The 56917-nt window shown below is 66.4% G+C and carries 47 protein-coding genes and 2 tRNA genes (2 of these 49 only partly in view); 18 read left to right on the top strand and 31 right to left on the bottom strand.

Annotated features, from left to right (window positions below):
- On the top strand, positions 1 to 459 hold the 3' portion of the coding sequence (locus tag BLU29_RS18725; protein WP_091054671.1) for a cyclic nucleotide-binding domain-containing protein. It extends 1491 nt beyond the left edge of the window; only the last 459 of its 1950 coding nucleotides appear in the window; the start codon falls outside the window, past its left edge; the stop codon is at positions 457 to 459.
- Between the two features lie 16 nt (positions 460 to 475).
- Here the strand turns inward: BLU29_RS18725 and BLU29_RS00720 are convergent, their stop codons facing one another.
- From BLU29_RS00720 to hemH, 4 genes are all read right to left on the bottom strand, one after another.
- Positions 476 to 1168 carry a YoaK family protein gene (locus BLU29_RS00720; protein ID WP_091054670.1) on the bottom strand — a complete coding sequence of 231 codons (693 nt, stop codon included), beginning with the start codon at positions 1166 to 1168 and terminating at the stop codon, positions 476 to 478.
- Positions 1169 to 1171: 3 nt separating this feature from the next.
- Positions 1172 to 2941, bottom strand: a complete 1770-nt coding sequence (locus BLU29_RS00715; RefSeq protein ID WP_091054669.1) for a SulP family inorganic anion transporter — start codon at positions 2939 to 2941, stop codon at positions 1172 to 1174.
- Between the two features lie 103 nt (positions 2942 to 3044).
- Complete coding sequence (locus BLU29_RS00710; protein WP_172830177.1) at positions 3045 to 5717, bottom strand: PAS domain-containing protein; 2673 nt, start codon at positions 5715 to 5717, stop codon at positions 3045 to 3047.
- Between the two features lie 120 nt (positions 5718 to 5837).
- Positions 5838 to 6872, bottom strand: coding sequence for a ferrochelatase (gene hemH / locus BLU29_RS00705; RefSeq protein ID WP_091054667.1), 1035 nt, complete (start codon positions 6870 to 6872; stop codon positions 5838 to 5840).
- A gap of 93 nt (positions 6873 to 6965) precedes the next feature.
- On the opposite strand from hemH, the gene gpmI reads away from it, so the two are divergent.
- Positions 6966 to 8555: a 2,3-bisphosphoglycerate-independent phosphoglycerate mutase gene (gpmI, locus tag BLU29_RS00700; RefSeq protein ID WP_091060811.1), complete on the top strand. Its 1590-nt coding sequence runs from the start codon at positions 6966 to 6968 to the stop codon at positions 8553 to 8555.
- Positions 8556 to 8723: 168 nt separating this feature from the next.
- Positions 8724 to 10502, top strand: a complete 1779-nt coding sequence (gene aspS / locus BLU29_RS00695; protein WP_091054666.1) for an aspartate--tRNA ligase — start codon at positions 8724 to 8726, stop codon at positions 10500 to 10502.
- Between the two features lie 21 nt (positions 10503 to 10523).
- Here the strand turns inward: aspS and BLU29_RS00690 are convergent, their stop codons facing one another.
- The gene (locus tag BLU29_RS00690; protein ID WP_231962281.1) at positions 10524 to 12425 is read right to left on the bottom strand and encodes a KUP/HAK/KT family potassium transporter; all 1902 of its coding nucleotides are present in this window, start codon (positions 12423 to 12425) and stop codon (positions 10524 to 10526) included.
- Positions 12426 to 12978: 553 nt separating this feature from the next.
- On the opposite strand from BLU29_RS00690, the gene BLU29_RS00685 reads away from it, so the two are divergent.
- The 5 genes from BLU29_RS00685 (at position 12979) to BLU29_RS00665 (ending at position 18033) form a co-directional block, all read left to right on the top strand.
- A complete protein-coding gene (locus tag BLU29_RS00685) occupies positions 12979 to 14586 on the top strand; it encodes an ammonium transporter (protein WP_197677742.1) in 1608 nt (535 codons plus the stop codon).
- Between the two features lie 82 nt (positions 14587 to 14668).
- Positions 14669 to 15007 (top strand): P-II family nitrogen regulator, encoded by a 339-nt coding sequence (locus tag BLU29_RS00680; protein WP_091060806.1) that lies wholly within the window; start codon positions 14669 to 14671, stop codon positions 15005 to 15007.
- 176 nt (positions 15008 to 15183) lie between these two features.
- Complete coding sequence (locus BLU29_RS00675) at positions 15184 to 15522, top strand: P-II family nitrogen regulator (protein ID WP_091054664.1); 339 nt, start codon at positions 15184 to 15186, stop codon at positions 15520 to 15522.
- A 218-nt stretch (positions 15523 to 15740) separates the two neighbouring features.
- Positions 15741 to 16670: a proline racemase family protein gene (locus BLU29_RS00670; protein ID WP_172830176.1), complete on the top strand. Its 930-nt coding sequence runs from the start codon at positions 15741 to 15743 to the stop codon at positions 16668 to 16670.
- Positions 16671 to 16770: 100 nt separating this feature from the next.
- On the top strand, positions 16771 to 18033 hold the full coding sequence (locus tag BLU29_RS00665; protein ID WP_157693534.1) for an FAD-dependent oxidoreductase: 1263 nt from the start codon (positions 16771 to 16773) through the stop codon (positions 18031 to 18033).
- A gap of 85 nt (positions 18034 to 18118) precedes the next feature.
- Here the strand turns inward: BLU29_RS00665 and BLU29_RS00660 are convergent, their stop codons facing one another.
- Positions 18119 to 18820, bottom strand: a complete 702-nt coding sequence (locus tag BLU29_RS00660) for a response regulator (protein ID WP_091054662.1) — start codon at positions 18818 to 18820, stop codon at positions 18119 to 18121.
- A complete protein-coding gene (locus tag BLU29_RS00655; protein WP_172830175.1) occupies positions 18817 to 20391 on the bottom strand; it encodes an ATP-binding protein in 1575 nt (524 codons plus the stop codon). Before BLU29_RS00655 ends, BLU29_RS00660 begins: the two co-directional genes overlap by 4 nt.
- A 223-nt stretch (positions 20392 to 20614) precedes the next feature.
- On the opposite strand from BLU29_RS00655, the gene BLU29_RS00650 reads away from it, so the two are divergent.
- The 4 genes from BLU29_RS00650 to BLU29_RS00635 all read left to right on the top strand — a co-directional run bounded on the left by BLU29_RS00650 (position 20615) and on the right by BLU29_RS00635 (position 25242).
- Positions 20615 to 22114, top strand: coding sequence for an ammonium transporter (locus tag BLU29_RS00650; RefSeq protein ID WP_091060801.1), 1500 nt, complete (start codon positions 20615 to 20617; stop codon positions 22112 to 22114).
- A 22-nt stretch (positions 22115 to 22136) separates the two neighbouring features.
- Positions 22137 to 22475 (top strand): P-II family nitrogen regulator, encoded by a 339-nt coding sequence (locus tag BLU29_RS00645; RefSeq protein WP_091054660.1) that lies wholly within the window; start codon positions 22137 to 22139, stop codon positions 22473 to 22475.
- 282 nt (positions 22476 to 22757) lie between these two features.
- Positions 22758 to 23651, top strand: a complete 894-nt coding sequence (locus BLU29_RS00640) for a dihydrodipicolinate synthase family protein (protein WP_091054659.1) — start codon at positions 22758 to 22760, stop codon at positions 23649 to 23651.
- Position 23652: 1 nt separating this feature from the next.
- On the top strand, positions 23653 to 25242 hold the full coding sequence (locus BLU29_RS00635) for an aldehyde dehydrogenase (NADP(+)) (RefSeq protein WP_091054658.1): 1590 nt from the start codon (positions 23653 to 23655) through the stop codon (positions 25240 to 25242).
- Here the strand turns inward: BLU29_RS00635 and BLU29_RS00630 are convergent.
- From BLU29_RS00630 to thrS, 3 genes are all read right to left on the bottom strand, one after another.
- Positions 25239 to 25475 (bottom strand): tetratricopeptide repeat protein, encoded by a 237-nt coding sequence (locus BLU29_RS00630; protein ID WP_091054657.1) that lies wholly within the window; start codon positions 25473 to 25475, stop codon positions 25239 to 25241. The two genes, BLU29_RS00635 and BLU29_RS00630, sit on opposite strands and share 4 nt — an antisense overlap.
- Positions 25476 to 25695: 220 nt before the next feature.
- Positions 25696 to 26175 (bottom strand): tetratricopeptide repeat protein, encoded by a 480-nt coding sequence (locus BLU29_RS00625; RefSeq protein ID WP_091054656.1) that lies wholly within the window; start codon positions 26173 to 26175, stop codon positions 25696 to 25698.
- A 65-nt stretch (positions 26176 to 26240) separates the two neighbouring features.
- The gene (gene thrS / locus BLU29_RS00620; protein WP_091054655.1) at positions 26241 to 28166 is read right to left on the bottom strand and encodes a threonine--tRNA ligase; all 1926 of its coding nucleotides are present in this window, start codon (positions 28164 to 28166) and stop codon (positions 26241 to 26243) included.
- Positions 28167 to 28437: 271 nt separating this feature from the next.
- Here thrS and BLU29_RS00615 point away from each other — a divergent pair, with 271 nt between their 5' ends.
- A complete protein-coding gene (locus BLU29_RS00615) occupies positions 28438 to 28656 on the top strand; it encodes a hypothetical protein (protein WP_091054654.1) in 219 nt (72 codons plus the stop codon).
- Positions 28657 to 28658: 2 nt separating this feature from the next.
- Here BLU29_RS00615 and cysS read toward each other — a convergent pair whose 3' ends face one another.
- Complete coding sequence (gene cysS / locus BLU29_RS00610; protein ID WP_091054653.1) at positions 28659 to 30026, bottom strand: cysteine--tRNA ligase; 1368 nt, start codon at positions 30024 to 30026, stop codon at positions 28659 to 28661.
- A gap of 252 nt (positions 30027 to 30278) precedes the next feature.
- Between cysS and hemB the strand changes: the two genes are divergently transcribed.
- The gene (hemB, locus tag BLU29_RS00605; RefSeq protein WP_091054652.1) at positions 30279 to 31292 is read left to right on the top strand and encodes a porphobilinogen synthase; all 1014 of its coding nucleotides are present in this window, start codon (positions 30279 to 30281) and stop codon (positions 31290 to 31292) included.
- Between the two features lie 46 nt (positions 31293 to 31338).
- On the opposite strand, the gene BLU29_RS00600 is transcribed toward hemB, so the two are convergent.
- From BLU29_RS00600 to BLU29_RS17755, 3 genes are all read right to left on the bottom strand, one after another.
- Positions 31339 to 32016 carry a hypothetical protein gene (locus BLU29_RS00600; RefSeq protein ID WP_091054651.1) on the bottom strand — a complete coding sequence of 226 codons (678 nt, stop codon included), beginning with the start codon at positions 32014 to 32016 and terminating at the stop codon, positions 31339 to 31341.
- A 93-nt stretch (positions 32017 to 32109) separates the two neighbouring features.
- Positions 32110 to 33627 carry an amino acid permease gene (locus BLU29_RS00595; RefSeq protein ID WP_091054650.1) on the bottom strand — a complete coding sequence of 506 codons (1518 nt, stop codon included), beginning with the start codon at positions 33625 to 33627 and terminating at the stop codon, positions 32110 to 32112.
- Positions 33628 to 33788: 161 nt separating this feature from the next.
- On the bottom strand, positions 33789 to 34604 hold the full coding sequence (locus BLU29_RS17755) for a hypothetical protein (protein ID WP_157693532.1): 816 nt from the start codon (positions 34602 to 34604) through the stop codon (positions 33789 to 33791).
- A gap of 219 nt (positions 34605 to 34823) precedes the next feature.
- Here BLU29_RS17755 and BLU29_RS00585 point away from each other — a divergent pair, with 219 nt between their 5' ends.
- Positions 34824 to 35879 (top strand): quinone-dependent dihydroorotate dehydrogenase, encoded by a 1056-nt coding sequence (locus tag BLU29_RS00585; protein WP_091054649.1) that lies wholly within the window; start codon positions 34824 to 34826, stop codon positions 35877 to 35879.
- 143 nt (positions 35880 to 36022) lie between these two features.
- Here the strand turns inward: BLU29_RS00585 and BLU29_RS00580 are convergent, their stop codons facing one another.
- Entirely contained in the window at positions 36023 to 36940 is a 918-nt protein-coding gene (locus tag BLU29_RS00580; RefSeq protein ID WP_091054648.1) for a serine O-acetyltransferase, read from the bottom strand.
- Between the two features lie 134 nt (positions 36941 to 37074).
- Between BLU29_RS00580 and BLU29_RS00575 the strand changes: the two genes are divergently transcribed.
- Positions 37075 to 38871: a hypothetical protein gene (locus BLU29_RS00575; protein ID WP_157693531.1), complete on the top strand. Its 1797-nt coding sequence runs from the start codon at positions 37075 to 37077 to the stop codon at positions 38869 to 38871.
- Positions 38872 to 38924: 53 nt separating this feature from the next.
- On the opposite strand, the gene BLU29_RS00570 is transcribed toward BLU29_RS00575, so the two are convergent.
- Together BLU29_RS00570 and BLU29_RS00565 are read right to left on the bottom strand one after the other, a co-directional pair.
- The gene (locus BLU29_RS00570) at positions 38925 to 39191 is read right to left on the bottom strand and encodes a GIY-YIG nuclease family protein (RefSeq protein ID WP_091054646.1); all 267 of its coding nucleotides are present in this window, start codon (positions 39189 to 39191) and stop codon (positions 38925 to 38927) included.
- Positions 39192 to 39319: 128 nt separating this feature from the next.
- Positions 39320 to 39404 (bottom strand) — tRNA-Leu (locus BLU29_RS00565).
- A gap of 186 nt (positions 39405 to 39590) precedes the next feature.
- Between BLU29_RS00565 and BLU29_RS00560 the strand changes: the two genes are divergently transcribed.
- A complete protein-coding gene (locus BLU29_RS00560; protein ID WP_091054645.1) occupies positions 39591 to 41525 on the top strand; it encodes a hypothetical protein in 1935 nt (644 codons plus the stop codon).
- A 118-nt stretch (positions 41526 to 41643) separates the two neighbouring features.
- Here BLU29_RS00560 and tsaE read toward each other — a convergent pair whose 3' ends face one another.
- The 11 genes from tsaE to BLU29_RS00505 form a co-directional block, all read right to left on the bottom strand.
- Positions 41644 to 42078, bottom strand: coding sequence for a tRNA (adenosine(37)-N6)-threonylcarbamoyltransferase complex ATPase subunit type 1 TsaE (gene tsaE, locus BLU29_RS00555; protein WP_091054644.1), 435 nt, complete (start codon positions 42076 to 42078; stop codon positions 41644 to 41646).
- Between the two features lie 304 nt (positions 42079 to 42382).
- Positions 42383 to 43336: a thiamine-phosphate kinase gene (locus BLU29_RS00550; protein ID WP_091054643.1), complete on the bottom strand. Its 954-nt coding sequence runs from the start codon at positions 43334 to 43336 to the stop codon at positions 42383 to 42385.
- Between the two features lie 106 nt (positions 43337 to 43442).
- On the bottom strand, positions 43443 to 44360 hold the full coding sequence (locus BLU29_RS00545; RefSeq protein ID WP_157693530.1) for a CPBP family intramembrane glutamic endopeptidase: 918 nt from the start codon (positions 44358 to 44360) through the stop codon (positions 43443 to 43445).
- A 66-nt stretch (positions 44361 to 44426) separates the two neighbouring features.
- Positions 44427 to 44675 carry a DUF1272 domain-containing protein gene (locus BLU29_RS00540; protein WP_091054641.1) on the bottom strand — a complete coding sequence of 83 codons (249 nt, stop codon included), beginning with the start codon at positions 44673 to 44675 and terminating at the stop codon, positions 44427 to 44429.
- A 4-nt stretch (positions 44676 to 44679) separates the two neighbouring features.
- Positions 44680 to 45966: a dihydroorotase gene (locus tag BLU29_RS00535; RefSeq protein ID WP_091054640.1), complete on the bottom strand. Its 1287-nt coding sequence runs from the start codon at positions 45964 to 45966 to the stop codon at positions 44680 to 44682.
- A 162-nt stretch (positions 45967 to 46128) separates the two neighbouring features.
- Positions 46129 to 47079: an aspartate carbamoyltransferase catalytic subunit gene (locus tag BLU29_RS00530; RefSeq protein WP_091054639.1), complete on the bottom strand. Its 951-nt coding sequence runs from the start codon at positions 47077 to 47079 to the stop codon at positions 46129 to 46131.
- A gap of 28 nt (positions 47080 to 47107) precedes the next feature.
- Positions 47108 to 47677 (bottom strand): bifunctional pyr operon transcriptional regulator/uracil phosphoribosyltransferase PyrR, encoded by a 570-nt coding sequence (gene pyrR / locus BLU29_RS00525; RefSeq protein WP_091054638.1) that lies wholly within the window; start codon positions 47675 to 47677, stop codon positions 47108 to 47110.
- Positions 47678 to 48247: 570 nt separating this feature from the next.
- Positions 48248 to 48324: transfer RNA gene (locus BLU29_RS00520), tRNA-Val, on the bottom strand.
- Positions 48325 to 48391: 67 nt separating this feature from the next.
- Positions 48392 to 49540, bottom strand: a complete 1149-nt coding sequence (locus BLU29_RS00515) for an HlyD family secretion protein (protein WP_172830174.1) — start codon at positions 49538 to 49540, stop codon at positions 48392 to 48394.
- Positions 49541 to 49562: 22 nt separating this feature from the next.
- Positions 49563 to 51116 carry a DHA2 family efflux MFS transporter permease subunit gene (locus BLU29_RS00510; protein WP_343125163.1) on the bottom strand — a complete coding sequence of 518 codons (1554 nt, stop codon included), beginning with the start codon at positions 51114 to 51116 and terminating at the stop codon, positions 49563 to 49565.
- Positions 51117 to 51202: 86 nt separating this feature from the next.
- Positions 51203 to 51820 (bottom strand): TetR/AcrR family transcriptional regulator, encoded by a 618-nt coding sequence (locus tag BLU29_RS00505; RefSeq protein ID WP_231962279.1) that lies wholly within the window; start codon positions 51818 to 51820, stop codon positions 51203 to 51205.
- A gap of 169 nt (positions 51821 to 51989) precedes the next feature.
- On the opposite strand from BLU29_RS00505, the gene recN reads away from it, so the two are divergent.
- Positions 51990 to 53651, top strand: coding sequence for a DNA repair protein RecN (gene recN, locus BLU29_RS00500; RefSeq protein ID WP_091054634.1), 1662 nt, complete (start codon positions 51990 to 51992; stop codon positions 53649 to 53651).
- 69 nt (positions 53652 to 53720) lie between these two features.
- Here the strand turns inward: recN and ccsA are convergent, their stop codons facing one another.
- The 3 genes in view from ccsA to BLU29_RS00485 are tightly spaced (at most 34 nt apart) and all read right to left on the bottom strand, a layout consistent with a single transcriptional unit that may run on beyond the window.
- Entirely contained in the window at positions 53721 to 55643 is a 1923-nt protein-coding gene (ccsA, locus tag BLU29_RS00495) for a cytochrome c biogenesis protein CcsA (RefSeq protein WP_091054633.1), read from the bottom strand.
- Between the two features lie 34 nt (positions 55644 to 55677).
- The gene (locus BLU29_RS00490) at positions 55678 to 56082 is read right to left on the bottom strand and encodes a GxxExxY protein (RefSeq protein WP_091054632.1); all 405 of its coding nucleotides are present in this window, start codon (positions 56080 to 56082) and stop codon (positions 55678 to 55680) included.
- A gap of 32 nt (positions 56083 to 56114) precedes the next feature.
- On the bottom strand, positions 56115 to 56917 hold the 3' portion of the coding sequence (locus BLU29_RS00485; protein WP_091054631.1) for a cytochrome c biogenesis protein ResB. Its footprint extends 355 nt past the window's final position; only the last 803 of its 1158 coding nucleotides appear in the window; its start codon lies off the right edge, out of view; the stop codon is at positions 56115 to 56117.

The following is a 56917-nucleotide window of genomic DNA, read 5'->3' as shown; positions in this document are numbered from 1 at the left end:
GACAAAACGGACTTCGAGCGGCTCGTGCTCTCGAAGCTCTCGCGCGCCGCGGTGGAGGACGCGGTGCAGAAGGTCGGCTTCCTGCAGCACCTCGAGCTCACGCGCAATTGGAGCCAGCCCACGCTCGCGGCCTTCGCCCGGCGGACGAAGCTGCTGGAGTATGCCGAGGGCGCGCTGGTCGTGCAGGAGGGCGCCAACAACCACTGGTTCTTCCTCGTGCATCGCGGCGAGTTTGCCGTGACCAAGGGCAAGGAGGAGCTGCGGCGGCTGCATCCGGGCGACAGCTTCGGGGAGATGAGCCTGCTCGGCGACGGCATCGCCACCGCCACGGTGACGGTGCGCAGCAGGGTCGCGAGCTGCCTCGTGATCAGCGGCCGCGACTTCCTCGATTTCATGACGCGGGACTTCACCGTCGGCCTCGGCTGGGAGGACGCCCGGCTGCACCCGGTGAAGCGGTAACCGCTCCCGGCCGCCCTCAGGCGGTCGCGGACGGCGGCGCGTGGTGGCGCTCGTAGTGCTTGTAAGCCGTGTAGCCCACGCCGGTCATGCCGCTCAGGATGGCCGGGAACAGCAGGGTGTCGTAGCCATAGCGTTCGTAGCCCAGCGCGCCGGTCATGCCGCCGGCGAAAAACCCGAGCAGCAGGACACCGTAGAGGCGGAAGCGGAACCAGTCCACCGTGGCGCCGCGCAGGAAATGGCCGCAGGCGATGCCGAGATCGGTGACCATGCCGGTCATGTGCGTGGTGCGCATGGTCGAGCCGCTATAGCTGGACACCATGGCGTTCTGGAGGCCGCAGGCCATCGCGGCCAGATAGTCGCCGGCGTTGGCGCCGCGGCGCAGGAAATAGACCGCGAGAAACAAGGCCGTCGATTCGAGCGAGAGCGCCACGCCGTAGCGCCGGCCGAGGCGCAGGCGCCCTTGGCTGATGAGTGCGCCGCTGACCAGGCAACCGAGGAAGAACGCCGCGAGGATGGCCAGGGCATGCAGCGCCACGGCATAATTGCCGCGGCCCAGTTCCATGCCGAGCAGGGTGACGGTGCCGCTCATGTGGCTGAGCGCCTGGTGATGGACGCCGAGGAAGCCGACGGCGTTGATGACGCCAGCGGTGATGGCGAGGGCGAGGCCGCCGAGGTAAACCCAGGCGGGGGTGGTGTGTTCACGGATCATGGATCAGGAGGGAGGACGGTCACCGGCCTGCAGCAGTTCGCGGGCCCGGACGAGCGCGTCGTCGAAATGCGCCCGGATGTTGCGCCGGCCGAGCCGTTCGATGAAGCCGGCCTTCACCATCATGTCGAGCGGCTGCCGGTGCGGGCCGCTGAGGATGACGGTGCCGCCGGCGGTCTGCATGCGCTCGACGATGCTCTCCAGGGCGTTGAGCGCCGTGGCGTCCATGGCCGGAACCAGCTGCATGCGCAGGATGAGCACGCGCGGCAGCGTGCCGGCGCGCAGCAGGGCGTCCTCCATCTTTTCGGCGGCGCCGAAAAAGAAGGGCCCGAAGATGCGGTAGACCACCACCCCTTCGGGGATGTCCTTGCCGTGGGCGAGTTGCTCGGGGGTTTCCAGTTCGTCGCGCGCGGTGACCCGGGCGATCTCGGTGGTTTCGGCCATGCGCTTGATGAAGAGGACGGCGGCCAGCATCAGGCCCACCTCGACCGCGACGACGAGGTCGAACAGGACCGTGAGGCTGAAGGTGGCCAGCAGCACGACCGCGTCGCTGCGCGGCATCTTGCCCAGCCGGGTGAGTTCGTGCCACTCGCCCATGCGGAAGGCGACCACGATGAGCACGGCGGCGATGGCGCCCATCGGCACAAAGCGCGCGTATTGCGAGAAGAAGAGCACGATCAGCAGCAGGGTGAGGGCGTGCACCATGCCGGCGACGGGGGTGCGCCCGCCGGCCTTGACGTTGGCCGAGGTGCGGGCGATGGCTCCGGTGACGGGCATGCCGCAGAAAAGGGGACAGACGATGTTCGCGACCCCTTGGGCGATCAATTCCGTGTTCGAATTGTGCCGATCGTTGACCAGCCCGTCCGCCACCACCGCCGAGAGGAGCGACTCGATGGCGCCGAGCATCGCGATCGTGAAAGCCGGACCCAGCAGCGTGCGGATGCGCTCGAAGGAAACCTCCGGCCAGACGAAGGGCGGCAGGCCGTGCGGAATGGCGTCGGGGCCGAACAGCGAGCCCACGGTGGCCACGCCGCGCGACTTGTCCCAACCGAGCCAAGCGACCAGTCCGGCGGAAACGACCATGGCGATGATGGCCCCCGGCACCCGCTCGGCATGCAGCCGGGCGCGATACCTCGGCCAAAAGTGGATGAACGCGGCGCAGGCGGCGGCCAGCAGCAGCGTCGGCAGGTTCAGCTGGGGCAGGTGGGTCAGCAGCCAGGGAACCTTGTCCACGAATTCGCGGGGTGGCGGAGTGGCGGCGTGGATCCCCGCGAAGTCCGCGGCTTGACCGGTGGCAATGGCCACGGCGATGCCGGTGGTGAAGCCGCTCGTGACCGGGTAGGGGATAAACTTGATCAACGTGCCCAGGCCGCTGAAGCCCATCACGACCAGCATCACCCCGGCCATGATGGTGGCGAGCAGGAGGCCGTCGAAACCATGGCGCTCCACGATCAGCAGGATCACGGTCACGAAGGCTGCGGTCGGGCCGGCGACCTGCACGCGGCTGCCGCCCAACAGGGAGACGATGAAGCCGCCGATGATCGCGGTGAAAATGCCGATGGCCGGGGCGGGGAAAGGGGTGGCGGCGCCGAGGGGGATGCTGGCCACCCCCAAGGCCAGCGCGAGCGGCAGCGCGATCAGGCCCACGGTGATGCCCGCGAGGATGTCCGTCACCGCCTGCTGCCGGCTGTAGGGCTGGCGCAGCAAGGCGATCGTCCGTGGCAGGAATCTCAACGGCGGCAGCGGCCAGTATCCCGGGGGATCGGAGGGCTTCATCGGTGGGGCGGATGGCTCATGGGATGGGCCGCAGTCTGCGCCGATCCGCCGGCTCACGCAATCAAACGATGCACGGGCCGCCTGGTCCGGGCGGGCACCGGACCTACTTGCCCAGCACCTTGCGGATGATCTTGCCGAGGTCGCCGACGCGGTAGGGTTTGGTCAGGTAGCCGCAGAAACCCATCGCGAGGAACTGGCGGGCCATGTCCTCGTTGTCGTAGCCGCTGGCGATGATGGCGCAGACCTCGGGATGCAGTTCGCGCAGCACCTTGAACGTCTGCTCGCCGCCCATGCCGCCGATGATGGTCAGGTCCATGATGATGATGTCGTAGGGCCGGCCGATGTTGAGGTAGCGCTTGTAGAGCTGCACGGCCTCGTCGCCATCCTTGGCGATATCGCACTTGTATTCGAGGCTCTCGATCATGTTCTTGGTGAGCGCGCGGATCTGCTCGTCGTCATCCATGAACAGGATGCGGCCGGTGCCGATCTTCTCGTCCCGGAAGCGCAAACTGGGCGAGCGGCGGGCGGCGACTTCCTCGGGCTGGTCAGCCAACGGGAGGAACACGGTGAACGCGGTGCCGCGGCCGACCTCGGAGTCGACGCCCATCTGGCCGCCGTGGCGCTTGACGATGGAGAGGACGGTGGCGAGACCGAGCCCGGTGCCGGATTTTTTGGTGGTGAAGAAGGGGTCGAAGATCTTCTCGAGGTGCTCGGGCTTGATGCCGCTGCCGTTGTCCTGTACCTCGATCTGCACGTAGGTGCCGGCGGCGAGCGGGGCGACCTGGCCCTCGGTCAGGACGGCGTTGGCGGCGTTGATCCAGATCTGCCCGGTGCCGGTCGTCATGGCCTGGATGGCGTTGATGATCAGGTTCTGGAAGACTTGGAGCATCTGGGCGCGGTCCACGCAGATGGTGCCGGTGCCGGGCGCAACGGTAAGCTCGACCTTCACAGTCGACCCGGCGGCCGCGAGCCGGTGGGCCTCGGCGAGGATGTCGGCGGGCTTGACGACCTGGCGGACGGCGCTGCCGCCCTTGGCGAAGGTGAGCAGCTGCTTGCTGAGGGCCTTGGCCGCGAGGCAGGCGCGCTCGCTGTTTTCGAGGCTCGTGAGGTCGCGGTTGTCCTTGGCCAGCGACACGCCGCCGAGGATGGTCGTGAGCAGGTTGTTGAAATCGTGCGCGATGCCGCCCGCGAGCTGGCCGAGCGACTCGAAGCGGTTGGCGCGGACCAGCTCCTCCGGCGTCAGGCTCATCTCGCCCGGGTGCCGGAACACCAGCACGGCGCCGGCCGGCCGGCCGGCCGCGTCGATCACCGCCCGGGTGCTGAAGGCGATGGGTTGCGGCGGGCCGGAGCCGTTATCGAGGGCGAACTCCATGTTGAGCGGCGTGGCCTCGCCCGTGCCGATGGCCTTGGCGACGGGGCTTTCGCCCGGCTGGCCGCTCTCGCGGTGGACGAGGCGGAAAAGCTCCCACGCGGGCAGGCCGATGCTTTCCTCGCTGGTGCGGCCCAGCAGCTGCTCGGCCTTGGCGTTGAGATGGATGATCTGGCCGCCGGCGTCGGCGAGGAGCACCGCTTCCTGCAGCTCCGCGAGCAGGAGGGCGAGGTGCGCGGCGGGCAGGCCCGGGCCGGCCGCGATCGCGCTGGCCTCGGCCAGCGGCACGGCGAAGCCGAGGACGCGTTGCAGTTCCTTGCGCCGGGAGATGTGGCGCACGATACCGGCGTGGACGAGCACCTCGCGGTCTTCCCGGTGGCGCAACCGGAGCGTGTCAAAATAGGAAACCTGATTCGGGTGCTGGGCGAGAAAGTAGGCGGGCAGGCCGCCGCTGGTCTCGTCCATCGGCAGGGCGCGCAGGACGGACTCGATCGTGTCGGGGAGTTCCGCGTCCGAGTAGCCGAGCAGGGACTTGAAGCCCGGCGACAGCCAATAAAGGCCGGCGGAGAAATCGAGATCGAACAGGCCGACGCGGCCGCGGTCGCCGAGCTGCTGCAGGCGTTCCTCGGCACGCAGGGTAGCCTCCTCGAATTCCTTGCGGTCGGCGATGTCCAGGTGCACGCCGATGACGCGTTGCAGGGCGCCGTTGGGCCCGAAGACCTGCAGGCCGACGCTCTGCACCCACACATAGTGGCCCTGGGCGTGACGCAGGCGGAACTCGAGGGAAAACTGGCGCGTGCCGGTCGCCCCGGCCCGGGCCTGGCGGTCGGGGGCGGCGGACGAGTCGTCGGGATGGATGAGGTTCAGCCACGTCTCGTAGGTATTGGGCAGGGCCGCCTCGGTGTAGCCGAGCATGCGCTTCCAGACCGGTGAGTAATAGACCTCGTTTTTCTGGAAGTTGAGGTCGAAGAAGCCGAGCGCGCTGCGCTCGTGGAGTTGGGTGAGGAAATTGTCGGCCGGTGTGGTGTCCGCCGGTGCCGCGGTCGCCGGCAGGGTGATGAAGGCGAAGTAGCGGCCCGGGGCGTCGCCCGCTTTCTCGAGGCGGACGTTGACGTCGAACGCGGCGGCCTCCTTGGGCTGCAGGCGGAGCGAGATGGGATGGCTCTGCGCGGCGATCAGCAGGACCTCCCATTGCGACTGCACCCAGCCGGACTCGCGCGACACGACGTCGAAGGTGAAGAGATTGGGGAACAGGTCGCCCACGAGCTCCGCATTGCCGGCCTGCCACAGCGCGCAGGCCGCGGCACTGGCCACCTGGATGCGGCCGTCCGTATCCAGCACCAAGACGGTGCTGCTGCCGGTGGCCAGGAGCCTGGCCGCGGAGTGCTGGGCGGAATGGGTGCTCAAGCGGGTTGGTAGGTTGTAGTTATGAAAAGCAGCCGCCAGTCCAGACATGCAATCGATTGCGCAGGTGGCGGACTTTATATCACTTTTACAAGCGGCGGCAAGGCCGGTCGCCTGAATCAGTCACGCGCGGGCCGCGGAAGCCTGCCAGGCGCGCACCCGGCGCTCGAGGAAGTCGATCCACACCGGTTGGTCGTTCAGGCACGGGATGTGGTGGAACGACTTGCCGCCCGCGGCCGTGAAGTCCTCGGCCCCGCGCCCGCGGATTTCTTCGAGGGTCTCGAGGCAGTCGGTGACGAAAGCCGGCGTAATGACCAGCAGGCGCTTTTTGCCCGCGGCGGCCAGGCGCTTGAACTCGAAATCCGTGTAGGGCTCGAGCCAGGGCTCGTTGGCGAGACGGGACTGGAACGCGATGGACCAGTTCGCCGGGTCGAGACCGGCCTTTTTCGCGAAAGCCTGCGTCGTGCGCGTGATCTGCGCCTTGTAGCAGGTGGCGTGGGCCGGGCTGCAGGTGTTGCAACAGTCGGCGACGACCTGGCAGTGTGCCTGCGAGGAGTCGGCCTTGGTCAGGTGGCGCACCGGAATGCTGTGGTAACTGAAAAGCAGGTGGTCGTGCGGCTGGGCGAGGTGGGGCCGGGCGCTCTCGACCAGCGCCGTGATGTAGTCCTCGTCGGCAAAATAGGGCGCGACGCACTCGAGGTGCATTTTCGGGGCAATCTTTGCGGCCTCGCGGCGGACCTTCACCACGACGGTCTCCCAGCTCGACATGGCGTAGTGCGGGTATTGCGGGAAAAGCAGGAGCTCCGTGACGCCCTGCGCGGCGAGTTTGGCCAGCACATCCGGGATGGACGGGTTGCCGTAGTTCATTGCCAGCTCGACCGGCAGATCGAGTTTCGCCTGCAGCTTGGTCTGGGTGTGCTTGCTGGTGGCGATCAGCGGCGAACCCGCGGCGGTCCAGACGGTGGAGTAGGCGTGCGCGGAATCCGCGGCCCGGCGGGAAATGATGAAGTTGACCAGCAGCGAGCGCAGGAAAGCGTTGTCCGGCTTGTCGATCACACGCTCGTCGCCGAGGAATTCGCGCAGGTAGCGCTTCACATCCGGGACGGAGGTGGAGTCGGGGGAGCCGAGATTGAGCAGCAGGACGGCCGGCGAGGGCATGGGGTGAAAGAGGTGGGGTTTTCGCTTGGAAAGTCAACCGGCCGGAGGAGGTTTTTGATTGCCCGTTTTCGCTGGAAGCCGGACAACAGCGCCATGCCTGCCAAGACCGCTCCGGTGCTGCTCGTGATCCGCGATGGATGGGGTGCGAATCCCCACCCGGAGCAGAATAAATTCAACGCCGTTTACCTGGCGAGAAAACCCGCGGACGACGCGCTGCATGCCAGGTCCCCCGTCACGCTCGTCGCGGCCAGCGGGCTCGACGTCGGCCTGCCCGACGGCCAGATGGGCAACAGCGAGGTCGGCCACGAGAACATCGGCGCCGGGCGGATCGTCGACCAGGAGCTGGTGCGCCTGAACAAACTTTTCTCCGAGAAGCAGCTCGCGCGGAATCCAATCTGGCACGCCCTCGTCGCGCGCTTGAAATCGAAGCCCGCCGCCAAGCTGCACCTGATGGGCATCGTGTCCGACGGCGGCGTCCATGGCATGCTGGAGCATCTCTACGGCATTCTGCGCCAGGCGAAGGAAGACGGGCTGGCGGGCCGCGTGTTCATCCACGGCTTTACCGACGGTCGCGACACGCCGCCGCAGAGCGGACTCGGCTACATCCGGCAGGTCGAGGCCGAGTGCAAAAAAATCGGCGCCGGCCGGATCGCCACGGTGTGCGGCCGCTTCTGGGCCATGGATCGCGACAACCGCTGGGAGCGCGTGCAGAAGGCCTATGACATGCTGACCGGCAAAAAAGCCGAGGCGACCGCGCCCAGCGCCGAGCAGGCCATTTCCAGTTATTACGAGAAACCGCTCAGCCCGACGCAGCACGGCGACGAGTTCGTGCCCGCCACGTGGGTCGTCGGCGCCGACGGCCAGCCGGTGGCGACGTTCGCCAACGGCGACGCGGTGCTCTTCTACAATTACCGCGGCGACCGGCCGCGCGAGATCACGAAGGCCTTCGTGATCGACGGCTTCAAGGAGTTCGATCGCGGCGCGAAGCTCGACCTCTACTATGCGACGATGACCGAGTATGAGTCCGGCTTGCCGGTGCATGTGATCTCGGGCAAGCCGGCCCCGCTGAAGAACATCCTGGGCGAGGTGGTCAGCAACGCCGGCATCGGGCAGTTCCGCTGCGCCGAGACGGAGAAGAATCCGCACGTGACTTTCTTCTTCAACAATTACCGCAAGGAACCGTTTCCCGGTCAGGTGAACGCCTGTCCGGCGAGCCCGAAGGTGCCGACCTATGACATGCAGCCGGAGATGTCGGCCGCGCAGGTGACGGCCGAGGCCAAGGCCGCGATCCTCTCCGGCCAATACGGCCTGATTGTCGTCAACTACGCCAATCCCGACATGGTCGGCCACACCGGCTCGCTGCCGGCCGCGATCAAGGCCTGCGAGGCGACCGACCAGGGGCTGGGGGAGTTGCTTGCCGCGCTGGCCACGAAGAACGGCAAGGCCGTCATCCTCGCCGACCACGGCAATGCCGAGCAGATGTGGGACCCGGTGCACAACGCCCCGCACACCTCGCATACGCTGAATCTCGTCGAGGTCTTCGCGGTCGGCGAGGGGCTCGTGGCTGGCCAGACCAGGATGCGCACCGGTGGCCGGCTGGCGGACATCGCCCCGACCGTCCTGTATCTCATGGGCTTGCCCAAGCCGGCGGAGATGACCGGCGAGAGCCTGGTGCTTGAATAAAGGTGGAACCCGACCTCCGGGCGGGTTTTCAGAGCGCACGCCAAGCAAACCCGTCCGGAGGCCGGGTTCCACCTGCACCAGCGGCTCTTTGCCGGCCCCGTGTCATAGGGGCTCAAAATCTGGTTGCCCCGGGGTGGGGCGGGCCGTTTGGTTGAGCGTTCCGCACCCATGAAACGCACCCATCACTGCGCCCAGCTCACCAAGGCCAACCTCGGCGCGACCGTGTCGCTCGCCGGCTGGGTTGACTCCGTCCGCGACCACGGCGGCATCATTTTCGTGGATCTCCGCGACCGCGAGGGCGTCACCCAGGTGAAGTTCGACTCGAATCTTCGTGCCCAGGCCGCGCTGCTCAAGGACGAGTCCGTCATCGCGGTCACCGGCAAGGTCGAGCCCCGGCCCGAGGCAATGGTGAACAAGAACCTCCCGACCGGCGAGGTCGAGATCGATGCCACCGAGCTGATCGTCCACAACCTTTCCGACACGCCGCCGTTTCCGCTGACCGACGCCGGCGGCGACAAGGTCAACGAGGACCTGCGGCTGACCTACCGCTACCTCGACCTCCGCCGCCCGAAGATGCGCAAGAACCTCGCTGTGCGCCACCGCGCGACGAAGTCCGTCCGCGACTACTTTGACTCCCAGGGTTTCTACGAGGTGGAGACGCCGGCGCTGTTCAAGAGCACGCCCGAGGGCGCGCGCGAATACCTCGTGCCGTCGCGCATCCACGCCGGCCAGTTCTACGCGCTCTCGCAGTCGCCCCAGCAGTTCAAGCAGATCCTGATGGTGGCGGGCGTGGAGAAGTATTTCCAGATCGCCCGCTGCTTCCGCGACGAGGACCTGCGCGCCGACCGCCAGATGGAGTTCACCCAGATCGACGTCGAGGTGTCGTTCATCGACCGCGAGGGCATTTACGCGCTCTTCGAGGGCATGCTGAAGAAGGTCTGGAAGGACGTGCTCAACCACGACCTGCCCGTGCCGTTCCCGCGCCTGGCCTACAAGGACGCCATGAACCGCTACGGTGTCGACAAGCCCGACACCCGCTTCGCCATGGAGCTCGCGGACTTCAGCGAGCTGTTCAAGAGTTCCGGCTTCAAGGTGTTCGCCTCGACCGTCGCCGCGCACGGTTCGGTGAAGGCGTTCAACGCGAAGGGGCTCGCCGACATCACCCAGGGCGAGATCGGCGCGCTCGAGGAGATCGCAAAGTCGCTCGGCGCGAAGGGCCTCGCCTTCATCAAGGTCGAGAACGGCGAGTGGAAATCGCCGATCGTGAAATTCTTCAGCGAGGCCGAGAAGGCCGAGCTGACCCAGAAGCTCAACATCGAGAACGGCGACATCATCTTCTTCGCCGCCGCCCCGTGGGAGCGCGCCTGCGCGATCCTCGGCCGCACCCGGCTCGAGGCCGCCCAGCTGCTCGTGAAGCGCGGCAAGATGACGCTGCGCGCCGACCAGTGGAATTTCCTGTGGGTCGTCGATTTCCCGCTCATGTCCTACGACGAGGAACGCGGCAGCTACGCGGCCACGCATCATCCGTTCACGGCGCCGGTCGTCGAGGACACGGGCCTGCTCGACAGCGACCCGAAGGTCGTCCGTGGCCAGCACTACGACGTCGTGCTCAACGGCATGGAGCTCGGCGGCGGGTCGATCCGCATCCACCAGCCCGCGCTGCAGAAGAAAGTTTTCGAGGACGTGCTCAAGATCCCGGCCGACGTGGTCGAGAGCCGCTTCGGCTACCTGCTCAAGGCCTTCACCTACGGCGCGCCGCCGCACGGCGGCATCGCCTTCGGCCTCGACCGCATGTGCGCGCTGCTCTGCGGCACCACGAGCATCCGCGACGTCATCGCCTTCCCCAAGACGCAGAAGGCGCAGGATCTCATGGCCCAGAGCCCGACGCCGGTCACGGCCAAGCAGCTCAAGGAACTGCACATCTCGACGGTCATCCCGCCGGCCTGAGCCGAAAGGCAGCGGCGCGGCTCAGAGCTGCAGAGGCAGGCCGATCTCGATGATCTGGGTCGGCGGCAGGCGGTAATAGTCGCGCGCCGGGCGGGCATTGCGGCTGAGCAAACGATAGAGCATTTTCTGCCACAGCCACATCGGGGCATTCCCGTCGGTGAAGATCATTTCCTGGTTGAAGATGAAGGTCGTGGACTGCGGCACGACGGGCACGCCGCGCGCGCGGATGCGCTCCATCAGTTCGCCGACGTCCACCGTCTGCATGTAGCCGTAGCGTCCGACGGCCCGCCAGATGCCCTCGCCGAGCCCGCTCAGCACGAGCTGCTCGGTCCGGTGGATGGTCGGCACCTCCTCGGTGAGGATGGTGAGCAGCACCACCGTCTTGTGCAGGCAGCGGTTGGCCTTCACGTGGTGCAGCAAGACGATCGGGGTGCCGCGCGGCATCCCGACCATGAACACCGCGCTGCCGGACACCCGGACCAGGTGCGTGCTGCGGGCGATGCCCATGAGCTCCGAGTCGGTGATGCTGCGATTGTGCACGCGCTGGTAGATCTCGTCCCGGCCGCGCTTCCACGTGTGCATGACCACGAGCACGACGGCGCCGATGGCCAGGGGAAACCAACCGCCGTCGGTGATTTTGCGGGCGTTGGCGAACAGGAAGGCCAGGTCAACGAGCAGGAAAACGCCGCACAGCGTCCCGGCCAGCCAGAGTGGCCAGTGCCAGCGGCGGACGACGACCAGGAAAAATGCCACGGTGGTGATTGCCATGGTGCCCGTGACCGCGATGCCGTAGGCCGCGGCGAGGTTGTCGCTGGCCTTGAACATGATCGTGGTATAGATGCAGCCGACGGCGAGCAGGGTGTTGACCAGCGGCAGATAGATCTGCCCGGAAAAATCGGGGTTGGTATAGTTGATCTTGAGCCGGGGAAAATAGCCGAGCTGGATCGCCTGCCGCGTCAGCGAATACGCGCCCGAGATCAGCGCCTGGCTCGCGATGATGGCGGCGACGATGGAAAGGCCGATGAGCAGGGCGCGGCCGAGGCCCGCCGGCGCGAGCATGAAGAAGGGGTTTTCCGCGGACTGCGGATTGGCCAGCAGGTAGGCACCCTGGCCGAAATAATTCAGGATCAGCCCCGGGAACGCCGCGCCATACCAGGCCAGCGTGATGTAGCGGCGGCCGAAGTGGCCCAGGTCGGCGTAGAGCGCCTCCGCGCCGGTGATCGTGAGCACGACGGAGCCCAGCAGCGTGGCGACCTCGACGGGGCGGTGGGCGAGGAGAGCGAAACCAGCCCGGGGATCGAGCGCCCGCAGCACGCCGGGCGCATGGCTGATGTGCCAGAGGCCGAGCCCGGCGAGGACGATGAACCACACCAGCATGACCGGGCCGAAGATGCTGCCGATCTGCTTCGTCCCCTTGTGCTGGAACCAGAACAGTCCGGCGAGGATCGCGCACGCGAGCCACATGATCTGGTTTTGTGTGAAGTCGGGACTGAGCGCCTTGCAACCTTCCGCCGCGCCCAGCACCGAGATGGCCGGGGTGATGATGCCGTCGCCATAGAGCAGCGCCGCGCCGATAAGAATCATGATCACTGCCGCGCCCAGCCCGCGACGGGAGCCGGCCTCCTTGCCTTCGCGGGTCGCCGCCGCGTGGCCCGGAATCAAGGCCAGCAGCGCAAAAATGCCGCCTTCGCCCTCGTTGTCCGCCCGGGTGATGAACGCCAGGTATTTGACGCACACGACGAGGACCAGCGACCAGAACATCAAGGAGCAGATGCCGAGGACGCCCGCTTCCCGGGTGACACCGGTCGGCAGGTGCGCCATGCACTCGCGCATCGTGTAAAGCGGGCTCGTGCCGATGTCGCCGAAAACGACGCCGAGGGCGCCGAGCGCCAAAGCCGCCTGGGCGCTGCGGCGGAGGTCCATAGGGGGTTGGGAATTCATGAAGCCAAAGGCCGCGCATTCTGCGTCCGCCCCGGGCGAGTCCAAGCAGTTTCGCAGCCAAGTGGTCGCTCGCGTGGGCGTTACGGCAGGACACGGCGGCCCAGGGGGCGTATGTCACGGATGCGAAGCGGATTTTTTATCGCCTCCGCGCCTTGGCATACCAGCTGCTGAACCAAAGCTGTTGCCAGTGGCAAGGCCGGGACAACTCAGTCCGGGCGGCGCCGCTGGTGGCACCGCGCATCATCACACCACACTGGTGCGCGGGTCGTTCATGCACCGCAAAGGAAAGCCGAACCAGATAATGATTATGAGCAAACGCCCCCTCCCATCGCATTGGCTACGCGCGGCCGAATCAAGGCTCGCGCTGTTCTGCAGTTCTGTCGTGTCAGAAGTTTTGGCGAAAACGCACCTTGGTGCGTTTTCGAGCCTGGCGCAAGCCGCCATGGCCTGCAGCAGCCGCCTTGGCGCGGCCGTCGCAGCCAGCAACTAAATTGGCCGGACCCATCCACGGCTCAAACCATCAAACAATTCTGACATGAAAAGATTTATCGAAAAGATGAAGGATCCGAAACAACGCACGTTGTTTTACGCCCTGTTCGGCGGCAAGATGCTGGGCCTCGCGCTCTGCTTTGCGCTGATCTTCGGAGTCTCCGCCTATCTGACCTCAACCAAGGCGCAGGCGCAAACCGCGCCCGCGCCCGCGGCCACCACCCCGGCGCCGGCGCCAGCGACTCCCGCACCTGCCACCGCGACTCCCGCAGCCGCGCCGGCGGCTGCGGCAGCTGCTCCAGCTGCGGCGCCGGCGGACGTGCCGAATCCGCCCTACGTCAATGCGATCAACACGATGTGGGTCCTGGTCACCGCGTTCCTCGTGTTCTTCATGCAGGCCGGATTCATGTTCCTGGAGGCCGGCTTCGCGCGCGAGCGGGAAACCATCAACGTGCTGCTGGAGGGCATCGTGGACACCTGCCTTTGCGGCATTCTGTTCTACGCCTTCGGCTTCGCGTGGATGTTCGGTCACGGCAACGGCTACATCGGCTGGGGCGACGGGGCCGGGCACTCCTGGTATTTCCTCCAGAACCTGCCGGACACCTACGAATCCACGGGCGTCGCGACCCTGGCGTTCTTCCTCTTCCAGTTCGCCTTCGCCGACACCTGCTCGACGATCACGTCCGGCGCCATGCTGGGCCGCACGGGATTCTGGGGCGATCTTTGGTATAGCATCGGGGTCAGCGGCTTCCTCTATCCGATCTTCGGGCACTGGGCCTGGGGTCCGGACGGCTGGCTCAACGCGATCCCGTTCTGGAAGGCCGCGCCGTTCCATGACTTTGCCGGCTCGACCGTCGTTCACACCATCGGCGGCATGATTGCGCTCGCGGGTGCCATCGTCCTCGGCCCGCGGTTGGGCCGCAAGTTCAAGCGCGACGGCGGCGGGCCCATGCCTTACCACAACATGACGATCGCGTCGGTGGGCGCCATCATCCTGTGGTTCGGCTGGTATGGGTTCAACCCGGGTAGCACGCTTTCCGCCATGGATTCCGCCGGCATCGCCCGCGTTGCCGCCAACACCACGCTGGCCGCTTGCTCGGGCGGTCTCGCCGCGCTCTTCTTTGTCTATCCGCGCTTCAAGAAGTGGGACTGCGGCGCCACGGTCAACGGCCTGCTGGCGGGCCTGGTGGCCATCACCTGCCCGTGCTACTGGGTGTCGCCCTTGGGCGCCATTCTTCTGGGTGCCGTCGCGGGTGTGATTGTGATTCTGGCGACCGATTTGCTGGAATACCTCCGCATCGACGATCCCTGCGGCGCGTGGCCGGTCCACGGGGCGTGCGGCATCTGGGGCACCATCAGCCTGGGGCTCTTTGCCACCGGCCAGTTCGGTGCGCCGACGCCCACCGGCGCGGACACTTCGGCCGGCGCGATCGTCAAGGGCCTGTTCTACGGCGGCGGCACCGACCAGCTGGTCGCCCAGGTCATCGGCAACGCGGCCATCGGCATCGGCGTGTTCATTGCCGCCATGGTCCTCATGTATGCAGTCAACGCCACCGGCACCCTGCGCCTTTCCAAGGAGGGCGAGCTGGAAGGCCTCGATCTCCATGAGCACGGTGGCACCGCTTATCCGGACACCAAAACATCCTCACACTAAAACTCCAGGCAGGCCGCCCTGATGACCCGTTTTCAGGGCGCCCTTGTCCGGCCAAGACAACATCAGCCAAAAGCAGATTTTCATGAAACTCATCATAGCCATCATCAAGCCGTTCAAGCTCGACGAAGTTAAGGAAGCGCTCGGTGCCGTTGGCATCGAGGGCATGACGGTCACGGAGGTCAAGGGGTTCGGCCGCCAGAAGGGCCACACCGAGATCTACCGCGGCAGCGAATACACGGTGGATTTCCTGCCCAAGGTGAAGATCGAGATCGCCGTGGCCGACGACATCGTCGCCAAGGTCATCACGGCCGTCACCGCCGCCGCCAAGACCGGCAAGATTGGCGACGGCAAGATCTTCGTGCTCCCGCTGGAGGATGTCATCCGCATCCGCACCGAGGAACACGGCGACAGCGCCGTCTGACGCCTGCGCCGCTTCGGATCAATTCAAGCCGGCCTCCAGATGGGGGCCGGCTTTTTTGCAATTAGGATGCCTTTTAGGCCGGGCCAAGCGGGGCGGCTGCGGCCACAGGAAGAACTGGACATCAGCGGACCTACCGGGGAAGATGATCCTCCATACCCAGCCTTTTTACCAATCCCATGAAGCTCATCACCGCCATCATCAAGCCGTTCAAACTCGAAGCCGTTAAGGAAGCGCTGACCAACGTCGGCGTCGAGGGCATGACCGTCACGGAGGTCAAGGGGTTCGGCCGCCAGAAGGGCCACACCGAGGTCTACCGCGGCAGCGAATACACGGTGGATTTCCTGCCCAAGGCCAAGATCGAGATCGTCGTCAGCGACGAGATCAAGGACAAGGTTGTCACCGCCATTGTGAACGCCGCCAAGACCGGCAAGATCGGCGACGGCAAGGTTTTCATCTCACCGGTGGACGACGTCATCCGGATCCGCACCGACGAGCACGGCGAAAGCGCCGTCTGAGGTCCGGGTCCGCGTTTTTTTTGCGAGCCGGCTCCCACACGGGACCGGCTTTTTTGCTTTGGATCGTTGTAGGGCGGGGTCACCGCACCCCGCCTCGAACGGGATATCATGTTCGCACGAAGGCGGGGTGCGGTGACCCCGCCCTACAGGTCTGATATCGGCTTTTTGCTTTTCACCGGCGGCCGGGCGGGTGATGTTGCCGGTTCTCCCGCGCCCTCATGTCCGCTTTGCAGAAAATCAGGATCCTCGACACGCATACCGGCGGCGAGCCCACCCGGCTCGTCCTGGAGGGCGGTCCCGATCTCGGCCGCGGCCCGCTCAACGAGCGCGTGAAGCTCTTCCGGGAGAAGCACGACGCCTTTCGCACGGCCATCGTGGGGGAACCGCGCGGATCGGATGTCTTCGTCGGCGCCCTGCTGGTCGAGCCGCACGACCAGACCTGCCACTTCGGGCTGATTTTCTTCAACAACGTCGGCTACCTGGGCATGTGCGGGCACGGTCTCATCGGCTCGATCGTCGCACTGGCCCATGCCGGCATGGTCCAGCCGGGATTGGTGCGGATCGACACGCCGGCCGGCTACATCGCCGCCGTGCTCGCGCCGGGCGGGGAGGTCACCTTCGACAACGTGCCGAGCTACCGCAAGCAGCAGGACCTCGAGCTTTACCTGCCGGGCGTGGGCAATATCCCCTGCGACATTGCCTGGGGCGGCAACTGGTTTTGTTTGATCGAGCAGCACGAACAGAAGCTTGAACTGGCCAATGTCGCGCAGCTGACCGACTATTGCTTGCGCGTCCGGCAGGCGGTGAGCGATTCCGGTTTTCCCGAGGTGGACCACATCGAGCTGTTTGGGTCGTCGGCGAAGCCGGGCGTGAGCAGCAAGAGTTTCGTCCTCTGTCCCGGCGGGGCTTATGACCGGTCGCCTTGCGGCACGGGCACCAGCGCCAAGCTCGCGTGCCTGGCGGCGGACAACAAACTGGCCCCGGGCGCCGAATGGGTGCAGGAGAGCATCGTCGGCAGCACGTTCCGCGCGAAATACCGCCGGCAGGGCGACAAGATCGTCCCGACGATCGCCGCCACGGCCCATGTGACGGCCGAGGCCACCCTGTTGCTCGATCCGGCCGATCCGTTTGCCTGGGGCATCCGATGAATTCGATCTCCCCCTCATGCAGGGTCGTCGCTTGCGACGACCTTGGAATATCGCGAACGGGGTCGTCGCAAGCGACGACCCTGCAGGGAAGAACTTGAACATGCGTCAATCAAAGTCGGTCATCATCTGTGGCGGCGGGGTCATCGGCCTGAGCTGCGCCTACTACCTGGCGCGCGAGGGCTGGCGGGTCACGCTCGTCGAGCGCAACGCCGAGGGCACGGACTCCTGCGCGCACGGCAGCGCCGGTTACATCTCGCCCAGCCACGTGGAGCCGATCTCGGCGCCCGGCATGGTGTGGAAGGGGCTGAAGTGGATGATGAGTTCGCGCAGCCCGTTCTATATCAAGCCGCGGCTCGACAGCGACCTGATCCGCTGGGGCTGGCTGTTTGCGCGACATTGCACGGAGCAGCACCGGCGCCGCTCCGCCCCGGTGTTGCGCGACCTATGCCTCGGCGGCCGGAAACTTTTCGTGGAGTTGTCGGACATCACCGGGGACGCGTTTGAGCTGAAGCAGGAAGGGTTGCTGAACCTTTGCCAGCTGCCGGAGACGCTCGACAAATACACCCACGGCCTCGCCACCCTCTGCAATGAGGTCGGAATCGAGGCGCGCGTCCTGGATGCGGCTCAGACCGCCGCGCTCGAACCGGGCGCGAAGCTGAAAGTGGCCGGCGCGATCTATTTCCCGATCGATGCGCACATCTCGCCGCGGCTGTTCGTCCCGGCCCTGACCGCGCTCCTCAAGGACATGGGCGTGAAGTTTTCCTGGAACACCAGCGTCTACGGCTGGCGCGCCGAGGACGGCCGCATCGCCGGGGTGTCGACCACGGCGGGTGACCTGGTCGCCGACGAATATGTGCTGGCCGGCGGCTCATGGTCGCCGTCCATGGTGCGGGACCTGGAGATCAAACTCCCGATGCAGGCGGGCAAGGGCTACAGCCTCACGCTGGAGCGGCCGCGGCTTCAGCTGACCAAGTCGCTCATCCTCACCGAGCGTCGCGTGGCCGTGACGCCGATGGGTGACAAGCTGCGCTTCGGCGGCACGATGGAGATCAGCGGCCACAGCGACACGGTGCGGCCGGAGCGGGTCGAACAGATCATCGCCGGGGCGCGGGCGTTCTTCCCGGAAATGACCGCGGCCGACTTCGCCGGCGTCAAGCCGTGGTTCGGTTACCGGCCGGTTTCGCCCGACGGGCTGCCCTACATCGGCCGGTTGGGGCGCTACGCCAACCTGGCCACGGCGAGCGGGCACGCGATGCTGGGGCTCACGATGGCACCCGTCTCCGGCCTGCTCATCGCCGAAGTGCTCGCCGGCCGCAAACCCTCGGTGGACCTTTCTTTGCTCAACCCCAACCGTTACGCCTAGCGGTGCGCTTTGGGGGCGACAATTTGATTCAATCCGCGGGTGAACGGGATATAAACGCAGCCGGACCGGCTCGGGTCCAAGGCACTCAGGCATTATCGCTCAGCAGGCGGTAGCCGATGCCCGTCTCGGTCAGGAGGTATTTCGGGGCGTCCGGCTCGTCCTCCAGCTTCTGGCGCAGGCGCATCATGAAAACCCGGAGATAATGCGTCTGGCCCTCCAGTTTCTGACCCCAGACTTCGTGCAGGATCTGGCGGTGGGTCAGGATCCGGCCCCGGTGGGCGACCAGCAGGCGCAGCAAGGCATATTCCTTGGCGGTGAGCTTCAGATTCCGGCCGTCCTTCGTGACCGACCGGTTCATCAGGTCCACTTCGATCGCGCCAAAGCGGGCGACGCCGGCCGGTTCGGCCGGCTTGACGCGCCGCAGGAGTGCGCGCAACCGGGCGAGGAGTTCGGCGCCGCCAAAGGGTTTGGTCAGGTAATCGTCGGCGCCGGCATCAAGGCCGGCCACCTTGCTGTCTTCCTGGCCGAAGACCGACAGGATCAGCACGGGCAGGGGGGTCCATTCGCGCAGACGACGGAGCACCTCCACTCCCGGCAGGTCCGGCAGCCCCAGGTCGAGGATGATGGCATCGGGTTGGCGGTGGGCGGCGGCGACCAGGCCGGCATGTCCGGTTTCAGCCTCGCGGACGGCATAGCCCGCGTCCTCCAGCGTGAAGCGCAGCAGCCGGCGGATCTGGATTTCATCGTCGATCACCAGTACCTCGGGCTTGGCGGCCGGTGTGATCATTCGTGGGGCACGCTCTCGTGCGGGCTGCAGGGCAGGCGGAGGGTGAAGCGGGCGCCCGGTCCGGCCTGGTCATCGATCGTGACGTCGCCGCCCTGCGCCTGCATGAGGCCGCGGACAATCGACAGACCGAGCCCCAGGCCGCCGCTCTGGGCGTCGGCTCCGCGGCGGAATTTTTGGAAAAGCTGGGCCTTGAGCGCCGCCGGGATGCCCGGCCCCCGGTCGGCAAAGGTCAGGAAGACCTGCGCTTTCTGACGATCCACGCCGGCGGAGACGGACAACGGGCTGCCGGCGGGGGTGTAGAGCACGGCGTTGAGCAGGAGGTTGGTGACCACCTGCTCCATGAGCGGGGCATCCGCCATGAAAAGCGGCATGTCGGCGGGGATTTCCAGCTTGAAGGGCCGGCCGGCAAGGGCATCGCCCAGTCCGCGACGCGCCGCGGAGATCAGATCGCGGGCATCGCACCAGTCGAGCTGCGGCTTGACTGCGCCGGCTTCCAGCCGGCTTTGGCTGAGCAGGTTGGCCACGACCCGGTTCAGGCGGCTGGTGGCGGTGAGAATCTCGCCCGGCAGGTCCGCGCGCCGGGCGCCGCCTTCCTTGGCGAGGTTTTCCGCGGCGGCGCGCAGCACAGCCAGCGGGGTCTTCAGTTCATGGGAGACACTGTCGAGCAGGGTGCGGTGCAGGCGGTCGGACTCCGTCAGGAGCTTGGCGCGCTCGCCGGCGGCCCGCAGGTGTTCGCGTTCGACCAGCAAGGCGATCTGTGCCGCAAAAGCCTCGAGCAGGTCGCGTTGCCGGGGTGTCGAGCGGGTCGCCCCGGCCGGAGGGCGCACGACCAGCACGCCCAGCACCTGCCCGGCCCGGAGCAACGGCAGGTGCAGGACCGGCGCCTCCGGCGATACGTTGGTGAACCGGCCGGCCTCGTGGCGGTTGCGCGCCGTCCAGGCGGCGAGGGACAGCCCGGCCTGATCAAGGCTGCAGGAGCCGGCCGGGTGGGGCGCGAGGGTGCCGTTTTCCCCGGTCAAAAGGAGTGCCGTTTGCGCCTCGAAAAGATCATCGGCCTGCCGCAGGGCCGCGGTCACGCCTTCATCCAAGGTGTGCGCACCGGCCAGCGCCCGGGTGAGGTGAAACAGCGCCGTGGCCCGTTGCTCGCGCTGGCGCTCGAAGCGTTCTTGCGTGCGGATAAAGGCGGTGAGCTGCCCGGCAATCAGGGCCACCACGAAATACGTGCCCAGCAGCAGGCCGTCGTCGAAGTTGATCACGTGAAAGGAAAGCCGGGGCGGTATGAAGAGAAAGTTCCAGACCAGCCCGCTGACAATCGCCGCCGCCAGCGCCGGCCAACGGCCGACGCGCAGGCAGAGCATGATGACCGTCAGCAGATAGACGTGGCCGAGCGCATGGTAGCTGAAGGGCGTGAACCAGCCGGCAACGGTGACCGCGACGATGACCGCCAGCACCTCGAGATACTCCCGGGCCGGCGAAAGCCCGCGCCGCATCCAGTAGGCCGGCCGGTTGTGCGGATCCGCCGAGGGACGCGTTCCCGGCGCCACTTTCGAAAACAAAAGTGAATGGCGCATAAAGGACAGCGGGAAAGGCGGGGGGAGTGGCATTCGGACAGGGTCGATGATGCAGTTAACATACCAATCGCCGGGGGATATGACACACAGCGGCAGCCCGTCAGAGGGAGGCTGTTTATTATTCGTTTACTATTTCGACAGGCTTGGCATCGGCCGTGCTCAACTCACTGTCGTTTCCCGCCCGGCAAATACACCCATTAATCCCACCCAAAATCACATGTTTATGCACCTCACCCGCGTCCTTGGCAGACTGGCCGTCCTGGCCTTGGTCGGCCTGCAATTGAATCTCGCGGCCATGGCCGAGGAGACGAAGCCGGCCGCGCCCACGCCCACGCCCACGCTGGAACAACGCGTGGCCGGGCTCGAGGCCTACCTCGCCAACGGCGACCCGACGGCGGCGCTGAAAGACGCCAAGGGCAACACGCCCGACGGCCTGACGACGCCGTCGGTCGGCACGTCCGGTCCCGGCCACAATGCCTGGATGATGACCAGCGCGGCGCTCGTGCTCTTCATGACGCTGCCCGGCCTGGCGCTCTTCTATGGCGGCTTGGTGCGCAAGAAGAATGTCCTTTCCGTCATGGCCCAGTGCCTCGGTTGCGCGGGTCTGGTCACGATCCTGTGGTGGGCCTTCGGCTACAGCCTCGTGTTCGGCAAAAGCTTCAACAGCCCGTTCCTCGGGGGCTCCGAGTTTTTCTTCTTCAAGGGCGTGGATAGCGCCCCCAACACCGATTACGCCTACTGGGTTTCGCAGAACGTCTTCTCGATGTATCAGCTGATGTTCGCGATCATCACCCCGGCGCTGATCGTGGGTGCGATCGCCGAGCGCATGAAGTTCTCCGCCATCATGCTCTTCATCACGGTCTGGATGTTCGTCGTCTACTTCCCGCTCGCCCACATGGTCTGGGGCGTCACGGGCTACATGAACGGCGTGTGGAACGCCGGCGCCGCGATCAAGGCCATCGACTTCGCGGGCGGCACCGTGGTGCACATGTCCTCGGGCTGGTCCGCCCTGATCCTCTGCCTGATCCTCGGGCCGCGCCTGGGCTTCGGCAAGACCCCGATGCCCCCGCACAGCATGGTGCTGTGCATGGTCGGCACCGGCATGCTCTGGGTCGGCTGGTATGGCTTCAACGCCGGTTCCGCCGTCGCGGCCGACGGCGTCGCCGCCAACGCCTTCACCACCACCACGCTCGCCACCGCGGTCGCCTCCTTCGTCTGGGCCGGGCTCGAATACTTCACCCGCAAGCACGCCTCGGTCCTCGGTTTTTGCTCCGGCGCGGTCGCGGGCCTCGTCGTGGTGACACCGGCCTGCGGTTTCATCAACAGCACCGGCGCCATCTGGGTCGGCGTGCTGGCCGGCGCGGTCCCGTTCCTGGCCTGCACCAAGCTCAAGGGTTTCTTCAAGTATGACGACGCGCTCGACACCTTCGGCGTCCACGCCATCGGCGGCACGCTCGGGGCGTTCATCACGGGCATCTTTGCCACGACTTCGGTCAACGGCAACCTGGCGACGAACCTGAAGGACGTCGTCGGCCACACCCTCTGGCTGGAACAGCTCAAGGCCATCGGGCTGACCCTGGTCCTCGCCGTCGTCTCCACGGTGGTCATTGCCTACATCCTCAAGGCCGTCATCGGGCTGCGCCCCACCGTCGAGGGCGAACAGCAGGGCCTCGACCTCACCGACCATGGGGAGGAAGGCTACATCCTCGAGGCCAAGTCCTGATCCACCCTCAAGCACCAATTCCATGAAACTCATCATCGCCATCATCAAGCCGTTCAAGCTCGACGAAGTGAAGGAGGCGCTCGGCGCCACGGGCATCGAGGGCATGACGGTCACCGAGGTCAAGGGGTTCGGCCGCCAGAAGGGCCACACCGAGATTTACCGCGGCAGCGAATACACCGTGGACTTCCTGCCCAAGATAAAGATCGAGATTGCCGTGGCCGACGACATCGCCGCGAAGGTGGTCGGCACCATCACCTCCGCCGCCAGGACCGGCAAGATCGGCGATGGCAAGATCTTCGTGGTCCCGCTGGACGACGTGATTCGCATCCGCACCGACGAGCACGGCAACAGCGCCGTCTGAGCCGGTTCCCCTCCATGCATTTGGGTTAGCTCATAGCTCATAAGAAATGCGGCCCCTTTTGTGGTGAAAGGGGCCGTATCCCTTTTCTCCCCCAACGAACCACCCGAAAAAACCATGGCTAAATACAAGCTGGAATACCCCGCAAGATGCCGGGTGTTTTTTTTGTGCGGCGTTGAGCCTTAAGGTGGAACCCGGCCTTCCGCCTGCGCCAAAGCTACGGCGGACAAGCCGGACGGGTTTTTGTGGGGTTGAGTTTGGCCGGTCCGCCCAAATCATCCCGGCATGAACTGGAAAGGTGTCCTGCCCGCCGTCACGACCAACTTGAAGACCGACTTGTCCGTCGACCACGAGGCCTTCGCAGCGCACTGCCGCTGGATGATCGACAGCGGCTGCACGGGCATCGTGTGCTGCGGTTCCCTCGGCGAGGCGCAGACCCTCAGCTTTGACGAGAAGATTGCCGTCGTCCGCACCGCCGTCTCGGCGGTGGGCGCCCGCGCGCCGGTCGTGCTCGGCATCGCCTCGCTCAGCACGTTGGAGGCCGTGGCAATGGCCAAGGCGGCCGAGCAGGCCGGGGCGCAGGGCCTGATGGTGCTGCCGCCCTACGTCTATACTTCGGACTGGCGCGAGATGAAGGCCTATGTGAGCGCCGTCATCGCGGCGACCAGGTTGTCGTGCATGCTCTACAACAATCCGCCGGCCTACAAAACCGACTTTCTGCCGGATCAGATCGCCGAGCTCGCCAAGGAGCACGCCAACCTGCACGCGGTGAAGGAATCCAGCGGTGATGTCCGCCGCGTGACCGCCATCCGCGCAGCCGTCGGCCGCCGGCTGGAAATCGCCGTGGGGATGGACGATGCCATCGTCGAGGGCATCTACGCCGGAGCCACGGGCTGGATTGCCGGCCTGGTCAACGCCTACCCGGCGGAGTCAGTGGCGTTGTTCGACCTGGCCAGCCGGGGCGACAAGGCCCGGGCGGCGGTCCTCTACGAGTGGTTCCTGCCGTTGCTCCGGCTCGATACGGTCCCGAAGTTCGTCCAGCATATCAAGTGGATCCAGGCCGAGGTGGGGCGGGGCACGCCCTTTACCCGGCCGCCGCGGCTGCCGCTGGCCGGAGTTGACCTCGAATTGACACAGGCCGTGCTCGCCAAGGCCCGGCAGGATCATCCAAAATTGTAGCATGAAACCCGACGGCGGCTCCCTCATCGGCTTCGGTTCCAGCGGCCTCGGTGGCGCTACGTTCAAGGCCTTTGATCCGGCGAAAAACGTCCACCTCGAGCCGACCTTCCTGTCGGCGGATGCCGAGGACGTGGCTCGCGCCGTCCAGCTGGCCGCTACCGCCGCCCCCGCCTGGGCCAAGCTGCCCGGCGCCGCCCGCAACAGGTTTCTCAGCGTCATTGCGGAAAAGCTCGAGGCCCGGTCGGCCGAGCTGGTGGCCCGCGCCATGCAGGAGACGGGTTTGCCCGAGGCGCGCCTCAAGGGCGAGGTCACCCGCACCGCCGGCCAGCTCCGGCTCTACGGTGAGACGGCGCAGCGGGGCGATTGGGTCGATGCGCGCATCGAAACGGCGCTGCCGGACCGCAAGCCGCTGCCCAAGCCCGACCACCGCTCGATGCTGCGGGCGATCGGCCCGGTCGTGGTGTTCGGTTCGAGCAACTTTCCCTTTGCCTACTCGGTGGCGGGCGGCGACGTGGCGTCGGCCTTTGCGGCCGGTTGTCCGGTGATCGTCAAGGCGCACGCGGCGCATCCCGGCACGAGCGAGATGGTCGGCCGGCTGATCCTGCACGCCGTGCGGGAATGCGGCCTGCCCGAGGGCACGTTCTCCCTGCTGTTCGACGCCGGCTTCGAGGTCGGCCAGGCCTTGGTGAAACACCCGGCGGTCAAGGCCGTCGGATTCACCGGTTCGGTCAGGGGCGGGCGGGCCCTCACCGATTTGGCGGCGGCGCGGCCGGAACCGATTCCGGTCTATGCCGAGATGGGCAGCGTCAACCCGGTGTTCATCCTGCCCGGCGCCATCGCCGAGCGCGCGGCCGGGATGGTCGAGGGCCTGTATGCCTCGTCCACCGTCGGGGTCGGCCAGTTCTGCACCAATCCCGGGCTCATCGTGTTGCAACGCTCGCCGGCGGCGGAGCAGTTCATCAAGGACATGGCGGCGCGGCTCACGGCGACGCTGGAAGGCGTGATGCTCACGCCCGGCATCCGGAAAAACTTTGTCGCCAACACCACGGCCCGCGCGCACCAGCCGGGTGTGAAGGTACTGGCGCAGGGCAACGCCACCTCGATGTGCAGCGCCGCGCCGGTGTGGTTCGAGACCGGCGCCAAGGAGTTTCTGGGCAACCACGCCCTGTCCGAGGAAATCTTCGGGCCGAGTTCGCTCGTCATCTGGTGCCGGGATGCGGCCGAGATGCTGTCGGTGGCGCACGAGTTGGAGGGCACCCTGACCGCCACGGTGCACGCCGGTGCCGCCGAGGCGAAGGAGCAGGGCCCGCTGGTGGACATCCTCGCGGCCAAGGCCGGACGCCTGATCCTCAATGGTTATCCGACGGGCCTGGAGGTCAGCCACGCCATCGTGCACGGCGGACCGTATCCCTCGACGAGTGACGGCGGCCGCAGCACGTCGGTCGGCACGCGCGCCTTGAACCGCTGGACGCGGCTCATCTGTTTCCAGGGCTTCGCGAATGATTTGCTCCCGCCGGAGCTGCAGGACGCGAATGCGCTGGGGCTGGCCCGGATGGTCAATGGCCAGACCACGCGCGATCCCGTGGCCTAGCGTGCGAGGCCGGGATTCAGGCGCACCGCTTCCTGATAGTGTCCGTTGGCCCCGGCCGTGCGGCCAAGTGAGTGCAGGGTCAGGGCGACGTGGAAATGCGCGTCGGCCGGTTCCGGATCGAGAGCCAGCGTGGCCTCGAAATGCAGCCCTGCCTCCGCATACCGGCTCAGCTGCGCCAGCGCGCTGGCCAGGTGCACTTGCACTCGCCGGCCATCGCCAGGTTTCTCAAGCAGCCGGTGTAAGAGGGTAGGGCGGCGACTCCGTTCGCCGCCAGGCGCGGAAACGAAAGCGGGGGGCGGCGCCCCTCACGCATATCGTCAATATTCAGGACAGGAGGTGGAACGCGTTGACCCCAACGCGTTCAAGGCAGCGTCTTGGGTCAAGCCGCTCCACCTGTGCCTTTGTAGGGCCGGCGCTCGTCGCCGGGCCGCGGTCCGCCGGCAAGCGGCGACCCTACAATCTTGCGGCCGCGTGACGGATCGCGCGCTGGTAGGCGGTCAGGCCCGGGTCGTCGGTCGTCTCGCAAAGCGTGTCGAGCGCGAGGCGCAGCGCGTCCGCGGCCCGGCCCTGCGCGTGCAGGGTAAGGCTGAGGAAGACAGCGAACTCGGGATTGTCGGGAAACTGCACCTGGCCCGAGCGCAGCACCTCGGTGGAGCGCTCGAGTTGCCCCAGCGAACGCAGGGTCGAGCCGAGCCCGATCAACGCGCCGGACAGCTCGTTGGGCGGCAGGCCGAGGGCGACGGCCTTCTCGTAATAGGGCAGGGCGTCGGCCGCGCGGTCGAGGACGTCGCAGGTCCACGCGAGCTGGTAGTTGATCTCGGCGACGTTCGGGTGCCTGGCATCGAGCTTTTGCAACCGGGGGAAAATCTCCTCGGCCTGGCCGTGGGCCCGCGCGCCGACGATGGCGTCTAATTCTTCGCGCCAAGCGCTCATGGCGATAAGCGATAAGCTTTAAGCCGTAAGCATAGCATCGGAGTCAGAGGTCAGAGGCTTAAAGCTTACAGCTTTGCGCTTATGGCTTTCTTCTCCGGCAAGGCGCGGGTGACGACCTCGTTCTTGAAGCGGGCGAGGAGGTCGGAGACCGGGTGGACGCCTTCGTCGCCCTTGGCGCGGGAGCGGACCGAGGCGCTGAGGGCCTCGGCCTCCTTCTGGCCGAGCACGAGCACGTAGGGCACCTTCTCCAGTTCGGCGCGGCGGATCTTGGCGCCGAGCTTGTCGGAGTGGCTGTCGAGCGTCACCCGCAGGTCGGCCGCGAGGAACTGGTCGAAGATCGTCTTCGCATAATCCATCACCTTGTCGGAGATGGGCAGGAGCCGGACCTGCTCGGGCGCGAGCCAGAGCGGGAAGTCGCCGCCGAAGTGCTCGATCAGCACGCCGCAGAAGCGCTCCATCGAGCCGAAGGGCGCGCGGTGGATCATCACGGGGCGGTGGGCGGCGTTGTCGGCGCCGATGTAGGTGAGGTCGAAGCGCACGGGGAGCACGTAGTCCACCTGCACGGTGCCGAGCTGCCACTCGCGGCCGATGACGTCCTTGATGACGAAGTCGATCTTCGGACCGTAGAAGGCGGCCTCGCCGGGCTCTTCGGTGAAGGGCACGCCGAGGGTTTTCGCGGCTTCGCGGCACGCGGCCTCGGCCAGGTCCCACTTCTCGGGGTCGCCGGCGAACTTCTTGCTGTCGGGATCGCGCAGGCCGACGCGCACGCGGTAGTCGGACATGCCGAGCGTCGTCAGGATGGTCTTCACGAGCGAGAGGCAGCCGATGATCTCGGGGCCGACCTGCTCCGGCGTGCAGAAGAGGTGGGCGTCGTCCTGGGTGAAGCCGCGGACGCGGGTCATGCCGTTGAGCTCGCCGGACTGCTCCCAGCGGTAGACGGTGCCGAACTCGGCGAGGCGCACGGGCAGGTCGCGGTAGGAGTGCGGTTGCGAGGCGAAGATCTTGATGTGGTGCGGGCAGTTCATCGGCTTCAGCAGGAAACCGTCGATGAGCTGGTCGTCGGGCAGGACGCGGTCCGGGGTGATCGTCTCCTTGCCGGTGAGCTTGTTGACCTTCTCGGCCAAATGCGCGGAGACGGCCTCGATGCGGTTCGACATCTCGGCGCAGGAGCAGCCGGAGGAGACGAGCTGGTCGAGGTAGTCGCGCTCGACGACCGGCGGGAACTGCGAGTCCTTGTAGTAGGGGAAGTGGCCGGAGGTCTTGTAGAGCGAGAGGCGGCCGATGTGCGGCGTGAAGACCTGCGAGTAGCCCTGCTTGCGGAGCTCGCCCGCGATGAAGGTCTGCAGCTCCTGGCGGACGATCGAGCCGTTGGGCGTCCAGAGGATCAGGCCCTGGCCGACGTCCTCGTCGATGTGGAACAGCTTGAGGTCGCGGCCGAGCTTGCGGTGGTCGCGGAGTTTGGCCTGCTCGAGCTGCGTGAGATAGTTGGCGAGTTCGTCCTTCGAGGGGAAGGCGGTGCCGTAGATGCGCTGCAGCTGCTGCTTCGTCTCGTCGCCGCGGTGGTAGGCGCCGGCGATGGAGAGGAGCTTGAACGCCTTGATCTGTTTTGTGTAGCGGACGTGGGTGCCGGCGCAGAGGTCGGAGAACTCGCCGTTGGTGTAGAACGAGATTTTCTCGTCCGCGGGAATGTCGGCGAGGCGGCCGAGCTTGAAGCGCTCCTGGCCGCGGGCCTTGATGATCTCGACGGCCTCCTCGCGGGACACCTCCTTGCGGGTGAACGGCTGGTTTTCATCGATGACCTTCTTCATCTCCTCCTCGATCTTGGCGAGGTCCTCGAGGGTCAGCTTGTGGGCGAGGTCGACGTCGTAATAAAAGCCGGTGTCCGTGGGCGGGCCGATGTCGAGTTTGGCGTCCGGATAAAGACGAAGGAGCGCGGTCGCCAGCACGTGGGAGGCCGAGTGGCGGATTTCTTCTAGCGGAGTCATCGACATAACGGTGGTTGGTTGTGGTCCTGCCTACGATTGCAGGGCCGAACGCGCAGATTGGCGGGGAATTTCGCCGGGTGTCAATGCCGGGGTGCGGCTGGGTAAGTTGGCCATAAGAAGCACAAGAAACTTAAATGGAGGGCTCAGCTCCAGCTGAGTCGCGGCCTAGCTGAAGCTAGGCCCTCCAGCTAATCGGACGCCAAACAGCGCCTCTTTACAGGCGGTTTTGAGCCGACTGGCGACTTGCGCGGGAGTGGGTCTGCAGTATTTTACGGGCATGAGAGCGTCGATCAAGCGCCTGTTGGGACGCCCGGTGGATTTTCCGGCGGAGATTACCCTGTCGAGCGGGGAGAAATATTTGCTCCCTCACCCTGACCACGCGCACATGCATCCGAATACGCGCGACCTGATAATTTATCCTGATGACGGTCCGTTTTCGTTGGTCGTCAATCCAGATCAGATTGTGTCGCTGAAAAGTCTGCGCAAGGCCTCGTAAGCCTATTTTTTTAGCGGCTCCAGCTTGTAGCCGTCCTTGCCATCGAGCATGGACCAGCCGGCGGCGGCGAGTTCCTTGCGCAAGGCATCGGCGCCGGCCCAGTCCTTGGCCTGCTTCGCGGCCCAGCGCTTGTCAGCGAGGGCGGTGATTGCGGCGGGGACGTCGGCCTTGGGCAAGTCGGCCGCTCTCAGATCGAGACCGAGCGCAAACAGGGCGCGATCGAAGGAGGTCTGGTCCGCTTCGCCGCCCTTGCGGTTCACGACCGTGAACAGCGCGCCGAATGCCCCTGGGGTGTTCAGGTCGTCGTGCAACGCGGTAAGCACATGCCCGAAGGTGTCGTGTGCGCCGGTGGTCGCGGCCGGCAGACTGGCGCGATACGCGCGCAGCGTGTGCAGTGCGCTCTCGGCCGCGTGCAGCGAATCGAGCGTGAAGTTGAGCTGTTTGCGCGGGTGGCCGGCGAGCAGGGCGTAGCGCAGCGCCATCGGGCTGAAGCCCTTGGCCTTGAGGTCGTCGAGCGTGTAGAGGTTGCCGAGCGACTTGGACATCTTCTTGCCGTCTACGAGCAGGTGCTCGCTGTGATACCAGTGGTGGGCGAATAGCTTGCCGTTGCAGCACTGGCTCTGCGCGATCTCGTTTTCGTGGTGCGGGAAAAGCAGGTCCACGCCGCCGGTGTGCAGGTCGATGGTCTCGCCGAGGTGTTTCTTGCTCATCGCGCTGCACTCGATGTGCCAGCCGGGGCGGCCGCGGCCCCACGGGCTGTCCCAGGCGTTGTCGCCGTCGTCGGCCTTGTGGGCCTTCCAGAGAGCAAAGTCGGTGGCGTCCTCCTTTTCGTCGGCGTCGGCCGCCGCGGCCTTGAGCGCGGAGCTGGCCTGCAACTCGCGCTCCTTCACGCGGGAGAGCCGGCCGTAATCGTCGAAGGAGGAGACCTTGAAATACACGGAGCCGTCGCCGGCGCGGTAGGCGTTGCCCTTCTTCATCAGCACGTCGATCATGTCGACCTGCTCCTTGATGTGGCCGGTGGCGGTGGGCTCGACGTGCGGCCGCAGGCAGTTCAGGGCGTCGCAGTCGGCGTGAAACTTGTCGGTCCACTGTTTCGTGACGTCGACCAGCGGGCGCTTCTCGTCCTGCGCGCGCCTGATGGTCTTGTCGTCGACGTCGGTCAGGTTGCGGACGTGCTTCACCTTGCCGGGAAACTCGAGCTCGAGCAGCCGGCGGATGACGTCGTTGACGACGAAGGTGCGGAAATTGCCGATATGGGCCGGCGCGTAGACCGTCGGGCCGCAGTTGTAGAAGCGGAAGACGCCGTCCGGCTGGGCGGGCTTGAGTTCGCGCTGGGTGCGGGAGAGGGATTCGTGGAGCCGGAGGGGCATTGGACAGGAGAAGTGGCCACAAAAGGCGCAAAAAGCGCAGAACTTTCAATCCCGGATTGGCTGACTGATTTTTAGCCGCAAAAAGGCGCAAAAAGCGTCGCACCTGCCGGCGAATGATTTTCGCGCGCCTATAGGCGCCTTGAGCGTCAAATCCGTCTGCGTTTTTGTGCTTTTTGTGGCCAAACTGTCTTGGTTGGCTGGGAAAAGATTAGCGTGAATTTGGGTGAAATACTGATTTAGTCCTGCCTTCCCATGGCCAAGACCACCAAGCTCGAACTGACCCACCGTCCGCGCCGCCTGCGCCGGCAACCCAGCCGCCGCGCCTTGGTGGAGGAAACCGTCCTCCGGGCGGACGACCTCATCGCCCCGCTCTTCGTGGTGGACGGCAAGGGCCGGCCTGAGCCCATCACGTCCATGCCGGGCGTCAGCCGCTTCAACATCACCGACCTGGTTCGCGAGTGTCGCGAGCTCTCCAAGCTGGGCATCCCGGCCGTGGCCCTCTTTCCCAAGCTCGACGCCAAGCTCAAGGATGCCGATGGCACGGAGGCGTTGAACCCGAAGACCCTGGTCCTCCGCGCGGTCCGCGCCGTGAAGGCGGCGGTGCCGGAGCTGACCGTCATCACCGATGTCGCGCTCGATCCCTACACCAGCCACGGCCACGACGGCGTGCTGACGCCGGCGGGCGACGATGTGGACAACGACCGCACGGTCGCGATCCTTTGCGAAATGGCCGTGCTGCAGGCCGAGGCGGGCGTGGATTTCGTCGCGCCGTCCGACATGATGGACGGCCGGGTGGGCGCGATCCGCAAGGCGCTCGATGCCGCCGGCCACACGGACACCGGCATCCTGGCCTATTCGGCGAAATACAATTCGGCCTACTACGGTCCGTTCCGCGAGGCGGTCGGCAGCGCCAAGGCCGCCGGCACCCGCCTGCTCAGCAAAGCCACCTACCAGATGAATCCGGCCAACCGCCGCGAAGCCGTGCGCGAAGTGCAGCTCGATGTGGCCGAGGGCGCCGACATCGTCATGGTCAAGCCCGCCGGCCTTTACCTCGACATCATCCGCGAGGTGCGCAACTCGACCCGCACCCCCGTGGCCGCCTACCAGATTTCCGGCGAATACGCGCAGATCCACGCCGCCGCCAAGCTCGGTTGGCTCGACCTCGCGCGCTGCCGCGACGAGTCGCTGCTGGCCATCAAGCGCGCCGGTGCCGACATGATCCTGACCTACTTCGCCAAGGACGTGGCGCGGGCGTTGAAGGGGTAGGGCGCGGACTCCGCTCCGCGCCAAGGCGGCGAAGGGACTCGCCGCCCTACCTGCGCCACAGCGCGCGCGTCAGCACCACGTGTCCGAACAGGGCGCCGCCGACGCACACCGGCCCGATGAAGGCATAGGGCAGGTGCAGCGCGAGCAGCAGCGGCGGCTCCGCGCCCCAGCCGAAGGGCACGGGCGACGACAGGAGGGCCACGCGCATGACATTCACGAGCAGGGCAAAGCCGACAATGTTCGTAATACGAACAATTGCCGGGAAGCGGGAGGCGAAAGGTGCGGCGGCCAGTGCGAGTGTGCCGCTGATGATGTCCCAATTCTGTCCGGTCCAGGTCATGGTCTCGGGCACCACGCCCTGCGCGGCCCAGGAATGCAGCACCAGCTCGAGCGGGAGACGGAACGTCTGGAAGCCTACGAGTGCGGCCAGCGGCACCCCGGCGGCCACCCGCGCCCCGAAGGGCGAAAGGCCGGCGCCGAGGCCGATCAGCAGGATCGGGGCGAAGAAAAACGGCAGGCCGGAAAAGGGCAGCGCCGCCATCCGGCCGCTGGCGATGAACGCCGAGAGGCCGCCGAGCCAGACGGCTAAAGCGGCGGCGGCGAGCGCCACGGCTTTGCCGGTGCGATAGGAGCGATGGACCGCCCAAAGGAAAGCCACCACGACCGCCACAACGATGGCGACGAAGGCGGCGAGCGAACCGGCGCTGGCGGAGTGGAAGGGCATGGATTGATTGAGCTTTTGTAGGGTCGCCGCTTGCGACGACCTTGATTTACCTCAATCGCGAGGTCGCCGCAAGCGGCGACCCTACCGAGAGTCTTAGCCTTTCGGCTGACTCAGGTTCGAGTGCCGGCGGCTGTAACCGAAGTAAACGGCGAACCCGAGGGCCATCCAGATGGCGAGCCGCAGCCAGGTGTCGACGGGGAGCATATACATCTGCAGCAGGCAGGTGGCGACGCCGAGAATGGAGACGAGCGGCAGCCACGGCGTGCGGAAGGGGCGGGGCAAATCAGGGCGCTTCACCCGCAGCACCCAGACGCCGGCGCAGACGAGGGCAAACGCCATGAGCGTGCCGATCGAGATGAGTTCACCCAGCAGGTCGAGCGGCAGCAGGCCGGCGACAATGGCGCAGACCACGCCCGTGAGGATCGTCGTGATGTGCGGCGTGCGGAAGCGCGGGTGGATCTTGCTGAAGGAGGGCGGCAGCAGGCCGTCCTTCGCCATCGAGAAGAAGATGCGCGGCTGGCCGAGGAGCGAGACCAGGCAGACCGAGGTCAGGCCGGCGATCGTGGCGATCTCGATGCTGATGCGCAGCCAGCCGGGGGCGTGCACCTGCTGGAGGGCGAAGATGAACGGCGCGTCGACGCCGAGCCCGGTGTATTTGACCATGCCGGTGAGCACCGCCGAGACGCCGATGAAGAGCAGCGAGCAGACCGCGAGGCAGCCGAGCAGGCCGATCGGCATGTCGCGCTGCGGGTTCTTCGCCTCCTGCGCGGCGGCGGAGACGTTGTCGAAGCCGACGTAGGCGAAGAAGATCACGGCGGAGCCCTTGAAGACGCCGCTCCACCCGAACTCCCCGAAGGTGCCGTTGTTGGGCGGGATGAAGGGCGTCCAGTTGGCCGCCACGATGTCGCGGTGGCCGAGCATCCACCACAGGCCGTAACCGATGAGCACCACGAGGACGCCCACCTTGATGAAAACCATCGAATTGTTGAAGTTGGCGGACTCCTTGATGCCGATGACCAGCACGACGGTCAGCGCCAGCGAAATGAAGACCGCGGGCAGGTTGATCAGGGTGCCCGTGGTGACCAGCGGGTGGTATTCGTAGGCGAAGCCCAGGATGTGTGTGGTGATGGTCTGGGCCCGGTCGATGGCAAAGGGCGCCGAGCCGATGGCCGCGGGGATCTTGATGCCGAACCACGGCTCGGCGAGGAACTCCTGGATCGCGCCCGACCAGCTGACGGCCACCGCGGCGCCGGAGAAAAGATATTCGAGGATCAGGTCCCAGCCGATGATCCACGCCAGGAATTCGCCCATCGTCGCATAGGTGTAGGTATAGGCGCTGCCCGCGACGGGGATCATCGTGGCGAACTCGGCGTAGCACAGGCCCGCAAAGAGGCACGAGATGCCGCAGAGGATGTAGGACAGCACGATGGCCGGGCCGGCGTAATTCGCGGCGGAGGTGCCGGCCAGGACGAAGATGCCGGCGCCGACGACCGAGCCGATGCCCAGGCTGATGAGGTTGAGCGGCCCCAGCTCCCGCTTCAGCCGGTGCTCACCCGTCGATTCCGACTCCGCAATCAGCTGCGCGACGGGCTTGGTCTGGAAGAGGCTCATGAGTTGCTCCCGTGACTGACGGACGTGCCCGGTCGTGGCAACAAGGCTTTTCCCGGCGCGGCGAAAGCATTGCCGCACGGGCGGCGGGAATTGGTAGGGGCCGTTGCCCTCAACGGCCCAGGGCGCTTGGGGGCAAGCGCCCCTACCGCAGCCTTGCGCGATCAGCCACGGCCGCGCTTGCGGGTCGGCTTTTCGTCCTCGTCCTCGGCGTCGTCTTCGTCCTTGTCCTTCTTCTCGTCGTCCTCGTCCTCATCATCGTCGTCGGCCTTGCCCTTGGCGCCGGGCTTGGCTTCGCCGTCTTCCTTGTCGCCCTCCTCGTCATCCTCGTCCCACTTGAGGGAGGAGTCGTTCTTGAGCTTCTCTTCGTCCTCTTCCTCGACCTCGGGCAGGTCGTCTTCCTCGTCCTCGGCGGCACCCTTGTCGCCCTCCTCGTCATCCTCGCCGTGGCCGGCGGGCATAAAGTCGAGGATGGCGGTGATCTCGCCGAAGAGATGGACGGCCTTGCCCTCGATGAAGTCGTTGTTCTGGGACTCGCGGAGCTGGTCCTCGACCTCGTCGACGGTCAGCTTCTCCTCCAGGTCGAGCAGCTCGTTGATGAGCTTCACGCGTAGGCGGGTGATGTGGTCGAGGAAGTCGGCGTAGGGTCCGTTCTCCTCGTCGATCACGTCGGGCAGGGCGAAGAGTTTCTCCTCGGACTCGAGCAGCGGCTGCTTGGTGCGGGCGAGGCGGACCTTGCCCTTGCCGAGGTCCTTGGTGATGCGGAAGGGGATGAAGGCGCGCTCGAACAGGTCGGAGTCGAAGCCGTATTCGCGGAGCGGGTCGATCAGCTCGATGATGTGGTCCACCTGGCGGGGGTCGATGATGCTCAGGCCGTCGACATCCCAGTGCACGGGATCACTGACCTCGTCGACCCACCAATTGTGGTCTTCGCCGAGCCGCACTACGCACCATTCAAGTTGGGGGGAGCCTTTCGCCATAAGGGTGTTGCTGATTTCGCTGCACGAAATGGGCCCGGTTGAGGCCTTGTCAAATCTTGAAACGCAGAAAGTTGGAAAATCTTTCCGGCCCCGCCGGGGGCGCCAAAAATCGCCGGCAGGGTGGGCCTGAAGTCCGAAATAACAAGACCAAAAACTTCAGCCGGTTTTTCCCGGCGGGCGCTTGTAAGTTCCGGGTTCCCCACCCATCGTCCGCGACACATGGGCTGGCTCTATCAACACGCGGTCAAACCCGCGCTTTTCCGTCTCGATCCGGAGCACGCGCACGAGCTGGGCGTCGATGCGCTGGCGCTGCTCGGCCGGCTCCGCCCGCTGTGCGCCGTCCTGGAGCGGGTCCACCGGCTGGCCCCGGCGTTGCACCGGCCGGTCGAGGCTTTCGGGCTGAAATTTCCCAATGCGGTCGGCCTGGCCGCGGGCTTCGACAAGAACGGCCGGGCGTGGCCCGCCGCCGCCGCGCTGGGCTTCGGCCACGTCGAGATCGGGACGGTCACCTTCCACGCCCAGCCGGGCAATCCGCGGCCGCGCGCCTTCCGCTATCCCGCCGAACAGGCGGTGATCAACCGCATGGGCTTCAACAACGAGGGCGCCGCCGCGCTCGCCGCGCGCTTGGCGAAGCTGTCCGGCCCGCGCTCCATCCCGCTCGGCATCAACCTGGGCAAGAGCAAGGTCACCTCGCTGGACCAGGCGACCGAGGACTATCTCGGCAGCTTCCGGCTGCTGGCCGACCACGCGGACTACGTCGTGGTGAACGTCAGCAGCCCGAACACGCCGGGCCTGCGCGAACTGCAGGACGCCGCCTGGCTCCAGCCGCTGCTGGCGGCGCTGGTCGGCGAGAACTCGGCGCGAGTCGCCGCGGGCAAACCGCGCCGGCCGCTGCTGCTCAAGATCGCCCCCGATCTTTCCTTCCCGCAGATCGACGCGGCGCTGCAGGTCATCACCGACCTGAAGCTCGACGGCATCATCGCCACCAACACGACGCTGACCCGGCCGGGATCGCTGGCGGCGGTGAACGAGGCCGGCGGGCTGAGCGGGGCGCCCGTGCGCCGGCGTTCGACCGAGATCATCAATTACATCGCCCGCGCCACCGACGGCCGGTTGCCGATCATCGGCGTGGGCGGCATCATGGATGAGGCTGCGGCGGGTGAGAAGCTCGATGCCGGCGCCACGCTCGTGCAGCTCTACACCGGGCTGATCTACCGCGGGCCGTTCTTCGCCGCGGAGGTCGCGCGCGCGCTGGCGCAGCGGCAGAGGGTGTGAATTGGAGGCGGGACTATCAGTCCCGCGGGACATGGTCCTCGATGGCAGAAACCCGCGGGACTGATAGTCCCGCCTCCAACAAGGTGCCTTGACCGGCCGGCCCTCCACCCAACCCGTCCGGAGGCCGGGTTCCACCTTAAAAATCAGATCACCCAGTCGGCCGACTCGGCGACGAGCAGTTCCTTCTTGTTCCGCGGGCGCACGACGAGGTCGTCGCCCTTGAAATACACGATGCTGTTGGCGGCGATGGACTCGAGCAGCCAGACGTTGCCGCCGATGACGCTGTGTTCACCGATGCGCGTCTCGCCACCGAGGATGGTGGCGTGGGCGTAGATGGTCACGTGGTCGCCGATGTCGGGGTGGCGCTTGACGCCCTTCACCGGGTTGCCCGCGTTGTCGACCTCGAAGGATTTTGCGCCGAGCGTCACGCCCTGGTAGAGCTTCACGTGGTTGCCGATGGTGGCCGTCTCGCCGATCACGACGCCGACGCAGTGGTCGATGAAGAAGTGCGTGCCGATCGTCGCGCCGGGGTGGAGGTCCACGCCGGTGCGTTCGTGACCGTATTCGGTGAGCATGCGCGGCAGCAGCGGCACGCCGAGCCGGTAGAGCTCGTGGGCGATGCGCTGGAGCGAGATCGCCAGCACGCACGGGTAGGCGAGGATGATCTCCTCGACGTTGCGCGCGGCCGGGTCGCCGGTGTAGGCGGCCTGCACGTCAGTCTGCACCACGCGGCGGATTTCCGGCAGCTTGCTCAGCAGGGTGGTGGTGATGCGGCGGGCGTTGGCAATGGGCGCGGGATCCTTGGCAAAAAGGAGGCTTTTCTCGAGCTCGGTGGTCAGACGCTCGTCGATCTTGGCCAGCATCCGGTCGAGCCAGGCCGGCACGTCGTTCTTGGCCAGGCTGGTGCTTTCGAAGTAACCCGGGAACAGCACGTGCATGAAATCGCGGGCCAGCTCGGCCACCCGGTCTTGGGAGGGCAGGTTGACGCCGTCGAGGTGGTTGATCCCTCCATCGCGGGCATAGGACTCGAGCAGGGCCTGCTTGATGGCGTCGGGTGTCATGGCGGCGGGGGAAGCATCGCCAGAAACCCGCTGCGGTCAAATGCCTTGGGCGGGATTCCCGTCATACAGGCCCGCGGGTGCCGTCGGGGCCCTAAGCTATTGACGGAGGGGGAACTGGAGGATGCGCTGAAGCCATGCCCCCCGCTTTCAGGCGATTTTTCACCCGCCGTGCGCTGGCCTGCCCGTTGGCGATCCTCACCGGCCTGGCCTTTTCAGGCCGGGCGGCCGCCGGGCCGGGGAATTACGCCCAGGTGCTCGTCGACGAGCTCATGCGCACGGAGCGCGACATCGCACACTGCGTCCTCCTCCAGGCCACCCCCGGATCAGCCGCCGGCGCGCGGGTGATCGCTTCCAGCGATCCGGGTGCCACGGCCGGTGGCCGGGCGGCGGCCGCACTTTCGGCCGACACCGCCGTCTTCGGCCGCGCGGCCAACGGCGATTTTGAAGGCACGTTGACGCTCTACGATCGGAACGATCAACCGGTCGGGGCCGTCGTCCTGGCCGGCCAGGACGCCAACCCCGCCGACGAGGCCAGGTTGGTCAACCTCATGACCGCGCTGCGCAACGGGCTGAAAGTCAAGATACCCGACGGGGTCGCGCTCACCGGCCCGCCGCGGACGCCGGCCAGGATCTACGCCCAGTTCCTGATGGAGCGCGTGCTCGCCGATCATCCCGAGCTGATCAGGTGCAGCATCCATGCGATCCCGCCCCGGGCGCGGGTCGTGAACAGCATGAACATCGCCTACGCCGACGTGCTTCCGTTGCACCGGGTCGGGAGCCACTCCGACCACGATGAGGATTTCGGTGTGATCACGACCGGGCGGCCGCTTTTCTATTTCTGGGACAAAACCCCGTTCAACGCCGTCCCGATGTATAAGGGCGCCCTGCCGCTTTATGACCGGAGAGGCGTGCAGATCGGAGCCTTCATTCTCGGCTACGTCGATCCCGGCAAGGAAGGCGAGGCCGGGTTGAATGCGAAAGCCGCCGCGTTGCGCGATTCCTTGAAGGTTCTTATTCCCGACAACGACACGCTGTTCACCGAGACGGTCCCGCCCGCGAAGATCCGGATGCAGGCCTTGCTCGAGGCCAAGGCCGCCACCGAGGCGGCGGTGGTGCGTTGCGCCGTGTATGCGCCACCGCCGGACGGCGCGGTGAGCAGCACCTATCAGGTGGCGGCAACCGATTCCGCCGGCATGGGCCAGCCGGCCGATACGGAGGTTTTCGACGTCCTGACCACCGGCGCGGAGAACTGGGTGGCGCGGAATGAGGGAAAAACATGTCGCGGCATACTCCCGCTTTATGACCGGACGAATGCGCTGGCCGGGGTGCTGGTGGTCGACATGAAACGTTCCGCCTCCGGCGATGAACCGGCCCTGGCGAAGATCGCGACCGCCCTGCGCGATCGCCTCAAGGCGCAGCTGGCCGGTCCGGCGGATATCTTTGCGCCGGTTGGCGCCATGGCGCTGCCCGCCGGCCGGACTTCTCGCCCGGAGTCTCTTCCGGCAAATTCCAGCGAAAGGCGGATTTACTCCCAAGTCATGGTCGATGAGACGCTCGCGGCGAACCCCGATCTTGCGGCCATGGAGATTCACGCACGCAAGGCAGGCACGAACGGTCTGGCCCGGGTGGCGGCGAGCAATCGCGCCCTGGGCGAGCCGAGCGGCCCGGACGAAACCGCCGCCTGGTTGGAGGGCAAGACCGCACGACGGCCGGTGTCCGGCAGCGCGGCGGCCCGGGAGATCGTTCTTCCGCTGAAAACCGCCCCGGGCAAAACCATCGGAGCGGTCACTTTTGTCTTCAAGGATGCACCGGGCCTGGATGACGCGGGTCAACTTGACCGGGCGACGGCGCTGCGCGACATGCTGGCCGGCAAGATCCCCAGCACGCCTTCGCTTTTTCGCGTTCCTGCGCCTTGGATGAGCCAGCAATAGGGCCGGACGGGGGTGCATGTCATCCCTCCAGCTGTGTCTTGGGTGGGTGAGGCTCAGCCTGATTCCGACGGCTTCGTTGGCAGGAAGCGTTTTTTTAGAAATGCCTTTCCCGAGCCGCTCTTGAGGTATTTTTCGAATGAGCAGGCGGTTTGTTCGTCAGCAAATCCGATATAAACGACCAGATGCCAGGGTTTGAACTTCCGGGTGTGCGGAGATTTACCCTCATTGTGATCGCGCAGACGCTGCTTCAAGTCGTGGGTCACTCCGACATAGTGCTGCTGCCGCTGATGCACGCTCTCCAGCAGGTAAACGTAGATCATGCTGACAGTGTGGGTGAAAAGCCGTCCTACGCCAAGGCTTCGGACGGCAGCCTTCGCCGCCGCGCGGCGCCAGTCTCTCCGTTCTCCGGGAGCTGGCCAGCCAGCCGAAGCTCCAGAGGAGCGAAGGCTGGTGCTCGGGACAGGACTCGAACCTGCACGCCTTACGGCACACGCACCTCAAACGTGTGTGTCTACCAATTCCACCACCCGAGCGTTCCACCGATGGGAGCGGTGACTTAGGTAAATCCCCCGAAGCTTGTAAAGCCCCGAAATGCGCTTGCGTCATGCTTTCTTCTCGGGGCAAACTGCCTCTTTACCGCGCGCCCGACCTGACGTAGCGGAACACCAAGCCCACCTCCGACACTTACCGGGTAACCACGCCCGTTTTTCCGCCCTTTCATGGACGACTCCAAGCCTGCCAACGAACCCAACGAGCAGGGGTTGAACAAAATCGACCTCTCTCAGTTGCAGACCTTTAACTTCGGCACCCAATGGACCGAGGTGAAGCCGGTATCCCCCGGTGGACGTCGCGAACGCGATTTCGACCGCGGCGACCGGCCTCCCCGCCGGGATGACGGCGGGGGCGGGCACGGCGCACCCGCGCGCGACCGCCGCGCCTTCCGCAAGCCGGCCGGCCCCGGCGGCCCGGGCGGTCCCGGCCAGGCGCCGGGCGCTCCCGCCCGCGAGGGTCAGCAACCCGGTGGCGACCGCGGCGGTCGCTTTGACCGCGGCCCAGGCGGCCCGCGCCGCGATTTCCGCGGCGGCGGCGAGCGCCACGAGGGTGGCGGCGGCCAGTTCGACCGCGCCCCGTATGTCAGCCCGTATTTCGTGGCGACCTGCTATCCCGAGGACACCGGTTTCGCCGCGATGGTGAAGGCCGTGCGCGCCTCGTGCCGCACCTACCAGCTGTTCGAGATCACCAAGGCCGTGCTGGAGAAGAACGATCGTTTCGTGATCGTCGTCCAGCGCGCCCGGCCGCAGCAGGCCGAGGGCGCCGCACCCGCCAAGCCGGCCCCGGTGTTCATGTCGCTGCCCGATCACCTGCCGTTCGACACCGAGGACGCCGCCATCCAGCACGTGCTGGGCAACAACCTCGGCGCGTTCTTCGACATGCAGGAAGTCGAGATCGAGGCCCCGAAGGGGAATTTCCCGATCATCAACAAGTGTGGCATCACGGGCGAACTGCTCGGGCCGCCGAACTATCACCGCTACCAGCAGATCCTCCAGCAGCACCACGCCGCCAAGCTCGGCCGCATGCCGTTCGAGCGCTTCCGCGAGAGCATCGTCTCCGTGCGGGAGCCCGAGACCGCCGCCGCCTGGCTGGAGAAGATGAAGAAGGCCGTGCGCTACACCTGGAAGCCGCCGGTGGCCAAGACCGCCACCACGCCGCCGATGGAAGTTGCCGCCGCTCCCACCGCTCCGGCTCCCGCCGAGACTGCGCCCGAGACTCTCGCGGCGGAAGCCCCGGCTCCAGCCTCCGCCGAGCCTGCGGCTGGCAAGCCCGCGGCCGAGGCGGCTCCGGTCGCGCCGGCGGGTATCAGCTTCGACAACATCGAGGACGCCCGTCTGCACCTGCTCTCCAACGCCCGCGACAAGGTTGTGCGCGCCGTCGACAGCGTCCGTTTCCACGGCAAGCTCATCGAGAAGTTGCCGCCGGGCGAAATCCGCCGCGCCCTCGAGGGCCACGTGGAGCGCCAGCGCCGCTTCCCGCTCGACACCGCCAACGCACTCCGCGGCCGCCTGCGCCGCGAGGGCTTCACCATCTTCAAGAAGGGTTCGCGCGGCGTCTCCTATGTATGCGCCGTCAAGCGCCGCTTCCGCGTCCCGGGCCAGGTGTTCTCCGAGACCATCTCCGCGCTCATCGACTTCATCGAGAAGAACCCGATGGTGCACGTGAAGGATCTGCCGAAGAACTTCCTCAGCATCGAGATTCCGGTGGCCGCCCCGGCGGCTGCTCCAGTCGAGGGCGCCACGCCCTCGCCGGCCCCGTTCGCCGCGCTGGCGCCGGAGCAGGCCGAGAAGCTCCGCAAGATGAGCAACGATCTCCGCTGGCTCGTCATGGAGGGTTACGTGACCGAGTTCTCCGACGGCAAGCTCTTCGCCCCGCCGCCAATGGCGCCACAGCAGGCCAAAAAGGCCGAGGCCGGCGAGGACGAGCACGACCCGGTAGACTTCCCCGACGCGCCTGCTCCCGCGGTCGCCGAGGCGAAGCCGGCCGAGACTGCTCCAGCCTCCGCTGGACCTACGGCTGGCGAGCCGGCCGAGTCGGCCCCCGAAACGGAAACCGCCGCCGCGGCGCCCGTCGAGGAGCCCAAGCCCGAGGCCCAAGCCTGATCTTCCCAGCCCGCTCGCAGGAGCGGGCTTTTTCTTTGTGTAGGGTCGGCGCTAGTCGCCGGACCGCGGCCTGTAGCGGCGCTCTATGAGCGCCGTCATCGGCGGTCACAGACCGCCGCTACAGTAAGACCAGCCGATGTTTGTCGCCGTCGACGATGGACAGCGTCAGATGCCAGGCATCCTTGGGCAGCCACGCGCCGGTTTTCTCCGGCCACTCGACGGCGAGCACATACGGGCTGACCAGAAATTCATCGAGCAGCAGCGCCTCGAGCTGCGCTTCCTTCTCCAGCCGGTAGGCGTCAAGGTGGACGAGCTTGCGGCCCTTGCCCTGGTAAACCGAGTAGATCGCAAAAGTCGGGCTCGTCACGTGCTCCGGCACGCCCAAGCCCTGGGCCAGGCCCTGCACGAAGGTCGTCTTGCCCACGCCCATGTCGCCGTGCAGCGCCAGCGTGGTGTCGGGCGGCAGCGCTGCGGCCAGTTCCGCCGCGAGAACGCGGGTCTGCTCGGCCGACTCGGTCGTGATGCCCTGTTTGAGCCTTTCGACAATCGTCATGGCTGTATCGGGGTGGAACGCGACCTCCGGGCGCGTTGAGAGCGCGTCCGGAGGCCGCGCTCCACCGGTTCAGCGTAAGTGTTCATAGCCGAGATAGTCCGCGAGGCGCAGCGCCCCGGCGGGCAATTGTTTTTTTCGGACAAATCATGAAGCGGAGAAAAGGCTGCCGGGTTAGCCACAAAAAGGCACAAAGAAATCGAGGGCAGACGTGGTTCTCAAGGCGCCTATAGGCGCACGGAATATTCCCGGCCGCGGGCTAAAATCATTTTTGCGCCTCTTCGTGGCCATAAAATGTCTTGGGCGATCACCGCAGATGTTCATAGCCGTGATAGTCCGCGAGGCGCAGCGAGCCGGCGGGCAGTTGGTTTTTCCGGGCGAAACGGCCGAGGCGCGTGAGCTTCAGCCGCGGGAAGCGCTTCCGCCAGTCGCGCTCAAACCGGGGGGCATTGGCCCGGACAACAAGCAAGAGTTCGTAATCCTCGCCGTCGCCGAGCGCGTGGAAGAGCGGGCTTTTCTTCGTGGCTTTGGCGCGGCGGCGCGCCGCTGGGCTGACCGGAATGGCGGCTGCGGCCAACGCCGGCACCAGCCCGGCGGGAGTGAGCGCAGCGAGATCCTTTGCGAGGCCGTCGCTCACGTCCATCATGGCGCGGACCTCCGTCCGTCCGGCCAGCCAGGCGCCCTCGGCGAGCCGCGGCGTGAACTTGAAGTGGTGGCCCAGCAGGCTGCCTCCGAGCGCGCCGGTGACGTAGATCGAGTCGCCCGCCCGGGCGCCACGGCGCGTGACGATCCGCCGGCCGGTGGATTCACCGTGCAGGGTGAGGAAGGCACCGAAGAAGCCCACCGGCCCCTGGGTGATATCGCCGCCGACGATCTTGACGCGATATTGCCGGGCGCACGCCGCGAGGCCGCGGTAGAATGCCTCGAGCCAGCGGACGCTGGTTTGCGGTGCCAGCGCGAGCGACACGACGGCCGCCACCGGCCGGCCGCCCATGGCGGCAATGTCGCTCAGGTTGCGCTTCAGGAGCTTGGCGCCGGCGGCGCGGGCCGGCACGGTGGCGTCGAAATGCTGGCCCCAGATGACCGGGTCGGTGGTGACCAGTTGGTGATGCGTGGTCGGCGGAATGACCGCACAGTCGTCACCGATGCCGAACGGCGCGGCCGGCGAAGCCCGGCCCAGCCACGAGCGGATGCCGGCGATCAGACGCCGCTCGCCGCGGGCGGCGACGGATTGGGCGCGGCTATTTGTGAACGGGTTCATGCGACGGCTTGAAGGTGGAACGCGTTGTCCCCAACGCGTTGCGGCGAAGCCGCCTCGATCCAGCGCGTTGAGGGCAACGCACTCCATCGAGGGTATGATTTAAGAGTCATGTCGCGAGATCCTTCAGGCCCGACAGCAGGATGAGCACGGTGTTCAGGTTGAACAGGCCGTGGGCGATGATCGGCACGCGGATCGAGCCGGTGGCCTCGTAGGCGAGCGCGAGGCCCATGCCCAGCATGGCCAGCGGCACGAAGCCCGCCCAGTTGCCGTGCAGGGCGCCAAAGCAGACGCCGCTGATCACCAGCGCCCAGCCGCGGCCGAGTTTTTGCCGGCAGAAGCGGTAGAGCCCGGCGCGAAAGAGCATCTCCTCGTAGATGGGTGCCAGCACGCAGGCGACGAGCAGCATCCCGGTGACGACGAGGGGCGACCGGGTGCTGGTGAAAATCGCGATGACGTCCTGCGGCACGTTCGACAGGTTCATTTTCTCGACGAGGAAGTTCCAGCCCAGGCTGATCCCGCTGAGCAGGGGCAGGGCGACCAGCAGGGTGCCGGCGGCATAACGCAGGGCCTTGGACCAGGGCAACGCGGGCACCGGCGCCGCTGCCACCACCGGCGTGGCCAGCCAGTTCCGGCGCAGCGTGGGAAAGAGGGTCGGCGCGTCAGGTTCAACCCGCCAGCTGCGGTGCAGCGAGGGAAACAGGAAGCGCCACGCCAGGAAGGCACCGGCGTAATTGGGCACGCTGTAGGCGAAGAGGGCGATGCCTTGGTGATCCCGGGCCCGGGCGATAACGGACCCCAGGGAGAGTTGCACCACGGCCTGGCACGAGAAGCCGGTCAGGAAGATCAGCCCCGCGCAGAGGATCAGATCCGGCAGCTTCGTCGCCGTGGCCGGCAGGGCGTTGGTGCCGAGCCAGCGGGTGCGGGCGGTGCGGTTGAAAACGAGCCAGAGCACCAACCCGGCGCCGGACAGCAACAGGCAGACTTCGAAGAGGGCGAGGGCTAGCTGGGCGGGCTCGGTGGGCATGGAGTCGGGGTCATCCTTGGCGGGCTCCCCGGCAAAAACCAACCTGAAACACTGACGGCTGACGCGTCAGCTCCTGGCCGTGCAGCGCTGGTCGCGGAGCACGCGGACGGCCGAGGGCGGGTTCTTCGCGAGCTGGGCGGCGGGACGGATGGGACGCAGGACCAAGTCGCCGCCGCAATTCGGGCAGACAAAGGCAAGCGTCCTACCGGCGCAGTCCGGGCAGAAGGTGCACTCAAAGGTGCAAATATAGGCCGCCGCCGCGGGCGGCAGGTCGCGATCACAGCATTCGCAGTTGGGCCTGAGCTCGAGGGCCATGATCTCAGAGCATCTTGCCGTTCTGGAAGACGACTAGGCCGGACACGACCGTCGCCTTCACGCGGCCGGTCAGCTTCTGGCCGGACCAGGGGGAGTTGAGCGACTTGCTGAAGCCCTGTTTCGCGTCGTAGAGCCAGGTCTCGTTGGGATCGAAGATGCAGACGTCGGCCGGGGCGCCCTCCGCGAGCGTGCCGGCGGGGAGCTTGAGGAGGTTGGCGGCCTTGCGGGTCATCAGGTCGATGACGAAGGGCAGCTTGAACTTGTTTTGCCGCACGAGCACGTCGAGGCACACGGGCAGGGCGGTCTCGAGCCCGGTGATGCCGTTGGGGGCGAAATCGAATTCCTTGTCCTTCTCGTCCGGCGCGTGCGGGGCGTGGTCGGTGCCGATGCAATCGAGTGTGCCGTCGCGCAGGCCGGCGATGATCGCCTTGCGATCCTGCTCGGTGCGCAGCGGCGGGTTCATCTTGAAGTTGGTGTCGTAGGTGCCGAGCGTTTCCTCGGTCAGCGCAATGTGATGCGGCGTGGCCTCGGCCGTCACGTTGATGCCGTCCTTCTTCGCACGGCGCATGAGCCCGACCGACATGGCCGAGCTGATGTGCTGCATGTGGATGTGGGCGCCGGAGTAGGCGGAGAGGATGATGTTGCGCGCAACGATGATGTCCTCGGCGGCGTGCGGCCAGCCCTTGAGGCCGAGGCGGGTCGAGACGGTGCCCTCGTTCATGACGGCGCCCTTGGTCAGGGACTCGTCCTGGCAGTGGTCGAGCACGGGCAGGTCGAACATCTTGGCATATTCGACCGCGTTGCGCATGAGCTGGTTGCTCTCGACGCACAGGCCGTCGTCGGTGATGGCCACGACGCCGGCCTTCTTGAGCGAGCCATGCGGGGCGAGCTGCTGGCCCTTCATGCCGACGGTGATGCAGCCGGTCGGGTAGACATGGACGGCGGCCTTGCGCGCGGCGTTGTTGATCAGCTCGATTGTGCCGGCGTTGTCGGCGACCGGCGAGGTGTTGGGCATGCAGACGACGGTGGTGAACCCGCCGGCGGCCGCGGCCTGCGAACCGGTGAGGATGGTCTCCTTGTGCGTCTGGCCCGGCTCGCGGAAATGCACGTGGATGTCCACGAGGCCCGGGCACACGACGAGGCCCTTGGCATCGATGACCTTGGCGGACTTCTTCTGCGCGGCGGTGAGGCTGGCCGCGATCTTGCCGTCGGCGATGAAAACGTCGCCGACCTTGTCCCGCTTGGTGGCGGGATCGATGACGCGGCCGTGTTTGATCCAGAGTAGACTCATTTTATTTAACCACGGATTTCACTGATTAACACGGATGGTTGGTCACCACTAATCCACACTAATGGGCCACTAATTAGTGAGGTCTTAGTGTTCATTAGTGGTTAACCCTGCCTTGGACTCTATCCGTGTAATCCGTGGTGAGAAAGTTTGGTTGGTTGAGATTCAATCACTCAATGGAGTCGTGACGTGTTCGGGCTGGCCGCCGGCGCAGAGGTAGAGGACGGCCATGCGGACGGCGATCCCATTGGTCACCTGTTGCAGGATCACGCTGCGCGGGGAGTCGGCGAGATCGCTGTCAATCTCGACGCCGCGGTTGATCGGGCCCGGGTGCATGATGATGGCGTCGGGCTTGATCCACTCGGCGCGGGTCTTGTTGAGGCCGAACATGCTGGTGTATTCGCCGACGGACGGGAAATGGCCGGCGGCCTGGCGCTCATGTTGGATGCGGAGCAGCATCACGACGTCGGCGTCGGCCAGGGCGGAGCGGAGATTGTGCGAAACCTTCACGCCGAGGGACTCGAACCAGTGCGGCACGAGGGTGGACGGGCCGACGATGGTGACGTCGGCGCCGAGCTTGGTGAGCGCGTGGATGTTCGAGCGCGCCACGCGGCTGAAGAGGATATCGCCGAGGATGACCACCTTGCGGCCCTTCAGGTTGCCGAGCTTCTCGCGCATCGTGAAGACGTCGAGCAGGGCCTGCGTCGGGTGCTCGTGGGCGCCATCCCCGGCGTTGACGACCGGGATGCCGAGGACGCGGCTGAGGTAGAGCGGCGAGCCGCTGGCCGAGTGGCGGAGGACGATCATGTCGGCGTTGAGCGCCTGGATGTTCTGCGCGGTGTCGCGGAGGGTTTCGCCCTTGGTTGTGCTGGAGGAGGCGGCGTCGAAGGAGATGACCTCGGCGCTGAGGAGCTTGGCGGCCATCTCGAAGGAGATGCGGGTGCGCGTGCTCGGCTCGAGGAAGAGGTTGACGATGGTCTTGCCGCGGAGGGCGGGGACCTTCTTGACCTTGCGATCGAGGATGCGGCGGAACGCGCCGGCGGTGGCCAGCACCTGCTCGATCTCGGTACGGCTGAGCTCCTCAATGGTGAGAAAATGTTTACGATGCCAGGGCACGGCGGAGAGAAGTGTTAAGTGACAAGGGTCAAGTGACAGGAAGCGGGCGGGCGGATTTTCGATTGGCGAGCCGCAGGACGACGATTTGGTCAGCTCCCGCTTGATTGGCCGGAAGGTGCACCTCCACCTTCTCGTCCTCGGTGGCGGTGACGCCCAGGCCGATGTAATCGGCGGCGATCGGCAGCCGGCGGCCGCCGCGGTCCACAAGGACGGCCAGCTCGACGCGGGTGGGGCGGCCGTGGTCGAAGAGTTCGTCAAGCGCGGCCTTCACGGTGCGGCCGGAGTAGAGGACGTCGTCCACGAGGATCACGGTCGCGCCGTTGACGTCGTGAGGGATGATGGTCGGCGAGAATTCCTTCGGGATCGGGTTGCGGCCGATGTCGTCGCGGTGGAAGGAGATGTCGATCGTGCCGGTGCCGGGCTTGAGGCCGGCCTTTTTCAGGCGGTCGACGAGGCGCGCGGCGAGGACGATGCCGCCGTTGGCGATGCCGAGGAGCAGCAGGCGGTCGGTCCGGGCGTGCCGGGCGGCAATGGCGGAAGCAACGCGCTCGATGGCTTGGTCTATCGCTTTGGCGTCGTGCTTCGGGGGGGTGGCCACGAGCCCAAGGTTTTGAGGGCCGGCATGAGGGCCGTCCAGCGCAAAGGCTCAAATGGGGTGATTAAGCGAAGCCGGTCGAGGGAATGGTGACAAGCCAGACGGAACGGATGGCCACAAAAAGCACAAAAAACGCAAAAACGGACAGCGGGTAGTGGGTCAGTTTGGTTTCTGCGGTGTGGTAGGTCGGGGTTTATCCCCGACCGGGCGCGTGGAATGTCGGCATAAACCCCGACCTACATCAAACTGACCCACTACCGGACAGCGGAATAGATTCACAAGGCACCTATGGGTGCCCAGGAGATTTGTGCAGGCAGGATGGACCAATTTTGCGTTTTTTGTGGCCAAAAATCCGGTTGATTGTGGGTGGGGCATACCGGGGCGGAGCGATCCGACGCCGCCCGGCGGGGAAAATGGCGCGAAACCTCCTGACGCCGGGCAACAAAAAGCCCTTCGGGTGAAGGGCTGGCGCGGATGGCCTGCCGTCTGAAGCCTTGGCCGAAACCGCATTAATGTCCTCCTACACCGAGGCTTCGGAGGACATCCTTCGCGGTGCTCCTCACGAGCGGAGGATGGTGGACCTTACTGGACTCGAACCAGTGACCTTTTCCATGTCAAGGAAACGCTCTAACCAACTGAGCTAAAGGTCCAAAAAAACCGAGCGGCAACTAAGCACGAACGCGGGCCGTCCGTGCAAGGAAAATTATCGGCCCGGTATCAGCGCACCCGGACGTCCACGACGACCGAATAGCCAAACCTGAGCCGGTCGCCGAGTTGCGCGAGGCTGGCGGGATCGAGCAGAATCTTCACGGGGACGCGCTGGACGACCTTGTTGAAGTTGCCGGTGGCGTTGTCGGGTGGCAGCAGGGCGAATTGTGCGCCGCTGGCGGGCGAGAGGCTGTCGATCCGGCCGTGCAATGTCTCACCGGACAGGGCATCGACGGTGACCTCCACGTCCTGGCCGGGAGCGAGGCCGGCGAGCTGGGTCTCCTTGAAATTGGCGATGATCCACGGGGAGGATTCGGCCAGCATGAGGAGAATCTGGCCGGGCAGCACGTGATTGCCGGCCTCGACGGCCTTGTTGCCGATGCGGCCGGCGGTCGGGGCGGTGATGGTGGCGTAGCCCAGCTTGCGCTCCGCATCACGCAGCGCGGACTTGGCGACGTCCGTGCTGGCCGTGGCGACGGCAATCTGGGCATAGGCCGATTTCTGCGCGGCCCGGGCCGAGGCGACGCCGGATTCGTCGGCGGTGACGTTGGCCTGGCTGGCGCTGTCGGCCGCCTCGGCGGCCTGGAAGGCGCTGCGGGCGTTGTCGAGGTCCGCCTGCGAGACCACGCCGCCCCGGGCGAAGAGCTGCTCGTTGCGCTTGAGCGTCAGGCGGGCGAGCTCGAGCTGCGCGGCGGACTGCGCCTGCTGCGCCCCGGCCTGCTTGACGCGGGCCTCGGCCTCCGCGACCTGCGTGTCGGATTGCGCGGCGGTGGCGCGGGTCTGGCTTTCCGCGGCCTGGGCCTGTTCCAGCGCCGCCCGGCTTTTCTGCACGGCGAGCTCGAACTCAAGCGGGTCCAGCCGCACAAGTATGTCGCCCGCTTGCACGGTCTGGTTGTCCCGGACCAGCACTTCCTTCACCTGGCCCTCGAGTTGCGGGCCGATCTGGTGGAGGTGTCCCGCCAGGTAGGCATCGTCGGTCCCGACATAGCGGTAGGCGTGAACCCCGAGCCGGCCCAGCCAGAGGACGAGCGCGAGGCCGGCGAGGCCGAGCAGCGCGGGCTTCCAGAAGGAAGCGCCCTTGGTGCGGCGGCGGGCGGCATGATGCGGCGGCGCCGCGGGCGCGGCGTGGGCGGGAGATTCGGTCGATTGGGCGTTCATGGTTTTGAAAGGGGCGGGCGGATCAATGGACGTCGACGACGGCTTCGCGCTTGCGGCCCTTGCCGAGCAGCAGCAGCAGCGGCAGGGTGGCGACAAAGGCGAGGGCGACGTAGGCGAAGACATCGGCAAACGAGAGCAGCAGGGCCTGGGAATCGATGGTGCGGTCGAGCAGTTGCAGACCCTGGTGCTGGGCGCGGACCGGGTCCCCCGAGTGAAAGATGAAGCTGAAGTCGAAAAGCTGCAGGCGGGTGGTCAGGGCCGAGCCGAACATCCTGATCTGGGTGACCGGACTGCCGCCGGGCGGCGCCAGTTTCTCGACCAGGATGGCGCGGTGGAGGGCCTCGCGGTGGGCGAGGGCGGTTGTGATCAGGGCAATGCCGATGCTACTCCCCAGCTGGCGGGTGAGGTTGTAGAAGCCCGAGCCGGCGGCGATGTCCTTTTTCGGCAGGTCGCCCAGCGTGGCGAGCGAGAGAGGGATGAACATCATCACGCCGCCCAGGCCGCGCAGGATGAGCGGCCAGAACAGCGAGCCGGTGCCGGTCGACGGGTTGATGTCCGCCAGCAGCACCGCGGTGGCCACGGTGACGAGGGCGCCGCCCGCGATGAGCAGGCGGGCGTCGACCCGGCCGGAGACGCGGCCCATCGCGATCATGGTCACGGCCGACGCGAACGCGCCGGGCATGAGCAGGAAGCCGCTCTGCGCCGCGGTGAAATGCAGGTAGTTCTGCACGAAGATCGGCACGGCAAACATCACGCCATAGAGCCCCATGCCCAGCACCAGCGAGTAGAGGCTGCCCGCCGCCAGCGCGCGGTGCCGCAGCACACGGAGGTCGACCGCCGGATGCCCGATGCGCAGCTCGTGCCAGACGAACAGCCCGAGCCCGAGGGCCGCGCCCGCGGCGGTGGCCAGGATGAAGTTCGAGCTGAACCAGTCCTCCGACTGGCCTTCCTCGAGCATCGTCTGGAAGCACGCGAGCCCGACGGTGAGCAGGCCGATGCCAAGCCAGTCCACGCGGCGTTCCGGCCCGTGGCGCGCCTCGTCGCGCGGCAGGAAAGCGGCGGTCATGAGCACGGCGATGATGCCGACGGGCAGGTTGATGAAGAAAATCCAGCGCCAGCCGAGCGTGTCGGTCAGCCAGCCGCCGAGCACGGGTCCGAAGGCCGGCCCCGCGATCACGCCGATGCCGAAGATGGCCTGCGCCGCCGGCTGCTCGTGCCGGTCGAATGTTTCAAAGAGGATCGACTGGCCCTTGGCCAGCAGGCCGCCGCCGCACAGACCCTGCAGCACGCGGGCGAGGATCAACATGGGCAGGTTGCCGGCCAGGCCGCAGAGCACCGACGCGCCGGTGAAGCCGATGAGGGAGAACAGCAGGTATTGCCGGCGGCCGAAATGGTCGCTCAGCCACGCGGTCAGCGGGATCATGACGACGTTGGCGCAGGCGTAGGCGGTCGAGACCCAGCCCACCTCGGAGAGCGTGGAGCCGAGGTTGCCCTGGATGTCGGGCATGGCGACGTTGACGATGCTCGTGTCGATGATCTCCAGGATGGCGCCAAGCGCGGCGGTGATCGCGATCATCCACTTGAGCAGGCCGCGGTCCGCCAGCCGGGCCGCGACGGGGGAGAGCAGGCTCCGGTCGGAGCCATAGAGGGCGGGGCCGGCGCTCATGGCTGGACCGGCGCCGTCGCGAAGCCCGAAAGGAACATGGCGACCGCGGCCTCGCGATAGGTGGCGGCGGAATAATCGATCTTCAGGTGCGGGATCGAGCGGCGCAGGACCCCGGTGAAAATGGCGCCGAGCAGCAGCTCGGACAACAGATCAGGGCGCTGGTCGCGCTGGATCCGGCCCGCCCGCTGTGCGGTCTCGATGCGGCTGACCACCGCCTCCTTGAGCGGCAGGAAAACGGCGCGAAAGACCTGCTTCTCGTGGGTTTCGTTGAGTTGATGGTGCATTTCCCCGAGCATCGCACGGACCAGCGGCCAATTGGCGGTCAGCAGCGCCTCGTAGGCGCCGGTCAGCGCGGCGAGATCGGCGCGCAAGTCGGCGGTCGGGACGGGCGGGGCGGTCCGCCGCGCCGCGCGCCGCCCGCCGAAGTTCTCGCCGACGACGGCGGCGAGGAGACGGTCCTTGCTCTTGAAGTGGCGGAACAGCGTGACTTCATTGACCCCGGCCTCCGCCGCGATCGCGCGGGTGGTGGCACCGGTCAGCCCGGCGCGGGCGTAAACCCGGCTGGCGGCGGCGAGCAGACGCTGGCGGGTGCCGGTGGCGGGTGAGGCGGACACAACCTTCATATGCAAGCAACCACTTGCATTCGTTAAATCCGCCCGCAAGCGGAATTTCAGGCGGGTCGCCCGTGGCGCGGGCAACTGCTTGGGCGGCAGGGCAAAGAAAATGACCTTCCGGGCCATACGCCGCTTGAAACCCGGCCGGGTTTTGTGCCCTTATCCCGTCATGCTGCAGTCGCTCCGCATCCGCAACCTGGCCCTCCTCGCCGAGGTCGAGCTGGATTTCGAGACCGGCTTCACGGCGGTGACGGGCGAGACCGGCGCGGGCAAGAGCATCCTGCTCGGCGCGCTGTCCCTGCTGGCCGGCGCCCGGGCGGACAAGACCATCATCCGGCAGGGCGCGCCCGCCACCGAGGTCGAGGCCGCGCTGTTCTTCGCCGACAGCCGCAAGCTCGACGCGGCGCTCACCCGGCTCGACCTGCCGCCGTGCGATGACGGCGTGCTCATCCTCAAGCGCAGCCTGCCACGTGACAAGGCGCCCCGGATTTCCGTCAACGGCAGCATGGCGACCTTGGCCGCGCTGCAGGAGCTCGGCGAATACTGGATCGATTTCCACGGTCCGGGCGAGCCGCGCCGGCTGCTCAAGGAGGGCTGCCAGCGCGAGCTGCTCGATCTCTTTGCCAAAAACGAGGCGGCGCTCGACCAATACCAGAAGACCTACCGCCTCTGGCGCGACCTGGTGGACGAGCGCGAGCGGCTGCTCGGGGCGGAGAAACTGTCCGCCGACCAGATCGAATTCCTGAAGATCCAGCTCGGCAAAGTCGACGCCCTCGACCTGACCGAGGAAGCCATCGCGGAACTCGAGCGCGACTTCCAACGGCAGAACAGCGCGCAGGAGATCATCTCGCTTGCGTCCGGCCTGAACCACGGGCTCAGCGGCGAGGACGGTCTGCTCGGCCGCCTGTCGGCGATCTTGCGCGAGGCGCGGCAACTGGAGTCGCTCGACGCCGCCAGCAAGCCACTGGCCGACCGCCTGCAGTCGGTGGCGGTGGAACTCGGCGACCTCGACGCGGAGTTCGCGTCGCTGGCATCGTCCCTGAATTTCGATCCCGAGCAGGCCGAGGCGCTGCAGGGCAAGATGAACTCCTGGCTCGAGCTGAAGCGCAAATACGGCGCGAAGGTCGAGGCGGTGCTCGCGGCGCGCGACGAGATGCGCCGCAAGCTGGAGCTGCAGGGCGACGTCGAGGGTTCGCTCGCCAAGCTCGAGAAGCAGGTGGCCGACGCCCTGAAGGCGGCGAAGAAGGCCGCGGCCGAGTTGCGCGCGACCCGCGAGAAGGCGGCCCTGCAGCTGGCGAAGACCGCGGCCAAGGTGATCGTCCAGCTCGGCTTCAAGAAGGCGGATTTCCGTGTGTCACTGACGCCGCTGCCGGAGCTGGGGCCTTACGGTGATGGCGGTGTGGAATTCCTGTTTTCCCCGAACGTTGGCGAACCGCCGCTGCCACTGCACCGGATCGCGTCGAGCGGCGAACTCGCGCGCGTGATGCTGGCGCTCAAGGCCGTGCTGGCCGAGATCGACGACGTGCCGCTGCTGGTGTTCGACGAGGTGGATGCCAACGTCGGCGGCGAGATCGGCCGCATTGTCGGCGAGAAGATGGCCGACATCGCCGAGCGGCACCAGGTGCTGTGCGTGACACACCTGCCGCAGGTGGCCGCGCAGGCCGCGAATCATTTTGTCGTCACGAAGGACCAGAGCGGCGACCGGGCGTCGGTCGGGATCGAGCCCATCCATGGCGACCGCAAGGGACGCGTTGGCGAACTCGCGCGCATGCTCGGCGATCGCAACGCCAAGAGCGCCGTGGCCCACGCCGAGGAACTGCTGAAGGGGTAGGCTTTCCCACGGCGAGGTCGCCGTGGCTCCAAATTGGAGCGCGGGCGAACTCGCCCGCGACGATTTCCCTCAGGCCGTTCGAAAGCTGCGCCACCTGGCCAGCGGGAGCTGGGCGAGGGCGATGAGTGCGAGCTGGCTGGCGACAAAGATGATGAGCCACCAGAAGGCGGCGTCCATGAAACCGTAGCTGTGGAGGCCGACGCCGAGCATGTTGGTGCCGAACCAGCTCCAGCTCGTGATGATGTTGCCGGCGATCGCGAGGCACATCAGGCCGCGCTGCTTGACGAGGCCGCCCCAGCGGGCGTGGAGGACGATGGCGTTCCAGAGGACGATCATGACCGCGCCGTTCTCCTTCGGATCCCAGCCCCAGAAGCGGCCCCACGACTGGTCGGCCCAGATGCCGCCGAGGACGGTGCCGACGAGGCTGCAGAGCGTGGCGAAGCACACGATGCCGTAGACCATGCGCGTCAGCGCCTCGGCCGTGGCCTTGTCGAGCGACTTGGTGAACACGCCGCGGAAAACGTAGATGAGGGCGAGAAACCCGGCGAGGAAGGTCGAGGCGTAGCCGGTGGTCACGACGACGACGTGCGTGGCGAGCCAGAGGTTGGTGTCGAGCACCGCGCGCATCATCTCGAGCGTGTCGCCGCTGAGCGACAGCATGTGGGCGATGATGAGTGTGATGAAGCCGACCATGCCGGCCGCGGCGGAACCGATGCCGTTCCGGTAGATTCGCTCGAGCAGCAGGCACAGGGCGACGGCGCCCCAGCCGACAAAGAGCGCCGAGGAGTAGAGGTTGGTCACCGGCGGGCGGCCCTCGAGCCACATGCGCGTGATGATGCCGGCGGTGGCGAGGAGCCAAGCCAGGCCCACCAGGTAAAACGCCGATTTGCCCAGCACGTCGGGCCAGATGAGCCACGAGATGATGGCGCACAGGAAGGCGAGGGCATAGAGGATGATGCCCTTGTAGAAGGGCTCGGCGGCGTTGAAGCGCACCTCGACGTCGCTCTTCAGCAGCTGCGCGTCGAAGCGCTTGCCGAGTTGCTCGCGAAAGAGGCGGACGATCTCGTTGAACTGGCCGGCTTCGTGGTTGCGCCAGGCGGCGCCGAGGGCGGCGTAGGCCATGACGTTGGGGTTGATGGTGCCGGTCTCGAAGGTCTCGAGCAGGGCGGTGCCGGCGGTCTTCCACGCGGTGAGGTTCTTCTCGCCCGCGTCGGGCGGCACGGTCAGCAGGTAACCGAACTTGCCCATGTCGTCGAAACGCTGGGCGGCGGCGAGCATGGCCTTGAAGGCGGCCTCGTCGTACGCCTCGCCCTTCTCTTTGGCGCGGACGGCGGCGATGCCCGCCGGCAGGCTTTGCTGGAACTGGACGATCTCGGTCAGGAACGCGGGCGAGTCGGGCAGCTGCACGCTGTGCTTGAGGCGCTGGTAGAGGATGACACGGTCGCGCAACTGGACGACAGCCTTCTGAAACTGGGTGCGCGCCTGCGGATCGACCGGCTCGGCGAGCTGCGCCTGCCGTTCGAGCTCGGGCAGCTTGGGCTGGAGCTGGTTGAACGAGAAGCGGGTGCGGGTGCCCGGCACGAAATCGGCGACGGCAAGCGTGCGCATCACCGGGTCGGTATAGGTGATCTTGGTTTCCGCGTCGGTCAGCCCCATCAGCGTGAGCAGCTCGGGTGAGTCGGTGGCGCTGAGGCGGAAGGTCGGGTAGGCGTCCGCCTTGGCCGGGTTGAAGAGCACATCGGCCAGCCATTCGATGGGCGTGGCGACGAGCGGCACGGGCTTGGTCGGGTCGCTGACGCGCTGGCGGCCCTGCAGCATGAGCAGTGAGGTGCGGGCGACGGTGTCGAGCGGCTTGAGGCGGCCGTTGACCAGCACGGGCAGGCGGCCGAAGGCGACGAGGTCGAACTCACCGGTGTTTTGCGGCGGGCGCAGCGTGGACGCCAGCCAGCCGGCGGTCAGGACGAGCACCAAGACTGGAAGGAAACGTTTCATTATTTACACCAAGGACGCAAAGACAGCAAAGGGTTCAGGGTTGATCGGCACCGGGAAGGATCAAGCGCACGACGCCATCTTTCAGCAGAGGTTCATGGTAATTGATCAGAAGGCCGAGTGGCGCATCCAGCAGCTTCATGTAGGACAAGAGCTGTGCTTTGTGGATGGGCAGGATTTTCTCGACGACCTTGTTTTCCACAATCAGGCAGCCCTCAACATAGACGTCCAAGCGAAGCGGCTCCTCGAAAACCAATCCCTTGTATTCGATGGGCACCAGGAGCTGGCTGACCGAGGCGATTTTTTGCAACTGGAGTTCATGGACGAGACATCGTTCATAGATGCTTTCGATCAAACCCGGCCCTTTGTGCCGATGCACCTCAATAGCCGCACCAATGACCTTGGCGGAAAGGGTATTGGCCTTGGAGTAGTTCGGATGCATTGCTCAGCGATCTTTGCGATCTTGGTGTAAACTCAGCTCTGGCTCCGCTTGCGCATGAAGCCGGTGAGGTGGAAACCGAACTGGATGAGCAGGCCGAGGCCCATCATGATGCAGGAGACGTAGGGCAGCACCCAGCTCGGGTTGCGCACGACCTGGAGGATCGTGGTCTTGTCGTCATTGTCGAAACCCGCCTGGTAGAAGGTCAGGCCGGCGTGCCGCAGCGGGTTGTTCATGTAGATGAGCACCTCGCGGTCCTGGCGGGCGTCGTCGGTCTGGAGGCGGATGCGGCTGGAGAAATTCTTCGGGATCTCGGTGCCGGCGTAGACCTCGTGGGTGAACTTGAGCAGCGTGACGGCGAACGGGTGGTAGTAGCGCTTGAAGCGGAGGGAGAACTCCCAGGTGCGGCCGGCGTAGTCGAACTTCTGCGGCATGCCGAGCAACGGCGACACGAGCCAGGTGCCGAGCGTGCCCTCGGGGCCGACGAACTCGATGTTGGCCGCGGGCGCGTTGCGCTCGTCCTGCTTGTAGGTCAACGGCAGCGGAATGACGGCGATGCGCGGGCCGATGCCGGCGGTGGCGAGGGCCGGCGCGGCATTGGGCACCTGGTCGCGCATCTGCAGGGCGGCGTTGGGGTAGTAGTCGCGGATGCGGACCTGGAACGGCAGCTTCGGGTGCTGGATGGCGCCGCCGTCGGAGAGCACGGCCTCGGGGATGGCGACGACCTCGTTGTAGTCCGGGCTGGTCGTGTCAAGGATGGCGAGCTCGTTGGTCCGGTAGCTTTCGGAGTAATGCCTGGTCTCACCCTCATCGAGGCGCATGTTGCTCTCGACCTGCA

Origin of the sequence: Opitutus sp. GAS368, from assembly GCF_900104925.1 — a bacterium.
GTDB lineage: Bacteria > Verrucomicrobiota > Verrucomicrobiia > Opitutales > Opitutaceae > Lacunisphaera.
Note: the sequence above shows the minus strand (reverse complement) of the source record. Positions and strands in the feature narration are given on the sequence as shown.

Bases quoted from the DNA above. Each gene is read 5' to 3' on its own strand.
- tsaE (WP_091054644.1), bottom strand. From the start codon at position 42,078: ATGACGATTGTCGAAAGGCTCAAACAGGGCATCACGACCGAGTCGGCC.
- BLU29_RS00535 (WP_091054640.1), bottom strand. From the start codon at position 45,966: ATGAGTCTACTCTGGATCAAACACGGCCGCGTCATCGATCCCGCCACC.
- BLU29_RS00560 (WP_091054645.1), top strand. From the start codon at position 39,591: ATGGACGACTCCAAGCCTGCCAACGAACCCAACGAGCAGGGGTTGAAC.
- BLU29_RS00635 (WP_091054658.1), top strand. From the start codon at position 23,653: ATGAAACCCGACGGCGGCTCCCTCATCGGCTTCGGTTCCAGCGGCCTC.
- hemB (WP_091054652.1), top strand. From the start codon at position 30,279: ATGGCCAAGACCACCAAGCTCGAACTGACCCACCGTCCGCGCCGCCTG.
- BLU29_RS00690 (WP_231962281.1), bottom strand. From the start codon at position 12,425: ATGGACCTCCGCCGCAGCGCCCAGGCGGCTTTGGCGCTCGGCGCCCTC.
- BLU29_RS00685 (WP_197677742.1), top strand. From the start codon at position 12,979: ATGAAAAGATTTATCGAAAAGATGAAGGATCCGAAACAACGCACGTTG.
- BLU29_RS00540 (WP_091054641.1), bottom strand. From the start codon at position 44,675: ATGGCCCTCGAGCTCAGGCCCAACTGCGAATGCTGTGATCGCGACCTG.
- aspS (WP_091054666.1), top strand. From the start codon at position 8,724: ATGAAACGCACCCATCACTGCGCCCAGCTCACCAAGGCCAACCTCGGC.
- BLU29_RS00595 (WP_091054650.1), bottom strand. From the start codon at position 33,627: ATGAGCCTCTTCCAGACCAAGCCCGTCGCGCAGCTGATTGCGGAGTCG.
- BLU29_RS00545 (WP_157693530.1), bottom strand. From the start codon at position 44,360: ATGCCCACCGAGCCCGCCCAGCTAGCCCTCGCCCTCTTCGAAGTCTGC.
- gpmI (WP_091060811.1), top strand. From the start codon at position 6,966: ATGCCTGCCAAGACCGCTCCGGTGCTGCTCGTGATCCGCGATGGATGG.
- BLU29_RS00645 (WP_091054660.1), top strand. From the start codon at position 22,137: ATGAAACTCATCATCGCCATCATCAAGCCGTTCAAGCTCGACGAAGTG.
- BLU29_RS00675 (WP_091054664.1), top strand. From the start codon at position 15,184: ATGAAGCTCATCACCGCCATCATCAAGCCGTTCAAACTCGAAGCCGTT.
- ccsA (WP_091054633.1), bottom strand. From the start codon at position 55,643: ATGAAACGTTTCCTTCCAGTCTTGGTGCTCGTCCTGACCGCCGGCTGG.
- BLU29_RS00515 (WP_172830174.1), bottom strand. From the start codon at position 49,540: ATGAACGCCCAATCGACCGAATCTCCCGCCCACGCCGCGCCCGCGGCG.
- BLU29_RS00625 (WP_091054656.1), bottom strand. From the start codon at position 26,175: ATGAGCGCTTGGCGCGAAGAATTAGACGCCATCGTCGGCGCGCGGGCC.
- BLU29_RS00680 (WP_091060806.1), top strand. From the start codon at position 14,669: ATGAAACTCATCATAGCCATCATCAAGCCGTTCAAGCTCGACGAAGTT.
- BLU29_RS00510 (WP_343125163.1), bottom strand. From the start codon at position 51,116: ATGATCGCGATCACCGCCGCGCTTGGCGCCATCCTGGAGATCATCGAC.
- BLU29_RS00720 (WP_091054670.1), bottom strand. From the start codon at position 1,168: ATGATCCGTGAACACACCACCCCCGCCTGGGTTTACCTCGGCGGCCTC.
- BLU29_RS00490 (WP_091054632.1), bottom strand. From the start codon at position 56,082: ATGCATCCGAACTACTCCAAGGCCAATACCCTTTCCGCCAAGGTCATT.
- BLU29_RS00585 (WP_091054649.1), top strand. From the start codon at position 34,824: ATGGGCTGGCTCTATCAACACGCGGTCAAACCCGCGCTTTTCCGTCTC.
- BLU29_RS00665 (WP_157693534.1), top strand. From the start codon at position 16,771: ATGCGTCAATCAAAGTCGGTCATCATCTGTGGCGGCGGGGTCATCGGC.
- BLU29_RS00655 (WP_172830175.1), bottom strand. From the start codon at position 20,391: ATGCGCCATTCACTTTTGTTTTCGAAAGTGGCGCCGGGAACGCGTCCC.
- BLU29_RS00570 (WP_091054646.1), bottom strand. From the start codon at position 39,191: ATGATCTACGTTTACCTGCTGGAGAGCGTGCATCAGCGGCAGCAGCAC.
- hemH (WP_091054667.1), bottom strand. From the start codon at position 6,872: ATGCCCTCGCCGGCCGTCCTGCTGCTCAATCTCGGCTCCCCCGACTCC.
- BLU29_RS00580 (WP_091054648.1), bottom strand. From the start codon at position 36,940: ATGACACCCGACGCCATCAAGCAGGCCCTGCTCGAGTCCTATGCCCGC.
- BLU29_RS00670 (WP_172830176.1), top strand. From the start codon at position 15,741: ATGTCCGCTTTGCAGAAAATCAGGATCCTCGACACGCATACCGGCGGC.
- BLU29_RS00550 (WP_091054643.1), bottom strand. From the start codon at position 43,336: ATGAACCCGTTCACAAATAGCCGCGCCCAATCCGTCGCCGCCCGCGGC.
- thrS (WP_091054655.1), bottom strand. From the start codon at position 28,166: ATGTCGATGACTCCGCTAGAAGAAATCCGCCACTCGGCCTCCCACGTG.
- cysS (WP_091054653.1), bottom strand. From the start codon at position 30,026: ATGCCCCTCCGGCTCCACGAATCCCTCTCCCGCACCCAGCGCGAACTC.
- BLU29_RS00600 (WP_091054651.1), bottom strand. From the start codon at position 32,016: ATGCCCTTCCACTCCGCCAGCGCCGGTTCGCTCGCCGCCTTCGTCGCC.
- BLU29_RS00650 (WP_091060801.1), top strand. From the start codon at position 20,615: ATGCACCTCACCCGCGTCCTTGGCAGACTGGCCGTCCTGGCCTTGGTC.
- BLU29_RS00615 (WP_091054654.1), top strand. From the start codon at position 28,438: ATGAGAGCGTCGATCAAGCGCCTGTTGGGACGCCCGGTGGATTTTCCG.
- BLU29_RS17755 (WP_157693532.1), bottom strand. From the start codon at position 34,604: ATGGCGAAAGGCTCCCCCCAACTTGAATGGTGCGTAGTGCGGCTCGGC.
- BLU29_RS00660 (WP_091054662.1), bottom strand. From the start codon at position 18,820: ATGATCACACCGGCCGCCAAGCCCGAGGTACTGGTGATCGACGATGAA.
- BLU29_RS00575 (WP_157693531.1), top strand. From the start codon at position 37,075: ATGCCCCCCGCTTTCAGGCGATTTTTCACCCGCCGTGCGCTGGCCTGC.
- BLU29_RS00640 (WP_091054659.1), top strand. From the start codon at position 22,758: ATGAACTGGAAAGGTGTCCTGCCCGCCGTCACGACCAACTTGAAGACC.
- BLU29_RS00715 (WP_091054669.1), bottom strand. From the start codon at position 2,941: ATGAAGCCCTCCGATCCCCCGGGATACTGGCCGCTGCCGCCGTTGAGA.
- recN (WP_091054634.1), top strand. From the start codon at position 51,990: ATGCTGCAGTCGCTCCGCATCCGCAACCTGGCCCTCCTCGCCGAGGTC.